The organism is Streptomyces sp. NPDC006393, from assembly GCF_040628575.1.
GTDB lineage: Bacteria > Actinomycetota > Actinomycetes > Streptomycetales > Streptomycetaceae > Streptomyces.
In genome coordinates this window covers 56092-101428 of sequence record NZ_JBEXZD010000015.1, presented here as the reverse complement: position 1 = coordinate 101428, position 45337 = coordinate 56092, and the positions used below count along the sequence as shown (strand labels likewise).

The 45337-nt window shown below is 73.4% G+C and carries 35 protein-coding genes and 1 pseudogene (1 of these 36 cut by a window edge); 18 read left to right on the top strand and 18 right to left on the bottom strand.

From position 1 onward, the window contains the following. Positions 1-155, bottom strand: a pseudogene (locus ABZ484_RS10155) (hydrogenase expression protein HypE); the annotation flags it as partial. Between the two features lie 216 nt (positions 156-371). Beyond that, positions 372-1433, bottom strand: a complete 1062-nt coding sequence (locus tag ABZ484_RS10150; protein WP_358865422.1) for a helix-turn-helix domain-containing protein — start codon at positions 1431-1433, stop codon at positions 372-374. A 207-nt stretch (positions 1434-1640) separates the two neighbouring features. Here ABZ484_RS10150 and ABZ484_RS10145 point away from each other — a divergent pair, with 207 nt between their 5' ends. Further along, positions 1641-3095, top strand: coding sequence for a glyceraldehyde-3-phosphate dehydrogenase (locus ABZ484_RS10145; RefSeq protein WP_358865421.1), 1455 nt, complete (start codon positions 1641-1643; stop codon positions 3093-3095). Positions 3096-3173: 78 nt separating this feature from the next. On the opposite strand, the gene ABZ484_RS10140 is transcribed toward ABZ484_RS10145, so the two are convergent. After that, positions 3174-3629, bottom strand: coding sequence for a hypothetical protein (locus tag ABZ484_RS10140; RefSeq protein ID WP_358865420.1), 456 nt, complete (start codon positions 3627-3629; stop codon positions 3174-3176). Positions 3630-3847: 218 nt separating this feature from the next. Between ABZ484_RS10140 and ABZ484_RS10135 the strand changes: the two genes are divergently transcribed. The 4 genes from ABZ484_RS10135 (at position 3848) to ABZ484_RS10120 (ending at position 11349) form a co-directional block, all read left to right on the top strand. Next, positions 3848-4324: a GNAT family N-acetyltransferase gene (locus ABZ484_RS10135; RefSeq protein WP_358865419.1), complete on the top strand. Its 477-nt coding sequence runs from the start codon at positions 3848-3850 to the stop codon at positions 4322-4324. A gap of 108 nt (positions 4325-4432) precedes the next feature. Then, positions 4433-6949, top strand: coding sequence for a SpoIIE family protein phosphatase (locus ABZ484_RS10130; RefSeq protein ID WP_358865418.1), 2517 nt, complete (start codon positions 4433-4435; stop codon positions 6947-6949). A gap of 9 nt (positions 6950-6958) precedes the next feature. Then, the gene (locus ABZ484_RS10125) at positions 6959-9739 is read left to right on the top strand and encodes a SpoIIE family protein phosphatase (RefSeq protein WP_358865417.1); all 2781 of its coding nucleotides are present in this window, start codon (positions 6959-6961) and stop codon (positions 9737-9739) included. Between the two features lie 275 nt (positions 9740-10014). Then, positions 10015-11349, top strand: coding sequence for an alpha/beta fold hydrolase (locus ABZ484_RS10120; protein WP_358865416.1), 1335 nt, complete (start codon positions 10015-10017; stop codon positions 11347-11349). 68 nt (positions 11350-11417) lie between these two features. On the opposite strand, the gene ABZ484_RS10115 is transcribed toward ABZ484_RS10120, so the two are convergent. The 3 genes from ABZ484_RS10115 to ABZ484_RS10105 form a co-directional block, all read right to left on the bottom strand. Further along, entirely contained in the window at positions 11418-13262 is a 1845-nt protein-coding gene (locus ABZ484_RS10115) for an alkaline phosphatase family protein (protein WP_358865415.1), read from the bottom strand. Positions 13263-13474: 212 nt separating this feature from the next. After that, the gene (efeB, locus tag ABZ484_RS10110; protein ID WP_358865431.1) at positions 13475-14758 is read right to left on the bottom strand and encodes an iron uptake transporter deferrochelatase/peroxidase subunit; all 1284 of its coding nucleotides are present in this window, start codon (positions 14756-14758) and stop codon (positions 13475-13477) included. A 65-nt stretch (positions 14759-14823) separates the two neighbouring features. Beyond that, positions 14824-16026 (bottom strand): EfeM/EfeO family lipoprotein, encoded by a 1203-nt coding sequence (locus tag ABZ484_RS10105; RefSeq protein WP_358865414.1) that lies wholly within the window; start codon positions 16024-16026, stop codon positions 14824-14826. A 296-nt stretch (positions 16027-16322) separates the two neighbouring features. Here ABZ484_RS10105 and mgrA point away from each other — a divergent pair, with 296 nt between their 5' ends. Further along, positions 16323-17366 carry an L-glyceraldehyde 3-phosphate reductase gene (mgrA, locus tag ABZ484_RS10100; protein WP_358865413.1) on the top strand — a complete coding sequence of 348 codons (1044 nt, stop codon included), beginning with the start codon at positions 16323-16325 and terminating at the stop codon, positions 17364-17366. 275 nt (positions 17367-17641) lie between these two features. Here the strand turns inward: mgrA and ABZ484_RS10095 are convergent, their stop codons facing one another. Together ABZ484_RS10095 and ABZ484_RS10090 are read right to left on the bottom strand one after the other, a co-directional pair. Next, positions 17642-17980 (bottom strand): hypothetical protein, encoded by a 339-nt coding sequence (locus tag ABZ484_RS10095; RefSeq protein WP_358865412.1) that lies wholly within the window; start codon positions 17978-17980, stop codon positions 17642-17644. Between the two features lie 176 nt (positions 17981-18156). Beyond that, on the bottom strand, positions 18157-19467 hold the full coding sequence (locus ABZ484_RS10090; protein WP_358865411.1) for a PHB depolymerase family esterase: 1311 nt from the start codon (positions 19465-19467) through the stop codon (positions 18157-18159). 251 nt (positions 19468-19718) lie between these two features. Between ABZ484_RS10090 and ABZ484_RS10085 the strand changes: the two genes are divergently transcribed. The 4 genes from ABZ484_RS10085 to ABZ484_RS10070 all read left to right on the top strand — a co-directional run bounded on the left by ABZ484_RS10085 (position 19719) and on the right by ABZ484_RS10070 (position 25640). Next, positions 19719-21110 carry an endo-1,4-beta-xylanase gene (locus tag ABZ484_RS10085; protein WP_358865410.1) on the top strand — a complete coding sequence of 464 codons (1392 nt, stop codon included), beginning with the start codon at positions 19719-19721 and terminating at the stop codon, positions 21108-21110. A gap of 149 nt (positions 21111-21259) precedes the next feature. Further along, complete coding sequence (locus tag ABZ484_RS10080) at positions 21260-23095, top strand: FUSC family protein (protein WP_358865409.1); 1836 nt, start codon at positions 21260-21262, stop codon at positions 23093-23095. Positions 23096-23100: 5 nt separating this feature from the next. Continuing rightward, positions 23101-24006 (top strand): LysR family transcriptional regulator, encoded by a 906-nt coding sequence (locus ABZ484_RS10075; RefSeq protein ID WP_358865408.1) that lies wholly within the window; start codon positions 23101-23103, stop codon positions 24004-24006. Between the two features lie 464 nt (positions 24007-24470). Then, positions 24471-25640: a PP2C family protein-serine/threonine phosphatase gene (locus ABZ484_RS10070; protein ID WP_358865407.1), complete on the top strand. Its 1170-nt coding sequence runs from the start codon at positions 24471-24473 to the stop codon at positions 25638-25640. Between the two features lie 83 nt (positions 25641-25723). Here ABZ484_RS10070 and ABZ484_RS10065 read toward each other — a convergent pair whose 3' ends face one another. Next, complete coding sequence (locus ABZ484_RS10065; RefSeq protein ID WP_358865430.1) at positions 25724-26797, bottom strand: NAD(+)/NADH kinase; 1074 nt, start codon at positions 26795-26797, stop codon at positions 25724-25726. Positions 26798-27074: 277 nt separating this feature from the next. On the opposite strand from ABZ484_RS10065, the gene ABZ484_RS10060 reads away from it, so the two are divergent. Both ABZ484_RS10060 and ABZ484_RS10055 read left to right on the top strand, forming a co-directional pair. Next, positions 27075-28301: a chitinase gene (locus tag ABZ484_RS10060; RefSeq protein ID WP_358865406.1), complete on the top strand. Its 1227-nt coding sequence runs from the start codon at positions 27075-27077 to the stop codon at positions 28299-28301. A gap of 209 nt (positions 28302-28510) precedes the next feature. After that, the gene (locus ABZ484_RS10055) at positions 28511-29848 is read left to right on the top strand and encodes a GAF domain-containing SpoIIE family protein phosphatase (protein ID WP_358865405.1); all 1338 of its coding nucleotides are present in this window, start codon (positions 28511-28513) and stop codon (positions 29846-29848) included. A 144-nt stretch (positions 29849-29992) separates the two neighbouring features. Here the strand turns inward: ABZ484_RS10055 and ABZ484_RS10050 are convergent, their stop codons facing one another. Beyond that, positions 29993-31030, bottom strand: coding sequence for a YihY/virulence factor BrkB family protein (locus ABZ484_RS10050; protein WP_358865404.1), 1038 nt, complete (start codon positions 31028-31030; stop codon positions 29993-29995). Between the two features lie 264 nt (positions 31031-31294). Between ABZ484_RS10050 and ABZ484_RS10045 the strand changes: the two genes are divergently transcribed. Genes ABZ484_RS10045 through hypA form a run of 5 tightly spaced genes read left to right on the top strand, consistent with a single transcriptional unit; the run spans position 31295 to position 36193 of the window. Next, positions 31295-32842 (top strand): hypothetical protein, encoded by a 1548-nt coding sequence (locus ABZ484_RS10045; RefSeq protein WP_358865403.1) that lies wholly within the window; start codon positions 31295-31297, stop codon positions 32840-32842. Next, positions 32839-34632: a nickel-dependent hydrogenase large subunit gene (locus tag ABZ484_RS10040; RefSeq protein ID WP_358865402.1), complete on the top strand. Its 1794-nt coding sequence runs from the start codon at positions 32839-32841 to the stop codon at positions 34630-34632. Before ABZ484_RS10045 ends, ABZ484_RS10040 begins: the two co-directional genes overlap by 4 nt. Beyond that, on the top strand, positions 34625-35236 hold the full coding sequence (locus tag ABZ484_RS10035; RefSeq protein ID WP_358865401.1) for a NifU family protein: 612 nt from the start codon (positions 34625-34627) through the stop codon (positions 35234-35236). Before ABZ484_RS10040 ends, ABZ484_RS10035 begins: the two co-directional genes overlap by 8 nt. Then, a complete protein-coding gene (locus tag ABZ484_RS10030) occupies positions 35233-35823 on the top strand; it encodes a DUF5947 family protein (RefSeq protein ID WP_358865400.1) in 591 nt (196 codons plus the stop codon). The genes ABZ484_RS10035 and ABZ484_RS10030 overlap by 4 nt, the downstream gene beginning before the upstream one ends. A 16-nt stretch (positions 35824-35839) precedes the next feature. Next, the gene (gene hypA, locus ABZ484_RS10025; RefSeq protein WP_358865399.1) at positions 35840-36193 is read left to right on the top strand and encodes a hydrogenase maturation nickel metallochaperone HypA; all 354 of its coding nucleotides are present in this window, start codon (positions 35840-35842) and stop codon (positions 36191-36193) included. Positions 36194-36311: 118 nt separating this feature from the next. Here the strand turns inward: hypA and hypE are convergent, their stop codons facing one another. From hypE to ABZ484_RS09985, 8 genes are all read right to left on the bottom strand, one after another. After that, positions 36312-37301 carry a hydrogenase expression/formation protein HypE gene (hypE, locus tag ABZ484_RS10020; RefSeq protein WP_358865429.1) on the bottom strand — a complete coding sequence of 330 codons (990 nt, stop codon included), beginning with the start codon at positions 37299-37301 and terminating at the stop codon, positions 36312-36314. A gap of 94 nt (positions 37302-37395) precedes the next feature. Beyond that, positions 37396-38538, bottom strand: coding sequence for a hydrogenase formation protein HypD (gene hypD / locus ABZ484_RS10015; RefSeq protein WP_358865398.1), 1143 nt, complete (start codon positions 38536-38538; stop codon positions 37396-37398). Continuing rightward, positions 38535-38876 (bottom strand): HypC/HybG/HupF family hydrogenase formation chaperone, encoded by a 342-nt coding sequence (locus ABZ484_RS10010; RefSeq protein WP_358865397.1) that lies wholly within the window; start codon positions 38874-38876, stop codon positions 38535-38537. Before ABZ484_RS10010 ends, hypD begins: the two co-directional genes overlap by 4 nt. Before the next feature lie 3 nt (positions 38877-38879). Continuing rightward, entirely contained in the window at positions 38880-41270 is a 2391-nt protein-coding gene (gene hypF / locus ABZ484_RS10005) for a carbamoyltransferase HypF (protein WP_358865396.1), read from the bottom strand. Further along, positions 41267-42094: a hydrogenase nickel incorporation protein HypB gene (gene hypB, locus ABZ484_RS10000; protein ID WP_358865395.1), complete on the bottom strand. Its 828-nt coding sequence runs from the start codon at positions 42092-42094 to the stop codon at positions 41267-41269. The genes hypF and hypB overlap by 4 nt, the downstream gene beginning before the upstream one ends. Positions 42095-42194: 100 nt before the next feature. Continuing rightward, positions 42195-42797 carry a hydrogenase maturation protease gene (locus tag ABZ484_RS09995; RefSeq protein WP_358865394.1) on the bottom strand — a complete coding sequence of 201 codons (603 nt, stop codon included), beginning with the start codon at positions 42795-42797 and terminating at the stop codon, positions 42195-42197. Continuing rightward, entirely contained in the window at positions 42794-44506 is a 1713-nt protein-coding gene (locus ABZ484_RS09990; protein WP_358865393.1) for an enoyl-CoA hydratase-related protein, read from the bottom strand. The genes ABZ484_RS09995 and ABZ484_RS09990 overlap by 4 nt, the downstream gene beginning before the upstream one ends. A 65-nt stretch (positions 44507-44571) precedes the next feature. Beyond that, the gene (locus ABZ484_RS09985) at positions 44572-44940 is read right to left on the bottom strand and encodes a low affinity iron permease family protein (protein WP_358865392.1); all 369 of its coding nucleotides are present in this window, start codon (positions 44938-44940) and stop codon (positions 44572-44574) included. Between the two features lie 123 nt (positions 44941-45063). On the opposite strand from ABZ484_RS09985, the gene ABZ484_RS09980 reads away from it, so the two are divergent. Further along, a protein-coding gene (locus tag ABZ484_RS09980) for a transglycosylase family protein (RefSeq protein WP_358865391.1) crosses the window boundary here: on the top strand, positions 45064-45337 show its 5' portion. The gene runs 113 nt beyond the window's last position; the window shows 274 of its 387 coding nt (coding positions 1-274); the start codon lies at positions 45064-45066; the stop codon falls past the right edge of the window.

Sequence of the window (45337 nt, the reverse complement as noted above, 5' to 3'; positions counted from 1 at the left end):
GCGGGCTGGCCCGACGCGGTGATGGACACGGTGTCGCCGTCGCAGCTCATGCCCTCCGAGATCCAGAGGATGTGGATCTCGTCGAAACCTGCCCGCTCCCCGGCGCCCTGGGGCTCCTGGCCGACGGGGGCGGTGCCGCTGGTGTCGACGCTCATGTGCTCGGCCTCTCCTGGAGACGGTCCGGCTCCTGACGGGAGACGTGCGCGCGGCCGGGGCATGCGTTCGCCCTGCTCCGGGGCGTCCGTCCCCGCCCCAGGCTCACACGTCGCACCCGAGGCCGCCTCTTGTACGGGGGCGGTGGGGTGAACGGTGCCGGTGCGACAGCGACTGCGGCTGCGGGTGCGGGTGGCGGTGACGCCGGGGCCGGCGGGTCACACGTCGACGTCGGGCCAGCCGAGGAGCCGGGCGCCGATCACCGCCGTCTGCAGCGTGTACCGGTGCACCGGGTCCGCCGGATCGGCGCCGGTCAGCTTGTGGATGCGTTCCAGACGGTAGGTGAAGGCGCGGATGCTCAGACCGAGACGGCGCGCCGCCTCGGCGGCCGTGCAGCCGGCGTCGAAGTACGCGGTGAGGGTGTCCAGCAGCGGCCGGGCGCCGCCCCGCGCGCCGCGCAGCGGCCCCAGGGTGTCGCGGACGAGGTCGGCCATCGCCTGACGGTCACGGGTCAGGACCGGGTAGACGAGGAGGTCAGCGGCGCGCAGCACCGGCTCCTGGAGGTCGAGGCGGTCGGCGAGTTCGAGGGCGTTGAGGGCCTCCTCGTAGGAGTGGACCACTCCCCCGGCGCCCGAGTGGGGGCGCCCGATGGCGACCCGGCCGCCGTCGGTCGCCGCGTAGGCGTGCTTGGCGAAGAAGGCGAGGACGTCGCCCTGGTCGCCCGGGGCGACGCAGACCAGCCGCCCGTCCTTGGTGGTGAGCAGGATGCGGCGCTCCCCGAAGCGGCCGAGCAGGGCGGTCTCGACGCGCCGGGTGGCCGGGTGGGTGTCGTCGACGGGCTGCCGGCCCTCGGCGACGGCCACCGCGTGGGCGCGGGAGAAGAGCAGTCCGTAACGTTCGGCGCGTTCGGCCAGCCGTCCCAGGTCGCTGCGGCCGTACAGGAGATCGTCGATGAACTCCCGGCGGTCGGCCTCCTCCTGGCGCATGGCCAGCCGCTGCGCCCGCTCGTGGCCCTCGGCGAAGGCGTCGATGGCCTGTTCGACGGCGGCGAGGACGCGGTCGAGCCCGACGGCGGCCAGTTCGGGCGAGAACGCCCGGGTCTCGGCGAGGTGGCCGCGGACCAGGGTCCGCAGTTCGTGTCCGGCCTCCGCCGCCCGTCTCCCCTGGGCCCGCAGGGACTCCAGTTCGTCCCGGGTCAGCCGGCGGCCGGTGACGCAGACATCGGCGAGGATCCGGGTGTAGCCCTCCAGAAACTCCCCAGGCACCTCTGGCCGTGTCACGGACCCCTCCCCCACCTCTTGATCGGTCGTTGGCGTCTTCTTAACGCACGGTGGACGAGGGTGACAAACCTTTGACGTCGATGACCGTTCCGGCCCGTTTTGCACCCGCGACATAGCACCCGAAGGGGACTTCGACGACCGCCGCTTGGGTGATCAACACGCCATGTGGTTAGCATATGAGCGCCTCCTAGCTCGAAAGATAGATCTGTGACTGTCAACGACGACTCGTTCACCAACTGGAAGAACCGCGAGGAGATCGCGGAGTCGATGATCCCGATGATCGGGAAGCTCCACCGGGAGCGGGACGTCACCGTCCTGCTGCACAGCCGCTCCCTGGTGAACAAGTCGGTGGTGAGCATCCTCAAGACCCACCGGTTCGCCCGCCAGATCGCCGGCGAGGAGCTCTCGGTCACCGAGACGCTCCCCTTCCTCCGGGCCCTCACCACGCTGGACCTCGGGCCGTCGCAGATCGACATCGGCATGCTGGCCGCGACGTACAAGAGCGACGACCGCGGGCTGTCGGTGGAGCGGTTCACCGCCGAGGCCGTCGCCGGCGCCACCGGCGAGGGCAAGATCGAGCGCGGTGAGGGACGCGACGTCGTCCTCTACGGCTTCGGCCGCATCGGCCGCCTCGTCGCCCGCCTGCTCATCGAGAAGGCCGGCTCGGGCAACGGCCTGCGGCTGCGCGCGATCGTGGTGCGCGGGGGCGGTCAGCGGGCCGCCGACGACATCGTCAAGCGCGCCTCGCTGCTGCGGCGCGACTCCATCCACGGCCAGTTCCAGGGCACGATCACCGTCGACGAGGCCGCCGGCACGATCGTCGCCAACGGCAACGCGATCAAGGTCATCTACGCCGACGACCCGACGCAGGTGGACTACACGGCGTACGGCATCAAGGACGCCATCCTCATCGACAACACCGGCAAGTGGCGTGACCGCGAGGGCCTGTCCAAGCACCTGCGCCCCGGCATCGACAAGGTCGTCCTGACCGCGCCCGGCAAGGGCGACGTCCCGAACATCGTGCACGGCGTCAACCACGACACCGTCAAGCCGGACGAGCGGATCCTGTCCTGCGCCTCCTGCACCACCAACGCGATCGTCCCGCCGCTGAAGGCGATGGACGACGAGTACGGAGTGCTGCGCGGCCACGTGGAGACCGTCCACTCGTTCACCAACGACCAGAACCTGCTGGACAACTACCACAAGTCCGAGCGCCGCGGCCGGTCCGCGCCGCTCAACATGGTCATCACCGAGACCGGCGCGGCCTCCGCCGTCGCCAAGGCCCTGCCCGACCTCAAGGCGAGGATCACCGGCAGTTCGATCCGGGTCCCGGTGCCGGACGTCTCGATCGCGATCCTCAATCTGCAACTGGCCCGCGAGACCACCCGCGAAGAGGTCCTCGACCACCTCCGCGACGTCTCGCTGACCTCGCCGCTCAGGCGCCAGATCGACTTCATCACGGCGCCCGACGCGGTCTCCAGCGACTTCATCGGCTCGCGCCACGCCTCGATCGTCGACGCCGGGGCCACCAAGGTCGAGGGCGACAACGCCATCCTCTATCTGTGGTACGACAACGAGTTCGGCTACTCGTGCCAGGTCATCCGCGTCGTCCAGTACGTCTCCGGGGTGGAGTACCCGACCTATCCGGCGCCGGCGGTCTGACACCCGACGGCGTTCCCGCGGTCCCCGCCGGCGGGGCGACGGTTCGAAGCCGCCGCCCCGCCGTCCCGCGTCCCGGGTTCAGCCGGCGTGGATCCTGCCCTGCTCGACCACGAAGTGCTGCGGCTGGGAGCAGCCGATGGACGGCGTGACCAGCAGGCTCACATCGACCGGTGCGGGCTCGGCGGCGGAGGTCGAGAACCGGCAGACGGCGCCCTTTCCGGTGAGCGGGTACCAGAACCAGCCGCCCACGGCGCCCACTGTCGCACGGTCCGACTCCTTCCAGGCGCCGGCATCGGTGCGCGTGTAGACCTGGAGGCGCACGGAGGCGGCGTACCGGTCCTCTGCGGAACGCACCGCGGTCAGGGTGAACCTGTAGTCGCCGCCGAGGACCGAGGAGGCGATCTGCCGTGTCTGCGGCGCGGCGGACGGGGCCGCGCTCGAGGAGCCGGCGGCACCGGCCCCGAGGACGGCCGCCGTCACGAGTGCGAGCGCCGCGGCCGGGCCGCGGCGGGTGAGAGTGCGCGTCACGCTCATCTTCTTCCCCCTGGAAGTACGGTCGGATTGCCGGAGAACGTCCGGTTCCGCCCCTTCGGTGGAGAAGACACCCGGATCGGCCCGGGGGTTGTACGACCGCGCTCACGCCCACCCGGACGGACGACACCCCGCACACCGGCCAGAGGGCCTCACTCCCGCCGGACGGCGGCCGGGGACCCGGCCGGTGCGCTCCGATCGCGGTGTGTGAGACTGCGCCCATGATCCGCGCCGCGACCCCCGCAGACGTCCCCGTCATCCACACCCTGATCCGGGAACTCGCCGAGTACGAGAAGGCGCTCGACGAGGCGCGGGCGACGCCGGAGCAGCTCGCGGAGGCGCTGTTCGGACCGCACCCGGCGGCCTACGCGCATGTCGCGGAGGGCCCGGACGGAGAGGTCGTGGGCTTCGCCCTGTGGTTCCTCAACTTCTCCACCTGGCGGGGTGTGCACGGCATCTACCTGGAGGACCTGTACGTCCGTCCCGAGGCCCGCGGCGGCGGCCACGGCCGGGCCCTGCTGACGGAGCTGGCCCGCGTCTGCGTGGCGCGCGGCTACGAGCGCCTGGAGTGGTCGGTCCTGAACTGGAACCGCCCGGCGATCGACTTCTACGAGGCGATGGGCGCCCGTCCGCAGGACGAGTGGACGGTCTACCGGCTCACGGACGAGGCGCTGACCGCGCTGGGACGGCAGGCGTAGCGGGCCCGTTCCGGCCGCACGTCCTTCCCGGGCCGTTCCGGGCGCGGGACCCGGTCCCCGATGGGAAAATGTCCCGTGGGGGTCCTGCCCGTGGATGGGGATGAAGGCATGGGCGTCAGCGGCGTGAGCAGTGCGGGTCCGGGCGATCCGTTCGACATCGCCTCCACGGCCGTGGCGGTGATCGACGCCGAGGGACTGATCGTCCAGTGGAGCCGGGGAGCCGAGGAGCTCGTCGGCCACCCTGCCCGCGATGTACTGCGCCGTCCCGTGGGGTCCCTGCTGGTGCACGGCGACCCGGCCGCCGTACCGGAGTTCCTGCGCGGCATCGACCGCGTCTGGGCCGGAGTGATCACCGTCCGGCACCGCTCGGGCGCGGCCGTGCGGCTGGCCGTGCGGGTGTGCCGGCTCAGCGGTGCGAGCGGCGGCGGCGACTGGCTCGTCCTCGGATGCGACGCGATACGGCGGCGCCGGCGCGAGATGTACGAGGCGGTGGCGCGCGCCCTGCTGGAGCAGTCGCCGCTCGGGGTCGCGGTGCTGGACACTCAGCTGCGCTACCGGTGGGTGAACCGCGCGCTGGCCGGCATGGACGACACCGTCGCCGAGGCCGCCGGGGTCCCGTACACCGGCGAAGGCGCCGGATCCGCCGGCCCCGCGGTGGCCGAGGGCGGTGCCCGCGACGAGAGCACCCTGCGGGCCCTGGTCGCCACGGCGCGGGAGTCCGCCGTGGTGACCCGGCAGGCCCGACAGGTGCTGCTCTCCGGGAAGTGCCAGGTGACCCTCGAACACGCCCCGGCCCGCCACGCGGCGCCGGACGCGGGGGGGCAGGGGCGTTCCAGGCTGCGTTCCTTCTTTCCGCTGCGCGACGGCGCGGGCCGCACGCTGGGCATCTGCTACGCCGCTCTCGACCTGACCGGACAGGACCCGGCACGCGAACGGCTGGCGCTGCTGAACGCCGCCACCGATCACATCGGGACCACCCTGGATCTGGACCGTACGGTGCAGGAGCTGGCAGAGGCGCTCGTCCCGCAGGTCGCCGACTTCGTGGCCATCGACCTCCTGGACGCCGTGCGGGCGACGAAGGTCCCGGCCGCCGAGGGGCCGTACGACGCGGAGACGCTGCGGCGCGCGGTCCACCGGTCGATCAAGGAGGACCAGCCGGAGGTGATCGTCCGGGTCGGGGAGCCCACCCGGTACCCGGACCTGTCTCCCCAGAGGCGGTGCCTGGCGACCGGGAAGCCCCTGCGGGAGATCGTCGGGACCTGGACGCCCTGGCTCGCCCACGACGCCCAGCGCTGGGAGAAGATGTTCCGGCTCGGTGTGCACACGCATCTGGTCGTCCCGCTGCGGGCCCGCGGCACCACGATGGGCGTGGTCACGCTGCTGCGCTGGAAGAACCCAGATCCGTTCGACGAGGACGACCTGCTCCTGGTCGAGGACCTGGTCGGGCGGGCCGCCATGTGCGTGGACAACGCCCGGCGCTTCGCCCGCGAGCACCAGGCGGCGCTCACCCTCCAGACGAGCCTGCTGCCGCTCGCCCTGCCCGAGCACAGCGCCGTCGAGGTGGCCTACCGCTATCTGCCGGCCGACGCCGAGTCGGGGGTGGGCGGGGACTGGTTCGACGTCATCCCGCTCTCCGGTGCCAGGGTCGCGCTGGTGGTGGGCGACGTGGTCGGCCACGGGCTCCACGCGGCGGCCAGCATGGGCCGGCTGCGGGCCGCCGTGCAGACCCTGGCCGACCTGGATCTGCCCCCGGACGAGCTGCTGGCGCGCGTCGACGATCTCGTCGTACGCCTGTCCGACGAGGCGGAGGCGGCCGCCAAGGAGCCCACGGTGATCGGGGCGACCTGCGTGTACGCGGTGTACGACCCGATCGCCCGCAAGATCGTCGTGGCCCGTGCCGGGCACCCGAGCCCCGCGATCGCCCATCTCACCGAACCCGTGGAGTTCCCCGACATCCCCGCGGGCCCGCCGCTCGGACTGGGCGGCCTGCCGTTCGAGTCGGCCGAGGTGGCCGTGGAGGAGGGCAGCGTCATCGCCCTCTACACGGACGGGCTGATCGAGGCGTCGGACCGGGACGTGGACGTCGGGATGGAGCGCCTGTGCTTCACCCTCGCCCACCCGGACCGCCCCCTGGAGGAGATCTGCGACATCATGGTGCGCACGCTGCTGCCGGACCGGCCGCGGGACGACGTGGCCTTCCTCATCGCCCGCACCCATGTCCTCAGCTCCGACCGCGTGGCCACCTGGGAGGTGCCCACCGACCCCTCGGCCGTGCGCGTGGCGCGGGAGAACGTCACCGAGCAGCTGTCCCGGTGGGGGCTGGACGAGATGGTCTTCACCACGGAGCTGATCGTCAGCGAGCTGCTCACCAACGCCATCCGGCACGCGTGCGGCCCGATCGGGTTGCGTCTCATCCATGAGCGCGCCCTGATCTGCGAGGTCTCCGACGCGAGCAACACCTCCCCGCACATGAGGCGGGCGCTCGGCACGGACGAGGGCGGACGGGGCCTGTTCCTGGTCGCCCAGGTCGCCCAGCGCTGGGGCACCCGGTACACCAGCTCGGGGAAGACGATCTGGGCGGAGCAGCAGCCTCCCGGGTCGCCCCCGCGTCAAGCGCGGTGTTAGAACGGGAACATGATCGGACGCACCCGCCGGTCCCGGTCGAGAGCGGCACCGCCGCCGGGTGGTCGGCGGTCCGCTGATCCGTCCCGTCGCCCATGGCGGTTCCCCGGACGCCGCCTGTCGCCGTCCTGGAGCCTGCGCACGCTCGCGGCGCAGGTGTTCCTGCTCCAGGTCATCGTGGTCCTGGTGCTCATCGCGGCGGCCGCGACCGCGCTGGTGCTGCAAGGGCGCTACGACGGCGAGAACAGTGCCAGGGAGCGGTCACTGGCCGTCGCGGAGGCGTTCGCGCACGCGCCCGGCACGGCGACGGCGCTCCAGTCGCCCGATCCGACGCGGGTGCTCCAGCCCTCGGTCATGCAGGCGCAGGCCGGATCCGGCGTCGACTTCATCTCCGTGCTGGACCCGCGGGGCGTGCGGCTCGCCGACACGCAGCCGCAGCTCATCGGCACCACGGCGCAGGACGTCGGCCGGGCCGCCATGGGCGAGACGTTCACCGACACTTTCCGCGGCAAGCCGTCCGACGCCGTGCGGGCGGTGGTGCCGGTGATGGACCCGAGCCGGCGCGTGGTCGGCGTGGTGACGGCCGGGATCGAGATCGAGAACGTGGGGCATCTGCTGGACCAGCAGGTGCCGATGGTGTTGGGCGCGGCGGCCCTCGCCCTGGCGCTGGCCACCGGGGGCACCGCCCTTGTCAGCCGGCGGCTGCGCCGCCAGACCCACGGGCTGGGCCCGGCCGAGATGACCCGGATGTACGAGCACCACGACGCCGTGCTGCACGCGGTGCGCGAGGGTGTGCTGATCGTCGGCGCCGACGGCAGGCTGCTGCTCGCCAACGACGAGGCGCACCGGCTGCTGGGCCTGCCGCCGGACGCCGGCCGACGGCATGTCACGGAGCTGGGGCTGGGCGAGGAGATGACACGGCTGCTGGTGTCGGGCGAGGCCGCCTCCGACGTGGTGTGTCCGGCCGGCGACCGGCTGCTGGCGGTCAACACTCGGCGCACCGCGCCGTACGGCGGCGCACAGGGCCTGGTGGCCAGCTTCCGGGACACCACGGAGTTGCAGGCCCTGTCCGGCCGGGCCGAGATGGCGCGGGGGCGCCTGACGCTGCTGTACGAGGCCGGCGTGCGGATCGGCAGGACGCTGGACGTGCGGCGCACCGCGCAGGAGCTCGCCGAGGTGGCGGTCCCTCGGATGGCGGACGTCGTCACGGTGGAGCTCCTGGACGCCGTGCTGCACGGCGAGGAGCCCACGGGTGCCGTGAACCGGATGCGCCGCACCGCGTCGCACGGGTCGCTTCCGGACGATCCGTTGCAGCCGGTCGGGGACTCGATCCAGTTCGTGGTGGCGGACACGCCGATGGTGGCGGCGCTGCGGCGCGGCAAGGCCGTGCTGGTGCCGGACCTCGAGACCGCCCGGGACTGGCGGGCGCAGGATCCGGAGGGCGCGCGCCGGGTGCTGGCCTCCGGCATCCATTCGCTGATCACGGTGCCGCTGCGGGCGCGGGGTGTGGTGCTCGGCATGGTCAACTTCTGGCGGGGGGCCGGGGCGGCGCGGTTCGACGACGAGGACGTCGCGGTGGCCGAGGAGCTGGTGGCCCGCGCGGCCGTCGCGATCGACAACGCGCGCCGCTACTCCCGTGAGCACGAGATGGCCGTGACCCTGCAGCGCAGTCTGCTGCCCCGGGACCTTCCGGAGCAGGACGTGCTGGAGGTGGCGTGGCGCTATCTGCCGGCGCAGTCGGGTGTGGGCGGCGACTGGTTCGACGTGATCCCGCTGCCGGGGTTCCGGGTGGCGCTCGTGGTCGGGGACGTGGTGGGTCACGGGCTGCACGCGGCGGTCACGATGGGCCGGCTGCGGACGGCCGTGCTGAACTTCTCCTCGCTGGACCTGCCCGCGGAGGAGCTGCTGGGCCATCTCGACGAGATGGTGGCACGGCTGGACACCCAGGCGGATGCGGCGGACGGCGAGGGGTCGCGGGTCACCGGGGCGACCTGCCTGTACGCCATCTACGACCCGGTGGGCGGGCACTGCACCCTCGCCCGGGCCGGGCATGTCGCCCCGGCCGTGGTGGATCCCGCGGGCGGGGTGACCTTCCCGGACCTGCCGCTGTCGCCGCCGCTGGGGGTGGGCGGGCATCCGTTCGAGGCGGGCGAGCTGGACCTGCCGGAGGGCAGCCGACTGGTGCTGTTCACGGACGGTCTGGTCGAGGACCGCAGACGGGACATCGACGAGGGGCTGCGGATCCTCGGGGAGGCCGTCGCCCATCCGGACCTCTCGCCGGAGGAGACGTGCCGGGCCGTGATGGAGACGATGCTGCCGCAGCACCCCAGCGACGACGTCGCCCTGCTCGTCGCCCGGACCCGGCTGATGGACCCGTCACAGGTGGCGGTCTGGGACGTGCCGTTCGAGGCCGGCGCGGTCTCCCGGGTGCGGACGGAGGTGAGCCGCCGGCTGGTGGACTGGGGGCTGGAGGAGGTGTCGTTCGCCACGGAGCTGATCCTCAGCGAGCTCCTCACCAACGCGATCCGCTACGGCGCGCCGCCGGTGCGGGTCAGGATCCTGCTGGGCCGCACCCTGGTCTGCGAGGTGTCGGACGGCAGCAACACCTCTCCCCGGCTGCGGCGCGCGGCCACCACCGACGAGGGTGGCCGCGGGCTGTTCCTGGTCTCCCAGTTCGCGGACCGGTGGGGCACCCGCTATGTGGCGCACGGCAAGGTGATCTGGGCGGAGCAGACCCTGGACCGGGCCGCGGAACCGGACATGAGCCTGCTGATCGACGAAATGGCCTGGTGAGCGGGGAGCGTTCGGGCGCTGCTCCGACAGTCCGTCACGGAAACCGCCCCCTTATTAGACACTGAGTCAAATTACTGAACCGTAACCTACCGGCCGGTACCCGCGGTAACAGCCGGTGGGTACGGTCTCGTCAGCTCACTCCCCATCCGCGTGAGGAAGCCGGCGGACGACCGTGCCGCCTCACGCCGTCCTGCCCTCGTGCCCGGACCGGGCGTGGCCCGTCGTCCCCGCACGAGGCGCTCTCTCCTGCTCGGCCGCATCCCAGGAGGTTCCCCATGCCCGCGCGCAGACATCTGCTCGCCGCAGCGGTCACCGCTGCCTCGTGCCTCGGCGCCCAGGCCCTCGCCGCCACCCCGGCCACCGCGGCCACGGCCTCCGCACCCGTGGTGTCCCGAGGCGTCACCATCCCGGCGTTCTACACCCCGCCCACCGGACTCCCGGACGCCGACGGCACCCTGATCCGCAGCGAGCCGCTCCCGCTCGCCCTCGGCCTGCCCGGCCTGAACGGCCCGCTGCCGGGCCGGGCCACCCGGGTGATGTACAAGTCGACCGACTCCGGCGGCCGGCCGGTCGCCGTCACCGGCGCCTACATCGAGCCGGCGGCGCACTGGCCGGGCTCCGGTGCGCGCCCGCTGGTCGTCGTCGCTCCCGGCACCATGGGCCAGGGCGACCAGTGCGCGGCCTCCATGGCCCTGGAGCACCCGGTGTCCTTCAACGGCCGCACGATCTCGGTCGGTTACGAGGACCTGTCGGTCTACCGGCTGCTCGCCCACGGCGTCGCCGTCGTGGTCACCGACTACGTCGGCCTGGGCGCCACGGACCGGCTGCACACCTACGTCGACCGTGTCGACGAGGCCCACGCCGTCCTCGACGCGGCCCGCGCCGCCCGCGCCGTGCGGGGCGCGTCGGTCACCGCGGCCTCGCCCGTCGGGCTCTTCGGCTACAGCCAGGGCGGCGGCGCCACCGCGGCCGCCGCCGAACTCCAGCCCTCCTACGCCCCCGACGTGGCCCTCGCGGGCACCTACGCCGGTGCGCCGCCCGCCGACCTGACCGAGGTCACCAAGGCGATCGACGGCAGTGAGCTGGCCGGCGCCCTCGGCTGGTCCCTCAACGGCTTCCTCCAGACCGACCCCGAGCTCAGGCCGATCGCGGACGCGCACCTCAACGCCGCCGGCAAGGCCGCGCTCAAGGACCTGTCGACCATGTGCGTGGGCGACGCGATCCTCCACTACGGCTACGCCAGGAGCACCCGGTGGACGACCGACGGGCGGTCCGTCAGCGACATCATCCGCTCCACGCCCGCCCTCCGGGACTTCCTCGACACCCAGCGCATCGGCAGGCTGAAGCCGACCGGTCCGGTGCGGCTGGCCACCGGCACCAGCGACAACCTCGTCCCGCACGCCCAGGCCCGGCAGCTCGCCGTCGACTGGTGCCGCAAAGGCGCCGACGTCACCTACCGGCCGGTCGTCCTGCCGAACGTCATCAGCCCCCTGCTCAACCACTTCGGGCCGCTGCTCGCCGACCAGGGCGCGGCGGTCTCCTGGCTGACCGACCGCCTCGCCGGCAAGACGGCCCCGGCCAACTGCGCCACCCTGCCGTTCCGGCCCTGACGCAGGGCCCCGCACGCGGCAGGGGCCGCCCCGTCACCGACGGCGCGGCCCCTGCCGGACCGGCGGTCTCAGACCACGCCCCGGTTCCTGCGGCGCCAGGAGAGGTACGTCCCCGTGGCGCCGGCGGCCAGCAGGGCGCCCGCGGCGACGGCGACCGGCACGGCCGGGAACGAGGAGGCATCGGTCGTCGCGGCCGTGTTCTGCAGGGCCGGGCCGGGGGTGATGGAGGTGGCGACCGGCGCCACGTCACGGATCGGGCCCACCGACCGCACCGAGCCGTCGGCGTTCAGCAGCAGCCGCTTGCCGTTGGGGTGGCGGAAGTCGAACATCCCCGTGATCGGGCCCGCGGTGGCGTCGAAGGAGTGGTCACCGATGCGCCCGGTGTGCCAGTTGTCCTCGATGAAGCGGAGGATCGAGGCCTGGTCGGTCTGCGTGTGGTCGACCTTGTCGACCTTGCTGTACGGCGAGATCACCAGCAGCGGCTGCCGGGTGCCGGGCCCGCAGCGGTCCTGGTAGCCGCCGGACGCAGGGGGGCCGGCCTGGCAGGCGGGGCTGTCGGTGGCCTTGCCGTTGGAGCCGAGCGAGGTGTCGGTGGAGCCGTTGCGCACCTTCGCGAAGGCGTGGTCGTACCAGCCGTCGGAGTCGTCGTAGGCGATGACGACAGCGGTGGACCTCCACTGCGGCGAACTCTGGATGGCGTTGATCTGCTCGACGAGGAAGTGCTGCTCGTCGATCGGGTCGGAGTATCCGGCGTGGCCGTCCTGGTAGGAGGGCGCCTTGACGAAGCTGACGGACGGCAGCCTGCCCGCCTTGAGCGCGGCGGAGAAGTCCGTCAGGTCGTAGTTGTGGTTGGCCTGGCCGCCGTGGCCGATCTCGGCGACGTCCTCGGGGGGCAGGTGGTGCGGGTTGGCCGTCGACTTGTAGTAGGCGAACGGGTTGTGGTGCGGGCTGTAGTCGACGACCTGGGCGCCGCCGACGTTGGCGTGCGCGGTGTCGCACCGGGCGTACTCGCCCTGCTTGCCGCTCCACGCGGTGGAGGGGCGGAAGCCGCCCTGGAACCAACCCCAGCTGACGTGCTGCTCGTTGAGCAGGTCGCCGATGTTGCGGCCCGTCATCACGCCCAGCGCGTTGCCGCTGGTGTGGTTCTTGCCGGCGCAGTCGTCGAAGGCCGGGTCCGGGTCGTTGACCATCGTGCCCACGCCGTTCGCGTCGGGCGACTTGACGGTGTACGGGTCGGGCGTGGAGGTCTGCCGGGGGTTCTCGGTGCCGGAGGCCGGGTCGACCGAGATGATCCCGTGCGTCTGGCCGGACACCAGGTTGATGGCGCCGGGCGTGGACGGGCCGTAGTTCGAGCTGAAGGAACGGTCGCTCAGGGCGTAGTGCTGGGCGTAGTTCCACATCGCGGTGACGGTGTTGCCGTCGAAGTAGTCCATGACCAGGCCGGGCTCGCCGAACAGGCCGCCGCTGCACTTGTCGACCTCGGTGTTCTGCACGAACTGGTCGGCTCTGCCGCCGTTGTACGCGTACTGCTCGGGCCCGTAGGAGTGGTTCTGGTCGCAGGTCACGGCCTGCGCCGGGCCGAGCCGCCGGGGCGCGTACTGGTTGGGGTTCTTCTCCAGCAGCCCGGCGTGGGCGAGGGTGTCGATGTCCCTGGGGGTCCTCTTCGACGCCGTGAACCGCGTGCCGTCGGTGTTGGCGGCCCTCGGGTACGTGGCGAAGTAGTGGTCGAAGGAGATGTTCTCGTCGAACAGGACGACCACGTGCTGGATGGGCGTGGCCGTCGATCCGTGGCCGTGGTGGCCGGCGGGAGCGGCGGCCCAGCCGGGGGCGGCCGGGCCCAGGACGGTGAGCGCCGCGGCGCCGGCCAGCGCCCCGAGGCTTCGTATCGTTGCTCGTCTTCCCCTGCTGGCCATGCGGCTTCACCTTCCGGGCAGGATCGTCTTGGCGTCGTACGGCCTGGGATGCTCCGCCGGACGGGCGGCGCGGTGGCGGAGCCATGATGGCGCGGGAGTGAACGCCCGGTCAGGGAAGCCGGGCCAACTTTTGACCGTGTATTGACCAATCGGCCGAACGAACTCCTCGCAAAGGACGCAAAGGAGTGAAAAGACCGAGGGCGCCCGGGAGTTCAGCCGAACAGGGCGCGGCCGTACCAGTCCGTCGCGTCCTGTACGCCGGGCAGGGCGAAGAAGTAGCCGCCGCCGAACGGCTTGATGTAGTCGGTGAGCGGCTCGCCCGCCAGGCGCTTCTGCACAGTCTCGAACTGGCGGGCGAGGTCCTGCTGGTAGCAGCAGAACAGCAGGCCCATGTCGAGGTTGCCGTTGGTGTCCATGCCCCGGTCGTAGTTGTAGGCGCGACGCAGGAGGCGCTGGCCGGCGGTGGCGGTGGTGCGGGGGTTGGCGCGGCGGATGTGCGCGTCCAGCGGGATGACGTCGCCCTTGGGGTCGTCGGCGAAGTTCGGGGTGTCGTCCTCGGTGTCGCCGTCCAGCGGAGCCCCGGACTCCCGGGCCCTGCCGAACATGCGCTCCTGCTCGCCGAGGGAGACCCGGTCCCAGAACTCCACCAGCATCCGGATCAGCCGGACCACCTGGTAGCTGCCGCCGACCGCCCAGTCCGGCTCGCCGCCGCCCGGGCCCACCCACACCAGCCGGTCCATCTCCCGTGGGTCGGTGGGGTCGGGGTTGGCGGTGCCGTCCTTGAAGCCCATCAGATTGCGCGGGGTGCCCGACGGGCGGGGCGGGCTGGTGAAGCCGTCCAGGCGCCAGCGGACCTGCATCCCGCCGCGCGTGTGCCGGGCGATGTCGCGCAGCGCGTGCAGGACCGTGTCGGGGTCGTCGGCGTGCAACTGGACACTCAGGTCGCCGTGGCACCAGTCCGGCCGCAGATCGTCGTCCGGGAAGGACGGCATGGCCGTCAGGCGCCGCGGGCGACGGGCGCCGAGCCCGAAGCGGTCGTCGAAGAGCGCGGCGCCGACGCCGACGGTCACGGCCAGCGCGCCGGAGGGCAGACGGCCGCCCAGCAGACCGGAGTCGGCGGGCGGGCCGGTGATGCCGACCGGCTCGGGTATGCCGCCCGAGGTGAGGAACCGGGCGCGGTCGGTGAGCGTGCGCAGCAGTTCGGTCAGCTCCGCGCGGTCGTCGGCGGTGACGTCGAAGGCGACGAACGCGGTCGACCGGCGTGGGGCCGCGAGCACCGACGGCTGGCGCGGCCCGTGGAACGCGGCGACGGCCGGGGCCGCCGGAACCGGGCCCGGCCCGAGCCCGCCGGCCGCGGGGGCGGGCAGGGCGACGGAGCCGGTCGCGGACGCCGCCCCGCCGCCCGTGGCCAGCCCGGCCCCGGCCAGGGCCGCACCGCGCAGGAAGCGGCGCCGCCCCACGCCACCGGTGTCCGTGTTCCGCTCGCCGGTGGCCACCGTCCGTCCCGCGTGTCCTGCCGCCGGTTCGTGCGGCTCGCCGGGCCCCGTCCGCTCGCCGGTGCTCACGCCGTCCTCCGCGGATCGCACAGGGTGGCCACGGAGGCCAGCCGCTCCACCAGGTCGCCGAGCACCGCGTCCGTCTTCTCCCGCCGGGTACGGCCCAGTCGGGCCGGCGGAGTCCACCGGTCCCCGTGGCGGAAGCCGTCCAGGACGCTCTGGGCACGGTCCATCGCCCGGTCCAGGTCCCGCAGGCCGGGGTAGCGGGTGGCGAGCAGCGGACGCAGCCGGGACAACACGGCACGGGTGCCGTCGAGGTTGGCGCGGGCGGTGGCGAGGTTGCTTCCGCTGCCGTAGTCGGTGCGGCCGGTCAGCTCGAACTGCACGGTGTTCTCCAGGATCTCGTGGGCCCGCAGACCGAGTTGGGCCGGGTCCATCCGGGCCTGCGCCCAGTCGTCGCGCAGCGCGGTGAGGGCCTTGACCAGGGCGGCGGCCGGGGCGCGCAGCGCATGGGCCGACTCGCCGTGCCACAGCCCGTACTCGATCCGGTGGAAGCCGGTGAACGAGGAGTCGTGGACGCCGCCGGGCAGGCCGGCGTCGGTGCCGTTGATCCGTGCGTCCGCGTCGCCGAAGGCGTCGTAGGCCGCGCCGAGGCGCTCGTAGCGCAGGTGCGCGGGCAGCCAGGCTCCGCGGGCCGCGCCCAGGTCGCCGCCGTCGATCGCGTCGCGCAGCCGCCCGGTCAGCCGGACCGTGTCCGCCAGTCCCCCGGCGACCCACTTCTGGTAGTCGATCGCCGGCGGGATCAGGTCGTGCTCGGTGACGGGTGCCGCGGCCGGGCCGCCGCGGCCCCGGCCGACGCGGACGGTGGGCCCCGTGACCGCGTCGGCGTCCTCGGGCACGCACCGGAAGGCGTACGCGCCCCGGCCGAGGCGGACCGTCAGCGACCGGGTGGTGCCCGGTCCGATGCCCTCGACCTCCCCGTACACGGCATGGCTCCCGGTCGCCTCCAGATAGACCTCGGCGGCCCGGTCGGAGGTGTTGTGCAGCTCGAAGACCTGCACGCCCGGTTCCGGCGCGTCCCAGCCGCGGCCGCAGTGGCTCTGCGAGACCTCCACGGTGGTGTGCGGCGGTCCCTGCGCCACCGCGCCCGCCCGGTGCGGGGTGCGGGCGAGGGCCACCACGCCGGCCGTCAGGACCAGCAGGGCCATCAGCCCGGCCGCGGTCCACCGCCGCCGCGACCCCGCCCGAGGGCGGCCGGCCACCTGCATGCACGCCCTCCCCGTCTCGACACCCCGCGTGATCACCTCATGCTAGGCAACGAGCCCGGCCCGGACAGGCGCCCGGGAAAACCGGTACCCAAGAGTTCCCGCGGAGTTCCCGGCGGATTCAGAGGCCCCGCGGAGCTCCCGGCGGCTTCGGGGGTCCCGGCGGCCCCCGCCCGGTCTCCTGACGTCCTGTGCGAGGCGCCCCGTTCGCACCGCCGGTCCGGCCGGACTCGTAGGGTGGGGGTCGTCCCGCCGTCTCCGGCAGGACGACCCTGACAGCACCACCCGGAGAACACTCGATGACCTACGTCGCGGACCCCACGCGCTACGACGGCACCATGCGCTACCGGCGCACGGGCCGCTCGGGACTCGACCTGCCCGTCCTGTCCCTGGGCTACTGGCACAACTTCGGCGACGACCGGCCGTTCGAGACCCAGCGCGAGATCGCGTTGCGCGCCTTCGACCTCGGCATCACCCACCACGACCTGGCGAACAACTACGGGCCGCCCTACGGCTCCGCGGAGATCAACTTCGGTCGCCTGATGAGGCAGGACCTCGCGCCGTACCGGGACGAGCTGGTCATCTCCACCAAGGCGGGCTGGGACATGTGGCCCGGCCCGTACGGGCAGGGCGGCGGCTCCCGCAAGTACCTGCTGGCCTCGCTCGACCAGTCGCTGAGCCGGATGGGCCTCGACTACGTCGACATCTTCTACTCCCACCGGCTGGACGCGAGCACGCCGCTCGAGGAGACGATGGGCGCCCTGGACACCGCCGTCCGCCAGGGCAAGGCGCTGTACGTCGGCATCTCCTCCTACGACGCCGAGCGGACCCGGCAGGCCGCCGCCATCCTCCGCGACCTGGGCACCCCGCTGCTGATCCACCAGCCCTCGTACAGCATGGTCAACCGCTGGATCGAGACCGAGGGCCTGCTGGACGCGGCGCAGGAGGAGGGATGTGGCGTCATCGGCTTCACGGCCCTGGCCCAGGGCCTGCTGACCGGGCGCTACCTGGACGGCGTCCCGCAGGACTCGCGGGCGGCGCGGGTCACCTCGTTCGACACCGCGTGGCTGTCGGAGGACATGCTGCACCGGCTGCGCGCACTGAACGACATCGCGGCCCGGCGCGGCCAGACCCTCGCCCAGATGGCGCTCGCCTGGGCGCTGCGCGACGAGCGCGTCACCTCGCTCGTCATCGGCGCCTCGCGGGTGGAGCAGCTGGAGCAGAACGTGGCCGCGCTGGAGCGGCTCGACTTCAGCGACGAGGAGCTGGCCGAGATCGACAAGTACGCCACCGACGGCGGCGTGGACCTGTGGCGGGCGGCCCGGACCGGGAACCTCGGCTGACCGCGGCGGCCGCCTGAGACGTGCGGCGTCCCCCATCCGGCGACGGGTGGGGGACGCGGCGTCAGGAGCGTTGGGCAGGCCTTGCACCTGCATCTCCCCGCGGGAAGCGGGGTGTCTTTCCTTGGACCACCAACGCACGGGCGGATGCCGGGAGTTCCGGCTGCCTGCGTGACCATCACACTAGCCCGCCCGTGCCGCCGGCGCCTCACGAGACGCGCGCACCGTCACCCGAACGCCTCATCACCGCTGTTCAGGGGCGGCCGCCACCGGACCGCTCAACCGTGCCCCTTGCCCTTGCCATGGCCCTTCCCTTGGCCTTTGCCGTGGCCCTTGCCGCCTTGCTCCCCTTTGCCGTGCCCCTTGCCCTTCCCGTGCCCCTCGCCCGCCTGCCCCTTGCCCTTGCCGCCGTGGTCCCCGTCGTCGGGCTTCAGGACCGGTGACACGAGGTCGTGGGCCGCTTCCAGGGCCGTCGGCACGGGGCCGGTGTCGCCCGGGGACATGGCGTTGTCCTCGGCAGCCTGGGCCGAGAGCACCGGACCGAGCAGGAGACCGCCCCCCAGCGCCAGCACCGCCACCACCTGCCGCCCGCCGATGCGTCCGATGTGACCGGTCAAACGTCCACCTCCCTGTGCCGGCCGGGCCGTCGTGCCCGGCACAGGGAGGCTGGCAGATCCGGTGATCTACGCGTCGGCGAGTCCCGGACGGCTCCCACGGAAGGAGGAGGCCGGGACGCCGGAGGTGACGAACACGCGTGCTGCGGCCGTCGCCGCCGGCGTGCGCCGACGGCCGCTCAGCCGGCCTGGCAGACGCTGCCGTTGAGGCTGAAGGAGGCGGGTGCGCCGGTGTCACCGGTGTGGGTGGCCTGGAAGCCGACGATGGTGGAGGCTCCGGGCGCCAGGACGGCGTTGTAGGCCACGTTGCGCGCGGTGACGGTGCCGCCGGACGGCGAGAAGGTGGCGTTCCAGCCGGAGGTGATGGTCTGCCCGGACGGCAGGGTGAACGTCAGCGCCCAGCCGTCGACCTGCGTGGTGCCGGTGTTGGTGACGGTGATCTGCGCGGTCAGACCGGTGCTCCAAGTGCTGGTCGTGTACGCCACCCGGCAGGTGCCCGCCGGTGTGGTGGGCGGGTCGGTCGGAGGGTCGGTGGGCGGCTCGGTGGCCGTGGAGTCCAGCCCGAAGAAGGAGATGGCACGGGCGGCCATGCCGGCGGCCGGCAGGGTGTGGCCGGCGCCCTGGACGCTGATCGCCTCGACGGGGGCCTGGGTGCCGGTGCCGCCGTAGCGGGTGCGGGTCCAGGTGGACTGCGGATGGTCGGTGAGGGCCGGTGTCTGGCTCACGCCCAGCACATTGGTCCACTGCTTGATCTCTTCACCGAAGTTGGGGTACCGCAGGGTGGTGTCCTCGGTGCCGTGCCACAGCTGCATCCGGGGGCGGGGGCCGGTGTAGCCGGGGTAGGCGGCACGCGCCAGGTCGCCCCACTGCTGGGGCGTCCTGGTCACCGTGCCGTTGGCGCAGGCGCTGTTCCAGCTGGAGCCGTCGGTGGTGGCGAAGCAGCCGAAGGGCACCCCCATGAAGGCGGCGCCCGCCTTGAAGACGTCCGGGTAGTCGCCGAGCAGGACATTGGTCATCATGGCCCCGGACGAGGCCCCGGTGACGAAGACGCGGTTCGGGTCGGCGCCGTAGTGCTGTTCCGCGTAGGTGACCATCGACATGATGCCCACCGGGTCGCTGCCGCCGCCGCGCTTGAGCGCCTGGGGCGAGGACACGTCGAAGCAGCCGCCGCTGCGCGTGACCGAGGGGTAGACGACGAGGAAGCCGTAGCGGTCGGCCAGGGACGCGAACTCGGTGCCCGAGTAGAAGGCGGGCCCCGAGCCGGTGCAGTAGTGCACGGCCACGAGGACGGCGGGGCGGGCCGGCGCGCTGTCCGGGCGGTAGACGTACATGCGCAGGTTGCTCGGGTTGGCGCCGAATCCGGTCACCTCCGTCAGGGAGGCCGCGTGCGCGGCGGGCGCGGCCGTCAGCGTCAGTGCCGCGAGCAGCGGCACGATGACCGCGAGCAGGGCTGTGAGGAGCGACCGGAGTCCCGGCCTTCTTCGCGGCATGTCACCATCCTCCGAGGTCGAAACTTTCGGAACTGTTTCGGGAACGCGCCGCGTCACGTTAAGGGTGCCGCGCGACGACGTCAACCACCTCGGCTTCCCTACAACTGACGGGAAGATCAAGGGACGTAGCTCTTCGGCCATCGCTCGAAGACAGCGTCCGAACCGTTGACCGCCCTCGGTTCGGTTCGTAATCTGCGCGTAAACATTCGCTCAGTCCTGGCGAAACTTTCGACGAAGGAGATGGCATGTACATGCCTAGAGCACGGGTCGGATCCCGGCCCCGGGCACTCCCGAGACGAGCGGCGCGGGCGTTCACGTCCGCGCTGCTCGCCGCCGCCACGGTCACGGCCCTGGCACACAGCGCCGCGGCCGCCGACACCCTGGCCTCGGCCGCGGCCGGCAAGGGCCGTTACTTCGGCACCGCGGTCGCGGCGAGCCACCTCGGCGAGTCCGCCTACGCCGCCACGCTCGACCGGGAGTTCAGCGCGGTGACCCCGGAGAACGAGATGAAGTGGGACGCCACCGAGCCCACCCGCAACACCTTCAGCTTCGGCGCCGCCGACCAGATCGTGAGCCACGCGCAGAGCAAGGGCATGAAGATCCGCGGCCACACGCTGGTGTGGCACTCCCAGCTGCCCTCCTGGGTCTCCGGCCTGAGCGCCACCGACCTGCGCACGGCGATGAACAACCACATCACCCAGGTCATGCAGCACTACAAGGGCAAGATCTACGCCTGGGACGTGGTCAACGAGGCGTTCCAGGACGGCTCCAGCGGCGCCCGGCGCAGCTCGCCGTTCCAGGACAAGCTCGGCAACGGCTTCATCGAGGAGGCCTTCCGCACCGCCCGCGCCGCCGACCCGGACGCCAAGCTCTGCTACAACGACTACAACACCGACGGCGTCAACGCGAAGAGCAATGCCGTCTACAACATGGTCAAGGACTTCAAGTCCCGTGGCGTGCCGATCGACTGCGTGGGCTTCCAGTCGCACTTCAACAGCGCCTCCCCGGTGCCCTCCGACTACCAGGCCAACCTGCAGCGCTTCGCCGACCTCGGTGTCGACGTGCAGATCACGGAGCTGGACATCGAGGGCTCCGGCACCGCCCAGGCCACCAGCTACTCCAACGTCGTCAAGGCCTGTCTGGCGGTGACCCGGTGCACGGGCATCACCGTCTGGGGCATCACCGACAAGTACTCCTGGCGCAGCAGCGGCACTCCGCTGCTGTTCGACTCGAACTACGCCCCGAAGCCCGCGTACGACGCCGTGCTGGCCGCTCTCGGCGGCTCGAGCAGCGGCGGGGGCGACGGAGGCGGCGGTGACAACGGCGGCGGCACCGGTGCCACGTGCACCGTCAGCTTCACCAAGACCGCCGACTGGAACGACGGCTACAACGGCCAGGTCACCGTGAAGGCGGGTTCCGCCCCGATCACCGGCTGGACCACGGCGGTCACCTTCCCGGCCGGGCAGAAGGTGTCGACGCTGTGGAACGGCAGCGCGAGCTGGGACAGCAGCGGCACCGTGATGACGGTCCGCCCCACCTACAACGGCAACCTCGCGGCGGGCGCCTCGACCAGTTTCGGCTTCACCGTCCAGAAGAACGGCAACTCCGCCGTCCCGACGGTCGGGACCTGCACCGCGTCCTGATGTCCGGCCGTTCCGTGCGCCGGGCGCCCCATTCCATGCGCGCGACGCATGGTTCGGCCGCGGCTCAGGCATTGGACGCATGCGTCCTCTTGATCGACCCTTGAGGGAGACCTGTCCGTCCCCCGGTCCGTCCTGGAGTCGATCAGCCCATGAAGGCATCGCGTGGCGCCCCGCTCACCCCCGTGCCGCTCGCGGCGGCGGCGCGGGGCGCCGTCGCGCTCGCCGTGCCGCTCCTCGTGGGCGTGTGGACCGGGGCGGTGATCCCCGCCGTGATCGCCGGGATCGGCGCCCTGTGGGGGGTGGGCCAGGACGGCTCCGACCCCTACCGGCTGCGGGTCCGGCGGCTGGGCGGCATGGGCGGCTCGGCCGCCCTCGGCCTGCTCGCCGGGGAACTCGCGCTGCGCAGCGGACATCCGGCGGCCGTCACCGTCTGCCTCGGTGCCACCGCGCTGCTCGCGGGCGCGGTCAGCCTGCGCGGCCGCCTCGCCTCCGTGTCCGGCATGCATCTGCTGCTCGGCGCCACGGTCGGCAGCGGTGTTCCGGTACCGGGGCCGTGGTGGCAGCCACCTCTCGCGCTGCTCGCCGGGGTGGCCCTTGTCGTCGTCCTGTCCGCGACGCCCTGGCTGTGGCGCCGGCACGCCATCGAGCGGGCCGCCGTGCTCGCGGTGTACCGGGCCGCTTCCGGGGCGCTGTCGGCGGCCGGTTCGCCCGAGGCGGAGGCCGCGCGCCGACGGCTGACCGCGGCACTCGACGACGCCCACCAGGTGATGGGCCGCCATCTGACGGGCCGCGACCGGCCCCGGACGGAGCTGGGCGCGGTGCGCGACGCCTTCGACACGGCGGTGCGGCTGGGTGAGGTGACGTCCGCGCTGGTGTGGGAGGGACGTCCGCTGCCCCGGCACGTGACGGACGTACCGCTGCTGATGGCGGCGCGCCTGCTGCCGGACGGAGGCGCGGCGTCCGTCTCCCCCGCCGCGGACCCTTCGGGACCCGCGCCCGACCGCGGTGCCGACCCGTGCGACGCCGTCTCTCCGGGCGTGCGCGCGCTCCGCGGGCTGTACGCGGAGTCGGTGCTGCACACGGAGTCGGTGCCTCACGCGGAGTCCGTCGGGGCACGTGCGTCCGGCGTGGCGGTGCGTCTGCCGGCCTACCCGTGGCACGGGCGGGCTGCCCAGGCGCGGTACGCCGTGCTGCTGACGCTGTGTGTGCTCGTCGCCCAGCTCTGCGCCGAGCTGCTGCACGGGCCGCGCGGATACTGGCTCCCCATGACGGTGGCGTTCGTCTACAAGCCCGATTTCGGGCCGGTCCCGCGCCGCGCCCTGCACCGCTGCGCCGGAACGGTCGTGGGGGTGGCCGCCATTGGCACGGTGACCCTGCTGACGACGGACACGCTCGTCCTCATCGGCGCCGTGGCGGCCTTCGGCGCGCTGATGGCCGTCGGTGTACGCCACCACTACGCGCTCGCCACGACGGGTCTGACGGCGATCGTCTTCGTCCTCGTCGACATGCTCGGCGACCATCGCGCGCTGTACGCGGCGCGCATCCTGGACACGGCGCTGGCCGCCGCGATCGTCCTCGTCGCGCACTTCGCCCTGTGGCCGGACTCGGCGGCCGGCCGGGCCGCCGCGCAGACCGAGGCCGCCCTCGCCGCGGCACACCGGTACCGGGACCTGGCCGCCGATGCCACGCCGGCACAGCGGCACGCGCTGCGCCGGACCGCCTACCACCGGCTCGCCGAGGCACGCAGGGCCGTGGCCCACGCCCACGGCGAGCCGGGCCGCCCCGGACGTAGGGGCGGCAGGGGCGGCAGGGACGGCAGGGACGGCAGGGACGGCAGGGACAGGATGCTGCCGGACCGGGAGCACGTCATCGCCTCGGCGGAGCGGCTCTGCGACGCCGTCAGCGCACGGAACGTGGGCGCGCGACGGCCGGCCTCCGCGCTCCCGGTCCGCGCCTGCGCCGGGGCCCGCGCGATGGGAGGATGAGCGCGATGGATCTCCAGGTGCTGCGCTCCTTCCAGGCGGTGGCCGAGGGCCTGACGGTGACGGAGGCCGCCGCCGAGGCCCGCCTCACCCAGCCCGCCCTGTCGCGCGCGCTGCACCGACTGGAGGAGGAGGTGGGCGCGGAGCTCCTCCACCGCGTCGGCCGGGTGCTGCGCCCGACACCGGCCGGACGGGTGTTCAAGGAGTACGTCGACGCCGCTCTGGACAGCTACGACCGGGGGCGGCGGGCCGTGGCCGAGGTCGTCGACCCGGCCGCGGGCGTGGTGCCGCTGGCCTTCCTGCACACCCTGGGCACCTGGCTGGTGCCCAGGCTCGTCACCGGGTTCCGGGAGGCCTTCCCGCAGGCCCGCTTCGAGCTGCACCAGCACGGGGAGAACGGCCTGGTCCAGCATCTCCTCGACGCCACCGCCGACATGGCGATCACCAGCGGGGACCCGGGTCATCCGCTGATCACCTGGCGACGGCTCCTGGTCGAACCACTGTGGCTCGCCGTGCCCACCGGGCACCGTCTGGCCGGGCGCCCCCGGGTCCGGCTGGCCGAGGTCGCCGAGGAACCCTTCATCCTCCTCAAGCCCGGCTACGGACTGCGCAGCGTCACCGAGTCGCTGTGCCGTCAGGCCGGCTTCGCCCCGGTCGTCGGCTTCGAGGGCGAGGAGGTGCACACCCTGCGCGGCCTGGTGGCGGCCGGTCTCGGCGTCTCCCTGATCCCGTCCTCGCCGGACGCGGCGGCGACCGGTGACGTCCCGATCCGCTACCTGGAGATCACCGACGTGCGCGGCGCCCGGGACATCGGCATCGCCTGGCTCTCCGGACGCACCCTGCCCCCGGCCTCCCGGCGCTTCATCGAACACGCACTCCGGGTGACCGCCGCGGCGCCGGACGGCCGGTGGTGACCACCGACGAGGAGCCGGGCGCGGACCCGGGGCCGGAGACGCGGCGCAGAGACGAGGACCGGGCCTGGCCCGTGACCTCCGACGGCGACCGCGGACGAGGGCCCGGAACCGCACCCGGCGCCCGAACGGCGACCGCGGACAGGAAACCGAGACCTGACCGACGCCGCCGACGCCGCCGACGGCGACCGGCGCCGAGACGCCGAGGCGCCGGCGGCGGACCCGAGCCGTCGCCGGGCCGTACCCACCCGGTGCGCTGACATGCCCTTGCCTGGAGCAATGGAGCCCTCGGAACGGAGTTCCGCAGCAGGCTGGTGGCCTTGATCAAGCCCGCCGGGAGCTCCTGTGAACAGGCCGCCTGAGTGTTACCGCGCAGAACGTCGCCCGGTGCCGGGCCGCACGCTCGTGCGCCCGTGGTGTCCTGACGGGTCCGCCGTGCCACCGCCCGGTCCGCGCCGGGGCGCGCGGTGAGGCCGCCCGGCCGGCCCGGGGCCGCCCAGGCCCGTGCGGCGCGGGTGAAGGCCGCCCAGCCCCGGGTGCCCGCCCCTCCGCTGTGGCTGCGCCTGTTGCCGCTCGCCTATGTCGCGGGCGTCCTGGCCATCGAACCGCTCACTCCGGTGGACTGGCCCGTCAGCTTCCTGCTCACCGGCCTGCCGCTGGTCGCGGCCTTCGCCTACGGGCCCGCGGGGGTCGCCGTGATCACGGTGTTCGCCGTCGTGTTCGAGGGCGTGCTGGCGGGCACGCCGTGCTGCGCCGGGCGCATGGTCGTCGGCTATCTGTGGGACCGCCACTACGTGGCCAACTACGTCTGCACCGGCCTGGTGGGGATTCTCGGCGCGATCCTGGCGGTGCACCGGATGCGGCGGGAGCGGACGCTGGCCACGGTGCGTTCGGTGGCCGAGACCGCGCAGCGGGTGCTGCTGCGGCCGGTGCCCCGTCGCCTCGGCCAGGTCTTCGTCGAGACGCTCTACCTGTCCGCCGCCGCGGAGGCGCGCATCGGGGGCGATCTGTACGAGGCGGTACCGACGGCGTACGGGGTGCGGCTGCTCATCGGGGACGTGCGCGGAAAGGGCCTGCTCGCCGTGGAGACGGCCGCGACGATACTGGGCGCGTTCCGGGAGGCCGCGCACGACGAGCCCGACCTGGCCGGTGTGGCCTGCCGCGTGGAGCGGAGCATGAGCCGTCACGCCGCGCAGCTGCCCGGCAGCGAGCTGGCGGAACGCTTCGTCACCGCGGTGTTCGCCGAGATCCCCGAAGAGCCGGTCGTCCGCATCGTCAACTGCGGTCACCCGCCGCCCCTGCTCGTCCACGAGGGCCGCGTCACCGAGTTGCACGCGACCGACCCGTCACCGCCCATCAACCTCGGCGTGCTGATCGGCAACGGCTACCACGTGGACGTCGAACCGTTCCGTCCCGGGGACCAACTGCTGCTCTACACCGACGGCGTCACCGAGACCCGCGACGCCGAGGGGGCCTTCTATCCGCTCGCCGAGCGTGTCGCGCCATGGGCCGGGCTGCCTCCCCGCGCTCTGCTGGACCGCCTGCACGAGGACCTGCTCGTCCACAGCGGCGGCCACCTCGACGACGACATCGCCGCCCTCGCCGCGTACCGCCTGCCCAGTGAGCCCGCGGCGTGAGCGCACGCGGTCCGGATCCTTCCGGCCACCGCCACCACCGCCACGAGCGCCACGACCGCGCGTGCGCCGCGTGCGCCGCGGGTTCACTGGGCCCGTGGAGGAGCGTCGGGTGCGGGCGGCAGTGCCAGGTGCGCGAGGTCTCCGGGCCGCGGGGAGGTCACCGGCCACAGCGGTGGCGGGGTACCGTCGGCGACCGCGGCGGGGGCGTCGGAGAGCTTCATGCGCTCGCGCAGGCGGCCGTAGAAGTCCATCGGGCCCAGCCGCACGGCCCGCAGCCGGCGCGTGGAGGCGTAGACGCCGATCCAGTCCCCCGGGTCCAGCACTCCGCGCAGCTGGCCGTCGATGCTCACGACGGCCTGGCCGGAGTGGTCCAGCATGCGCAGGGCGATCGGCTCGTCCGGCGCGGCCACGACCGAGCGGTCGAACACCATGTGCGGGGCGACGGCCGTGAAGACGAGGGCGTCCGCGCGCGGGGAGACGACCGGGCCGCCCGCGGCGAAACTGTAGGCCGTCGAGCCGGTCGGGGTGGCGACCAGCAGCGCGTCGGCGGAGTACGACGCGAGCAGCCGTCCGGCGATGTAGACGCCGGCCGACACCTGGCGGTCGCGCGCCAGCTTCTCCACGACGATGTCGTTCAGCGCGGTGACGTTCAGGGCGATGCCCCAGTCGCCGCCGGACTCGCAGTCGGTGCGCACCCGTGGCGGGGGCAGCATCGGGCGGCGGCCGTAGCGCATGAGTTCCTCGATGCCGGCGGGCACCTCCAGGCGGCGCGAGGCGCGCATCGTGAGCAGTATGCGGCTCTCGACGTTGAGCCGCTGGGTGAGGACCGCGTCGAGCGCGGAGTGGACGAAGGCGACGGGCACCTCGGTGAGGAAGCCGACCCGGCCGAGGTCGACGCCCAGGACGAGGGCGTCGTGCACGGCGGCCAGCCGGGCGCCGCGCAGGAACGTGCCGTCGCCGCCCAGGGTCACGATGAGGTCCGGGTCGCCGGCGGCGTCGACCTCCTCCCAGGCGCTGTGCCGCCCGCCGTCGTGCCACACGTCGATGTCCGCGCACTGCACGGCATGGTCCGCGCACCATGCGCGCACGGCCCGCCCCGCGGCCATGGCCTCCGGGCGCCCCCCGTGCACGACCAGGCCGATCCGACGTACCGTCACATCCGTCTCCGAGTCGATGCGCGTCTCCACGCGGCGGGCGATGCCGGAAGCCATCCTGACCGCGCGGGCCGCCTCCTCCCACGACGCCACGCCGCCGGACGCCCCTGTCCGCGTCGCACGGCACTTCCCGCGGCAGCCCGGCGCGACTCCTCCCGCGAGTAAAGAAAGCTTATGGTCTAGTCCAAAGACTCGTCTGGTCCAGACCAATCTATTGACGTGCTCGCAACACCGTCAGGAAGCTGGGGCCCACTTCCCCACACCCCCCTGGAGGCAGGTAGTGAGACGTCTTCACGCATGTCTGGGCGCAGCCACCGCCGTCGGGCTCGCCGCCGTCGGCACCACCGCGCTGGTCGCGGGCAGCGCCTCGGGTGCGACCACCCAGCTGAGCAACCGCTGGTACGCCGCGGCCCCGTATCTGATGCCACTGGACAACGACCCGCCGGACGCGGCCGCCATCATGGACGCCACCGGGCTGAAGGCGTTCCAGCTCGCGTTCATCCTCGCCCCCAACGGCGGCGGCTGCTCGCCCACCTGGGACGGCACCGCCTCGGTCTCCTCGGACACCGCCGTGAAGTCGGTGATCGACACCATCCGCGCCAAGGGCGGCGACGTCTCCGTCTCCATCGGCGGCTACGGCGGCACCAAGCTCGGCCAGGCGTGCTCGGACCCGGCCGCCACGGCCGCCGCCTACCAGCAGGTCATCACCAAGTACGGGCTGCACGCCATCGACTTCGACCTGGAGGAGCCGGAGTACGAGAACACCGCGGCCATCCACAACGAGATCGGTGCCGCGAAGATCCTCCAGCAGAACAACCCCGGCCTCTACGTCTCGGTCACCACCGCCGGAACGGCGGACGGCACCGGATGGTTCGGCAAGCAGATGCTGCTGGAGGCGAAGTCGCAGGGGTTCACCCCCAACAACTTCTCCATCATGCCCTTCGACGGCGGCTTCAACGGCGCGGCCTCCCAGACCAGCGCGCTGACCAAGTTCAACCAGGTCCTTCAGTCCACGTTCGGCTGGGACGAGGCGACCGCCTACGCCCACGAGGGCTTCTCGGGGATGAACGGCCGCAGCGACACCGGCGAGATGTTCTACCAGAGCGACTTCCAGACCGTGCTGGACTTCGCCACCACCCACAACATGGACCGCTTCACGTTCTGGTCCCTCAACCGCGACCGCCAGTGCTCCCCGCCCGACAACGGCGGCCGCACCTCCGGCACCTGCTCCAGCGTTCCGCAGAACGCGTGGGACTTCGCCAAGTTCTCGGTGAAGTTCGCCGGCGCCACCCCGCCCACCACCCCGCCGACCACGACGCCGCCCACCTCCTCCTCGCCGACCCCGCCGAGCACCGAGTGCAAGCCGGCCTGGAACGCGAGCACGGCGTACACCGGGGGCAGTGAGGTCTCCTACAACAAGCACAACTGGAAGGCCAAGTGGTGGACCCAGAACGAGGTCCCCGGCGCCTCCCAGTGGGGCCCGTGGCAGGACGAGGGCGCCTGCTGACGGCCACCGCGGTCGCCCGCCGGTCCGGCCGCAGCGGGCCGGCGGCCCGCTCCGGCCGGACCGGCGCCCCCACCCCGCTCCTGTGCGTCGCGACCAGCCGAACGGGTGACGTCGCGACGGGCCGCCGTCCCGCCGTCGGCGTAGGGTGACCATGCCGGGGCAGTGCCCGGCGGGCGGGCGACGGCCGGCCCCGGCGGGAGGTGCCTGGCATGTCGGACGATCCGCGGGAGCCGCGACCACTGCCGGGCCGCGGGACCGTGGAGGATCTCAGCGCCCAGGTGCGGCAGTTGGCGCTGGAGCAGCGGCGGCTGCGGCGGCTGCTGGACGCGGTGGTGGCGATCAGCGCCGACATGGACACGCGGACGGTGCTCCAGCACATCGTGAACACCGGTGTCGACCTCGTCGCCGCCCGGTACGGCGCCCTCGGTGTGCTCGGGGACGACGGGGAGTTCGCGGACCTGATCACCTCCGGTGTGGACCGGACGCGGCTGCTGGCCGAGTCCGGACTGCCGCAGGGCCACGGGCTGCTGGGCGCCCTGATCGCGGACCTCGCGCCGCTGCGCGTCGACGACATCGCCGCCGACCCCCGCTCGGTCGGGTTCCCGGCCGGCCACCCGGTGATGACCACCCTTCTCGGGGTCCCGTTGCGGGTGCGCGGGACCGTGTACGGCACCCTCTACCTCGCCGACAAGCTCGACGGGACGCCGTTCGGTGACGACGACGAGGCCCTGCTGACCGCGCTGGCCAGCGCGGCCGGCGTCAGCATCGAGAACGCCCGGCTGTACGAACACCTCAAGCGGGCCGCCGAGCAGTTCCAGCGCCGGCTGCTGCCCGTGCTGCCCGATCTGGCGCCCCTGGAGGTGGAGGTCCGCTACCAGCCGGCGTCCGAGCTGCCCAGGCTCGGCGGGGACTGGTACGACGCCGTGCTCCTGCCGGACGGGGCGGTCCTCGTCGTGGTGGGGGACGTCACCGGCCACGACGTGGAGGCGGCGCCGATGATGGGGCAGATCCGCAGCATGCTGCGGGCGCTGGCGTTCGACCGGTGCGGGCCGCCCAGCCTGGTCGTGGACCGGCTCGACCACGCGCTGACGATGTACACCGACCCCACGGCGGCCACGCTGGTGATGGCCCGCATCGAGCACGAGCCGGGCGCCGGATACACCATGTGCTGGACCAACGCCGGCCATCCGCCGCCCCTGCTGATCACGGCCGACGGCTCCGCGCGATGGCTGGCGCCCGAACCGCACGGCATCCCCGTCGGCGTCGATCCGAGGCTGTACCGCCCCGACCACACCCACGCGCTGCCTCCGGCGAGCACGCTCCTGCTGTTCACCGACGGCCTGGTCGAACGTCGCGGGCAGGACATCGGAACCGGGCTGCGACAACTGGCCGACCGCGCCGCCGCCCTGGCCACGGCCCCGCCGGCCGTCATCTGCGACCGCCTGATCTCCCGCGAGGACACCTACGACGACGACGTGGCCCTGCTGGCCCTGCGGGTGCCGGACACGACGCCCGGGACACCGCCCGGGGCGGACACGCCCGCGTAAGGGCGGCGCGGCGGCGCGGCGCATCTCGGACGGCGAGGCGGTCCAGCGCGGCAAGGCGGTCGTGGGGGGCGAGGCGGTCGTGGGGGGCGAGGCGGTCGTCGGCGGCGAGGTCGCGCGGCCACTCGTCCGGGCGGGCGTCCTCCGTCACGTACGGCCGTCCGGGCCGTGGTCCTCGGGGGCCCGTTCCTCTCCCGTCCCCGCGTGCGGCGGCGGGTCGAAGTGGACGGTGATCCGCTCGAAGCCCTTGAAGGACTCCGTCGTCGCGTAGGACCGGTAGGCCCGCTGGTCGCCCGCGCTGAGGTGGACGCGGTCGGTGAAGGGGCTGAGCAGGCTCCTGGGCCACAGCCGCATGCACCGCACCGCGCTGATCTCCGCCGTGACCAGGTACACCAGCGCCCCGAGGTAGATCCAGGCCAGCAGGCCGAGCACGATGCCGAACAGTCCGTACGTCGCCGTGGTGCCCCGGAGCACATGGCCGACGTAGTAGGTGCCGCCCCACAGCAGCCCCTGCCAGGCGCACGCCGCGCCCAGCGCCGGGCCCCACATCACGCGCAGCGGCAGCGGGCGCCGGGTGAGCAGCCGGTAGCTGCCGATCAGGAGGGCGGCGTTCAGCAGGACGGCGAGGATCCCGGCGGCCACCTGCACGCCGACCGCCAGCCGCGCGCCGAAGATGCCCGCCGCCCACTCGGCGGCCGTGGACACACCCGTGATGACGCACAGACCGAGCGCCAGCAGCGACAGGAACTTCAGCCCCTTCAGACGCGAACGCAGCGGGTCCGGCCGGGCGTGCCGGGGCACGGCGAAGATCTTGTTCAGCGCGTGCTGGGCGGCCTGGGCGACGTTCAGCGCGCCGTAGAGGCTGCCGATCACACCGACCGCCACGGCGATGGTGCTGCCGTGGAAGGAGTGGATGTTGTGGGCGATCTGGTCCCCGATGACCGGGAACTCGCTGAGCGCGGAGTTCAGCAACTGGTGCTGGAGGTGGGGGCTGCCGCTGAGGACCGAGCTGAGCACCGCGACGAGGAAGAGCATCAGCGGGAACAGCGACAGGAAGCCGTAGTAGGTCAGCAGCGCGGCCAGATAGGCGGCCTGGTCGTCGTAGAACTTGTAGATCACGGCCAGCGGCAGGCCCGCCCAGCGATGCCGTCGCTGGTAGGCATCCAGTCGGGCCAGCACGTCCATGCGCTCTTCCACACCGTCGGCCGTGGCTCCGCTGACACCGGACGCCACTCGTTCCAAGTGCCCTGGTCAGGCCGTTTCATGCGGAACGGCGGAGCCCGGCGGCGCGGCGGACGGGCGTACGGCGGCGCGCGGCCCCACGTACGGCGGCGCGGGGCCGCCGTTGCGCCGGTCGGGCCAACACACCGGGCCCAGGCGGGCGGGGCCGCGTGAGCGGTGCGCCGGTGGTGGAAGGCATGGCGCACACGCGAATGCGAGGGAGGCCGGATGCCCGATGCCGTGACCCAGGACGCCGTGCCGTGCGCTGCCGCCGTCGACGACGGTGCCCAGCCCGCCGACCGGGGCGGGCCGGGCTTCGAGCAGTTGAGCACGGTGGCCGACGCGGTCCTCTACGAGGGCTACCTGCTCTACCCGTACCGCCGTTCGTCGCCCAAGAACCGGGTCCGGTGGCAGTTCGGCGTGCTGCTGCCCCGGAACTGGGTGGAGCGGGACGGCCCGGTCGCGGCCGGTGTGTCCGGCTCCGCCGACTCCTGGTACCAGCGGACCGAGTGCCTGCTGCGGGTGCGGCGGCCGGAGGCCGCCCTGCGGGTGCGGGTGCGGTACCTCCAGATGCGGCACAAGCAGGTGGAGGCCGCGGACGCGGACGGCGGGCACCGCCCGGTCGGGTCGCTGCGGACCGACGACGGCACGGCCCATCTGACCTTCGACGAGGCGGTGCCGTGCGAGAGCGACCTCGCCGTCGCCCTGGACGACCTGCTCCGGCGTGACCTCACCGTCCCGGTGGGCGCGGCGGCCGGCACCGAGACCCGGCCGCTGCCCTCGGGCACCGGACGGGTGGTGCGGCGGCGCGAGGAGGTCCGGGCGAGCACCGCGCTCACGGCCGAACGGCTCGCGCCCGGCCTGGTCCGCCTGCGGGTGCGCACCGAGAACACGGGGCGGGCCCCGGACCCGGCCGCGGGGCGCGCCGAGGCGCTGCGCCACGCGCTCATCGCGACGCACTGCCTGATCGGCGGCGTGGGCGTGGAGTTCGTGTCGCTGATCGATCCGCCCCCGGATCTGGCGGAGCACGTGGCCGCGTGCCGCAACGAGTTCACGTTCCCCGTCCTCGGCGGACCGGCGCCCGCCGACGGCGACGGTTCCGGGAGCACCGGGCCGGTCCTGCTCTCCTCGCCGATCATCCTTCCCGACCGTCCGCGGGTGGCGCCGGAGAGTCCCGGCGATCTCCACGACGCCGCGGAGATCGACGAGATCCTGACGCTGCGCACGATGCTGCTGACCGACGAGGAGAAGGCCGAGGCCCGGGCGACCGATCCGCGGGCCGCCGAGATCCTCGACCGGGTGGACACCATGCCCCCGGAGGTGTTCGCCCGGCTGCACGGCGCCATCCGCTCGCTCGCCCCGGCACGGCGGGAGCCGTCCGGCCCGCCGCGTCCCGCCTGGTGGCAGGAGGGCGGCGACGACGGCCTGTCCCCCGCCACGGACACGGTGCTGGTCGGCGGCGTGCGCGTGGGCGGCGGCAGCAGGGTCCGGCTCCGGCCGCACGGCCGGGGTGCCGACGCCCAGGACATGTTCCTGGCCGGGCGCACGGCGCGGGTCGCCGCCGTACGCCACGACGTGGACGGCGGTGTGCACCTCGCCGTCACCGTGGACGACGACCCCGCGGCCGAGCTGCACACGTGGTACGGCCGCTTCCACTACTTCCGTCCCGACGAGCTGGAGCCGCTGCCCGACCAGCGGACCCCCACATCCCGAGCGGACCACACGCTCACACCAACCCCATCGGACACGGACAGCGAGGGACAGCAACCGAGATGACCACCACCGAGGCCCGCTCCACGGCACGCAAACCCGCGCAGATCGTGGACATGTCCTGGGACCCGATCACCCGGATCATCGGCAACCTGGGCATCTACACGAAGATCGACTTCGCGAACCAGGAAGTCGTGGAGTGCCGCTCCACGTCCTCCCTGTTCCGCGGCTACTCCGTCTTCATGAGGGGCAAGGACCCCCGCGACGCCGGGTTCATCACCTCCCGCATCTGCGGGATCTGCGGCGACAACCACACCACCTGCTCCAACTACGCCCAGCAGATGGCCTACGGCGTCAAACCCCCGCCGCTGGCCGAGCACATCACCAACCTCGGCGAAGCCGCCGAATACATGTTCGACCACACGATCTTCCAGGACAACCTGGTCTTCGTCGACTTCTGCGAAGCCATGGTGAAGGCCACCAACCCGTCCGTCCTGGCGCGAGCGGAGCGCACCGAGGCCCCACGCGGCGGCGTCCACGGCTACCGGACGATCGCCGACATCATGCGCGCCTTCAACCCCTTCGAGGGGGAGGTGTACAAGCAGGCGCTGAAGGTCTCCCGGGTGACGCGGGAGATGTTCTGCCTCATGGAGGGCCGCCATGTGCACCCGTCCACGCTGTATCCGGGCGGGGTGGGCACCATGCCCCAGCCCACCCTCTTCACCGACTACCTCTCCCGCCTGCTGAGAGTGCTGGACTTCGTCAAGCAGGCGGTGGCGATGAACGACGACGTCTTCGACTTCTTCTACGAGGCCCTGCCCGGCTACGAGGAGGTCGGCCGGCGCCGGATCCTGCTGGGCTGCTGGGGCGCCTTCCAGAACCCCGACTCCTGCGACTACCGCTACGAGCGCATGAACGACTGGGGCCGGGACATGTTCGTCACCCCCGGCATCGTCGTGGACGGCGAACTGGTCACCAACGACCTGGTCGACATCAACCTCGGTCTGCGGATCCTGCTGGGCTCGTCGTACTACGAGGACTGGGTGAACGAGGATCCGTTCGTCACCCACGACCCGCTCGGCAACCCGGTCGACATCCGCCACCCCTGGAACCAGACCACCCTGCCCGCACCGCAGAAGCGCGACTTCGACGGCAACTACAGCTGGGTGATGAGCCCCCGCTGGTACGACCGGCGCACCGGCGACCACCTGGCCCTGGACACCGGCGGCGGACCGCTGGCCCGTCTGTGGACCACCGCGCTCAGCGGCCTCGTCGACACCCCCTACGTGAAGGCCACCGGGCACAGCGTCCGCATCACCCTGCCCAAGAGCGAGAAGCTCCCCGAGACCACCCTGGAGTGGCACATCCCCAAGTGGTCCAACACCATCGAACGGGACCGGGCGCGGCCCTACTTCGTCGCCTACGCCGCCGCCATGGCCGTCCAGTTCCTCGAACGCGCCATGGAGCTCGTCCGCGGCGGCGACACCAAGGTGTTCGAGAACTTCGAGGTCCCCGACGAGGCCATCGGCTGCGGCTTCCACGAGGCCGTCCGCGGTGTGCTCTCCCACCACCTCGTCATCCGGGACAAGAAGATCGCGAACTACCATCCGTACCCGCCCACCCCGTGGAACGCCAGCCCCCGCGACAACTACGGCACCCCCGGCCCGTACGAGGACGCCGTCCAGGGGCAGCCGGTCTTCGAGGAGAACGGCCCGGACGACTTCAAGGGCGTCGACATCATGCGCACCGTCCGCAGTTTCGACCCGTGCCTGCCCTGCGGCGTCCACATGTACATCGGCAACGGCAGGACCCTCACCACCAGCCACACGCCCACCTACGGAGCCGGCCATGGCTGACGCCGGGCACGCCTTCCCCGCGGGCCGCCTCAAAGACCCGGACGTGGAGGTCCGGCTCGCCCGGATCGACGAGCTGCTCGCCGGGTTCGACTGCGCGCCCGGTCCGACGGTGCGCCTGGCGGTGGAGGCGGTACGGCTGCTGACGGAGGTCTACGGCGAGGCACTGGCCCGGGTGCTGGAGCGCGCGGACGACGCACTGGCGCGGCAGCTGGCCGAGGACGAGCTGCTGGGGCATCTGCTGGTGCTGCACGGGATCCATCCGGAGCCCGTCGAGCGCCGTGCCGCGCGCGCGGTCGAGCGGCTGCGGCCCGTGGTGCGCGAACGCGGCGGCGACGTCGAGTGGGCCGGTGTCGACGGATCGGTGGCCCGGGTCCGTCTGAGCACCGGCGGAGGCTGCGGTTCCGGGTGCGGCGGCGGGTCGGGCGACATCGGCGGGGCGATGCGTGAGGCGGTGCGCGAGGCGGTGCTCGCCGCCGCTCCGGAGCTGACCGCGGTGGAGTCCGTCGCGGACGCCGCCGACCGGCGGGCGGCACCGGCGTTCGTGCCGCTCGACGCCCTGGTACGACGGCCCACGGGCGCGGCCCCGGCAGGGGAGGCGCGGTGAGCTCGGACGGGGCGCTGGCCCGCCTGATCCGCTCCTCGGCCTCGGCCCCGGCCGGGACCGAGGCGTGCGAGCTGTGCGCCGCGCCGGTGCCCGAGGAGCACCCCCACCTTTACGACACCGCGCAGGCGGAGCTCTGCTGCGCCTGCGGACCCTGTTCCGTGCTGTTCGCCGGGGACGGCGCGGGCGGCGGGCGCTTCCGGCCCGTGCCACGGCGCCGGATCCGGCTGCGCGGGATCGACACCCAGACGCTCGGGGTGCCGGTCGGTCTGGTGTTCTTCGTGCCGCACGCCGACGGCACGGTCACCGCCCAGGGGCCGAGCCCGGCCGGGGCGATGCGGTGGGAGGTGGACGCGGCGGCCTGGCGTCGGGCCGCCGAGCGGTGTCCCGAACTGGCCGCCATGGAACCGGAGGTGGAGGCGCTGCTGGTGAACACCGTCCGCGGCCTCGACCACCACTGGATCGTGCCCGTCGACGACTGTTTCCGGATGGTCGCCGTCGTGCGCCGGGAGTGGCGGGGGCTGTCGGGCGGCGGCCGGGTGTGGCCGGCCGTGGCGGAGTTCTTCGCCGGGCTCACCGAACGGTGCTGAGCAACGGGGAGTGACCGTGCACGAGTTGTCGATCGCGACCGCGATCGTGGAGCGGGCCGAGGAGTGGGCGCGGGCCGACGGGACGGGCGCCGTCGCGTCGGTGACCGTGCGGGTCGGTGAGCTGTCCGGCGTGGTGCCGGACGCGCTGGACTTCGCCTTCGAGGTGGCCCGGGAGGGCACCGCCCTGGCCGGGGCCCGGCTGGTCGTCGAGCAGGTGACGGCACGGGCGTACTGCGACCCGTGCGCCGCGGAGTTCGCGGTGGGCATGCCGCCGTTCTTCTGGTGTCCGCGCTGCGACCACCCGTCGCGGGACCTGCGCGGCGGACGGGAGCTGGAGATCACCGCCGTCGAGCCGGCGCCCGCACACTGACCGCCCCTCCGCACTCCGGCGGTCCCGGGAGGACGCGATCCCGCCAGTGCCCGACACACCGGCGGGGTCGCCTCCCCCGGGACCGCGGCTGCCCCGGGCCGGCGGCGGCTGCCCCGGGTCAGCAGATGCGCGGCAGTTGCTCCCCGAGCGGCAGGTCGACGACCCGGGTGCCGCCCAGGCCGGTGGAGACGACGACCATGCCGGGGTGTTCGGCGACGCACTCGCCGATGAGCGCGGCTCCGCCGCCCTGCGGGTGGGCGCGCATCGCCTCCAGCACCGCCTCGGCCTCCGTCGGCGGCACGAAGGCCACCAGCCGTCCCTCGTTGGCGACGTACAGCGGGTCGAGGCCGAGGAATCCGCAGGCGTTCGCGACGGCCTCCGGTACGGGGATCGCGCGCTCCTGGAGCCGGACGCCGGTGCCGGAGGCGCGGGCGATCTCGTTGAGGGAGGCGGCGAGCCCGCCCCGGGTGGGGTCGCGCAGTACATGGACGTCCGGGGTGACGGCCAGCATGGCCGCCACCAGGTCGGCCAGGGGCGCCGTGTCACTGGCGATCTCGACGCCGAACTCCAAGCCCTCCCGCACGCTCATGACGGCCACGCCGTGCAGCCCGATCGGGCCGCTCACGATCACGGCGTCCCCCGGGCGGGCCCGCTGGGGGCGGATGTCCACCCCCTCGGGGACGAGCCCGACCCCCGCGGTGGTGACGTACACACCGTCGCCATGGCCTGCCTCCACCACCTTGGTGTCGCCGGTGGCCACCGTGACGCCCGCCGCCTCGGCCGCCGCGCCCATGGCGCGCGCGACCCGGTCGACGACGGCCAGCTCCACGCCCTCTTCCAGGACGAAGGCCGCCGAGAGGTAGGCGGGGCGTGCACCACTCATGGCGAGGTCGTTGACGGTGCCGTTGACCGCCAGGTCGCCGAGGCTGCCGCCGGGGAAGAACAGCGGCCGCACGACGTAGGAGTCGGTGGAGAACGCCAGCCGGGCGCCGCCGAGATGGAGGACGGCCGAGTCGCCCATGCCGGCCAGGACGGGGTTGCCGTAGGCCGGGGCGAACACGTCGTGGATCAGTTCGGCGGACAGGGCGCCGCCTCCGCCGTGGCCCATGACCACGACCGGCTGGTCGCGCAGGGGGGCGGGGCAGGTCCAGTTCGCGGGGTCGACGGGGGCGTCAGGAGCCTCGGGTGCCTCGGGAGCCAGTTCAGCCAACGGGATTCATCTCCTCCTGCGGGATACGGGAGCCCGGTGCCGGAGTGCCGTTCATCCGGCGGTACAGGTAGTAGGCCGCGCAGGCGCCCTCGCTGGAGACCATGGTGGCGCCGAGCGGGGTGCGCGGGGTGCAGGCGGCGCCGAACGCGGCGCACTCGGTGGGCTTGATCAGCCCCTGGAGGACCTCGCCGGCCCGGCACACGGCGGGTTCCTCCGTGCGGATGCCGGTGACGTCGAAGCGGTGTTCGGCGTCGTAGGCGCGGTAGGCGTCCGACAGCCGCCAGCCGCTGGCGGGGATGCGTCCGATGCCGCGCCAGTTGCGGTCGGCGACCTCGAAGACCTCCTGGAGCATGCGCAGCGCGGCCGGGTTGCCGTCCTCGCGCACCGCGCGCGGGTAGGCGTTCTCCACCCGGTGCTCGCCGCGCTCCAGCTGGTGGACGGCGCGACGGACGCCTTCGAGGATGTCCAGCGGTTCGAAGCCGGTGACCACGATCGGGACGCGGTGCCGCTCGGCCAGCTCCGGGTACTCGGCGGTGCCCATGACGCTGCACACGTGCCCGGCGGCCAGGAAGCCCTGCACCCGGCAGGCGGGCGCGGTCATGATGGCCTCGACGGCCGGCGGGACCCGGACGTGCGAGACCAGCAGGCTGAAGTTGTCCAGGCCGAGGCGGCGGGCCTGGTGCACGGCCATGGCGTTGGCGGGCGCCGTCGTCTCGAAGCCGATGGCGAAGAACACCACCTGCTTGTCGGGGTGCTCCCGGGCGAGCCGGAGCGCGTCGAGCGGCGAGTACACCACCCGTACGTCACCGCCCTCGCCCTTGACGCGGAACAGGTCGCGGTCGGTGCCCGGCACCCGCAGCATGTCGCCGAACGAGCAGAAGACGACGTCCGGGCGTGCGGCGATCTCCAGGGCCTTGTCGATGACCTCCAGCGGGGTGACGCACACCGGGCACCCCGGGCCGTGGATCAACTCCAGCTTTTCCGGCAGCAGTTGGTCGATGCCGTGCCGGATGATGGAGTGGGTCTGGCCCCCGCAGACCTCCATCAGCGCCCACGGCCGGGTGACCGTCGCGTGGATCTCGTCCAGCAGCCGCCGGGCCAGCTGGGGGTCGTTGAACTCGTCGATGTACTTCATCGGGCCTCACTCCCGTCGTGTTCGCGCCCGACGGCCGCGGGGACCTGCGGGGCCTCGCACCGGCTCCCGGCCTGCTCGGCCGCCTGCCGCCAGGCGTCGCCGAACTCCTCCTCCAGCAGCCCCAGTTGCTGGAACAGCTCCAGGGACGCCCGGGCCGACGCCTCGTCCAGCCGTTGCAGGGCGAACCCGACATGGACGATCACGTACTCCCCCACCCGCAGGTCGGGCAGGTACTCCAGACACGCCTGTTTGCGGACCCCGCCGAAGTCGACGACGCCGGTGAGCGGGTCGGCGCGGTGGTCGATGGACACGACCTTGCCGGGCACTGCCAAACACATGGGTCACTCCGTCTCGTGGTTGTCCGGGGTCTCGTCGCCGTCCGGGGTCCGTCGCCGCCCGTGCGCCGCGACCACGAGCTGCCCGAGGGCCAGTCCGCCGTCGTTGGGCGGGACCTCGCCGTGGCGCAGTACGGCGAAGCCGTCCGCGGCCAGCAGCGCGGCGCACTCCTCCTCCAGCAGGCCGTTGGCGAAGACGCCGCCGCTGAGGACCACGGTGGTCAGGCCCGTGGCCCCGCGGGCGCGGCAGCAGATCTCCGCGACGGCACGTGCCACGCCCCGGTGGAAACGTGCCGCGAGGACGGGTGCGGGGGTGCCGCGCCGCCGGTCGGCGAGGAGCGCCCGCAGCATGGGCGCGGGGTCGCAGCGCACCGGGCCGGCTCCGGTGGTCAGGTCGAAGGGGTACGCCGCCCGGTCCGCGCCGTGGGCCTCGGTGGCCGCCGCCTCCAGTTCGAGCGCGGCCTGTGCCTCGTAGTGCGCGCGGTGGCAGATGCCGGCCAGGGACGACACGGCGTCGAAGAGCCGGCCCATGCTGGAGGTCGGCACGCAGGCCAGGCCCCGCTCCAACTGCCGTCGCAGCACGGTCCGTTCCTCGGGTGCGCAGGCGGTGACGCTGGGCAGGCCGGGGTCCCACGGCAGGCCCGCCGCCCACAGCCGGGCCAGTGCCAGGCGGCACGGGTTGGCCACCCCGGCGTCGCCGCCGGGCAGCGGGGCGGGGGCCAGGTGGGCGAAGCGGCGGTGGCCCGCGTAGTCGGCGAGGAGGAACTCGCCGCCCCAGACGGTGCCGTCGTCGCCGTACCCGGTGCCGTCGAAGGCGACGCCGATGACCGGTGTGGTGCCGTCGAGGCCGTGCTCGGCCATCGCCGAGGCGATGTGCGCGTGGTGGTGCTGGACGAACACCGGCTCCGGGCGGGCCAGTCCGGCGGCCCGCCGACGTGCCCGGCGGGCGGAGTGGTAGCCGGGGTGCCGGTCGGCGGCGACCAGTTCGGGGCTCACCCCGGTGAGGGCCAGCACATGCCGTTCGGCCCGCCGGGCGGCCTCCAGGCCGGCCAGGTCGCCCATGTCGCCGATGTGCGGGCCGAACCAGGCCTGGTCGCCCTCGCCGACGCAGAGCGCGTTCTTCAGGTCGCCGCCCACCGCGAGCGCGGGACGCACCGGGAACGGCAGGCGCAGCGGGCGGGGCACATAGCCGCGGGAGCGGCGCAGCACCTGCTCGGTGCCGTCGGGGCGTACCCGGACCAGCGAGTCGTCGCACGGACAGGCGATGGGCCGGTCGTGGGTGAGCCAGGCGTCGGCCAGCCCGGCCAGCCGGGTCAGCGCCTCGTCGTCGTCGGTGACGATGGGTTCCCCTGAGCGGTTGCCGCTGGTCATCACCAGCAGTCGGGGACCGGGCGGGTCGCCGGGCAGCCCGAACAGCAGGGTGTGCAGGGGGGTGTAGGGCAGCATCACGCCGATGTGCGGGCTGCCGGGACACACCTCGTCGGCGGGCCGGGGGCCCGCGCCCGGGGTGCGGCGGCGCAGCAGGACGATGGGCCGCCGGGGGCCGGTGAGCACGGCCCGTTCGCGCTCGCCCAGGACGGCGAAGCGCTCCGCCGTGGCCAGGTCCGCGCACATCACCGCGAAGGCCTTGCCGCCCCTGTCCTTGCGGGCGCGCAGACTGGCGACGGCGCGGGAGTCGGTGGCGTCGCAGGCCAGGTGGTAGCCGCCGACGCCCTTCACGGCGACGATGCGGCCGGCGGCGAGCAGCGACCGGGCGCCCGCGAGGGCTTCGGCGTCCCGGGCCGGGCGCGGGCCGCCGCCGTCGACGGGCACCAGACGCAGCCGGGGTCCGCAGTCGGGGCAGGCCACGGGCTGGGCGTGGAAGCGCCGGTCGGCGGGGTCCGCGTACTCGCGCGCGCAGTGGGGGCACATCGGGAAGGCGCCCATGGTGGTGGCCGCGCGGTCGTAGGGCATCGCGGTGGCGATGGTGAACCGGGGGCCGCAGTGGGTGCAGGTGATGAACGGGTGCCGGTGGCGGCGGTCGGCGGGATCGGCCAGTTCCCGCAGGCAGTCGGCACAGGTGGCGGTGTCGGGCGGGAGCTGGGTGCGGCCGGCGGACCGCTCGGTGGGGCGGATGGCGAAGGGGCCGGTGGCGCCCGTGACGGGCAGCTCTTCGAGTCCGATGCCGCTCACGACGGCGAGGGGCGGTGGCTGTTCGGCGAGCCGGTCGCAGAACCGGGCCACGCCGTCCGGGGGACCCTCGACCTCGATCAGCACCCCACCCGCGGTGTTGCTCACGAAACCGGCCAGCGCCAGGTCGGCGGCGAGCCGGTGCACATACGGCCGGAAGCCCACGCCCTGCACCGTGCCGCGCACGGTGAGCCGGCGGCGTACCGGGGCGATGGCCGGGGCGGTCATGAGGCGGGAGTGGTGGCCGGGCGGGGCTGGGCTCGGGTGTCGTCGGCGTACTCGTCGACGGCTGCGTGGACGGGGCCTGGGCGGTGGCGGTGGCTGTGGTCGTGGCTGTGCTGAGTGCTGTGAGGGCGCGGGGCGAGGGGCGGATGGTGCGGCGGGGTGCCGTCGAGGGCGGCGAGCGCCCGGTCCAGCACGGTGTCGACGCCGTCGCCGGTGCGGGCGCAGGACCGCAGGATCTCCACCCCGGGGTTGACCCGGTGGACGTTGGCCCGGAAGGCGTCCTCGTCGAAGCCGGCCGGCTCGGCCAGGTCCGTCTTGGTGACCACGACCAGGTGGGCGGAGCCGAACGCGGTGGGGTACTTCAGCGGCTTGTCCTCGCCCTCGGTCACGGCCATCAGCACGATGCGCAGGCTCTCGCCGAGGTCGTACGAGGCCGGGCAGACGAGGTTGCCGACGTTCTCCACGAACAGCACCCGGGTGGCCGCGGGCAGCCGGCCCGCCAGCCGGGCGCGCACCTGGCGGGCCTCGAGATGACACAGCCCGTCGGTGAGCACCTGCTGCACCGGCGCGCCCGAGCGGGCCAGCCGGCGCGCGTCGTTCTCGGTGGCCAGGTCCGCGGTGAGCGCGGCCACCGGGACGCCTCGCTCGACCGCCCGGGCCAGCACCCGGCCGAGGAGTTCGGTCTTGCCGCTGCCGGGGCTGGACAGCAGATTCACGAGGGCGGTCCCCTGCCGGGCCAGGTCGGCTCTCAGTGCCTCGGCCAGGTCGTCGTTCTTGGCGAGGACAGCCTGCTTGACGTCCTGTGTGACGTCGGCGGACCGGCACATGTCGCTTCTCCTCGCGTCGGTTGGGGTCCTCGCGGTCGGTTCGGGTCCTCGCGGTCGGTTCGGGGAGGGACCGCCGGCGACGGTCGGGGCCGTCCGTCCCTCACCGATCTTGTGCGGTGCCGGCGGCCGGAAGCGGCAGCGCAGCCGTGTGCGGCGGCGCGGATTCGTCCGGGCGGCCCAAGGACGGGGTGGCCGCGGGGTCGGCGAGCAGGACCGGGACGATGGTGTGCAGCGCCCGGACGGCCCGGTCGACGGCGGCGCCGACCGGCCCGCTGAGCCCCGGCATGATGTCCTCGTCGCCACGCGGGAGGACGTCGGGCTCGCAGGCGAGGACGAGGACCCGCGGCAGCGGTCCGTCGCCGAGGCGGGCGGCCAGCGCCAGCACCTTCGCGGGGTCCATGCCGTGGGCCTCGGGTGCGGCCGCGGTGGAGGCGTCGGGCGGGTCCGGCTCGATCAGGGACAGGGTGCCGGGCCGGTGCCCCCGCGGGGCCGCGTCGACCAGGACGGCGGTGTCGTATCCGTCGAGCAGTTCGTAGGCGAGGTCCAGGCCGCGGATGCCGAAGTCACGCACCCGCACGGCGGCCGGCAGCGGCCGGGACGCGAGCGCCCGCACGACGTGGGGGCCGAAGGCGTCGTCGGCGAGGAAGATGTTGCCGACGCCCGCGACGAGCATCCGGGGGCGGGAGGCGGGAGGGGGCGTCATCGCGCGTGCCCGCCGGCCGGGCGGAGCACGGGCGGGGCCAGAGGGTCGGCGGGGCCGCTCGGCGTCTTGCGGACGAACGCCGAACGCAGTGCGTGGTAGGGCGCTGTGGGGTCGAAGAAGATGTCGTACATGCGGGCGAGTTCGGCGCGCCGGTGGTCCGCGAGGGGCCGTACGGCCTCGTCGCGTGCGCGGGCCGCCGCCTTGGCCTCGATGCGCCGGGCGAGGTCGGGAGCGGCGGCGAGCTCGGCCGCCCTGCGGGCGGTCTCGGCGGGGAACTCCCCCGGCAGGACGGGCAGCAGACGGTCCACCAGGCCGAGGCCGTGCGCGGTGGCGGCGCTCACGGGCAGCGCCTCGGTGGTGAGCCGTTCGGCGGTCCGCGCGCCGACGCGGCGCGGCAGGCTGTAGGTCCAGTACTCGGAGCCGTACAGGCCCATGCGGCGGTAGTGGGGGTTGAGCACGGCGCCGCCGCGGCACCACACCTCGTCGGCGGCGAGCGCGAGCATGACGCCGCCGGCGGCCGCGTTGCCGCCGAGCGCGGCCACCACCAGCCGGTCGGTGGTGCGCAGGACCGCCTCGACGAGGTCGTTCATGGCATGAAGGTTGGCCCAGGACTCGGCGGCCGGGTCGGGGGCCGCCTCGATGACGTTCAGATGGATGCCGTTGGAGAAGAAGTCGCGGGTGCCGCCGAGGACGAGCACGGACGTGGGGCGGCCGAGCGCGTGCCGGTAGGCGGCGAGCAGCCTGCGGCACTGGTCGGTGCTCATGGCTCCGCCGGGGAAGGAGAAGGTGAGGAAGCCGACGTCGCCGTCGCGGCGGTAGCGGATGTCGGTCCAGGTGCGCCGCTCGGGGGGCAGTTCGAGCGGGACGGTGGCCTCCGGGAGCGAGCAGGGGCCGAGGACGGAGGTGGCCGGGCGCTTGAAGGGCGCGGGGTCGCCGGAGTTCTTGCGCGGCCTGAGTTCGGGGATCCACACGGCCCCGTCCCGGGTGGCCCGGCACACCGCTCCGGCGCGGGTGGCGAGCGCCTCGCCGGGGCGTCCGCGCAGCCGGTCCTCGGGGTGGCCGCCGTGCAGGAACACCTCCCGGCCGTGCAGTTCGTCGAGCACGCCGGGCCGTGAGTCGGCCGCGCGCAGCCTGCGCAGCACGGTGGCGGTGCTGTCGTTGTCCCAGTCGATACGGCGTTGCGACTGGCGCATGACGTCGCGCCACATCACACGGAGCGAGGGGTCGTTCTGCGACAGCGGTTTGAACGAGCCCTCCTCGTAGCGTCGTACGGCCAGCAGTACGGCGGCCGCCGCCGCGTCGGCGGCCTCGTTGCGGTACAGGTCGCTCTTGCCCACGTCGGACGTGTCGAACGGCATCGACGCCCAGATGTCACCGGCGTCCATGGCCGCCTCGGCCTGGAGGACGGTCACGCCCCAGCGCGCCGCCTGGTCGGTGATCGCCCAGTCCAGGGAGGACGGTCCGCGGTCTCCGGGGGGTCCCGGGTGCACGACGAGGCAGGTGTGCCGCTGCCACACGTCCTCGGGCAGCGCCGTGCGCAGCATCGGGGCGATGATCAGCTCCGGGTGCGTCCGCGCGATCGCGGTGCGGACGGCGTCGGCGCCGTGCGAGGCGAGGACCGCGTCCACCCGGTGCCCGCGGTCCGACAGTTCGGCGTACACACGCTGGGCCAGGCTGTTGAACGCGCTCACGACCAGCAGAATGTCCATGACGCGGCATGGTGTCCGTTGCGTCGGGCACCGGGAAGGACCGCTGCGGCGTTTCGCCCGCCCGGTCAGGTCTCTTCCTCCATCCGGATCGAATTCCTCAGGTCCTCGAAGGCCGGGCTGTGGTCGTCCTTGTTCATCTCCAGCAGGGCGCGGGCGAGTGCGTCGAGTTTGCGCTGGATGGCGTGCTCGGCGCGCATCTCGGCGTTCTTCAGCAGGGCGAGCAGCAGCAGCGTCACGGCGGTCATGGACTCGCCCGCCAGCAGCAGCAACTCCAGGTCCAGATGGGCCGCGTGGGCGGAGACGAAGAAGCCGACGAGGAGCAGGCAGACCAGGAAGAAGACCGGTGAGCTGGTGAAGTTGGAGGCGTACTCGGCGAACTGGTCGAACGGACCGCGCCGGGGGCCGCCGCGGTGGACGGGACTCTTGAAGGTCATGAACGGGAGCCTTTCCCCATGCGGCGTGACATGAGCGGGCCTTGCGCACATGCCGCCGTCCGGCCGTCCTCAACCGGCGCGTCGTCTCGCTACTTTCGGTTGATATGATGTAACAGTCTGCACATGAACTGGCAGCAGAACATCGACAGGGCCTCCGTCCGTCATGACGGGGCATCAGGTCAGCACCCTCGTCGCCGTGGACTGTGCGGGGCGCTGCTGGTCGCGGCGACCACCGCGGCGCTGGCGGGCGCACCCACGGCGACCGCGCTCCCGTCCCGGGGTGCCGGCCCGGACTGGGACGCCATCGCCGCCTGCGAGTCCAGCGGCAACTGGAGGGCGAACACCGGTAACGGGTACTACGGCGGACTTCAGTTCGCCCAGTCCAGCTGGATCGCGG

Bases quoted from the DNA above. Each gene is read 5' to 3' on its own strand.
- ABZ484_RS10105 (WP_358865414.1), bottom strand. From the start codon at position 16,026: ATGCAGGTGGCCGGCCGCCCTCGGGCGGGGTCGCGGCGGCGGTGGACC.
- mgrA (WP_358865413.1), top strand. From the start codon at position 16,323: ATGACCTACGTCGCGGACCCCACGCGCTACGACGGCACCATGCGCTAC.
- ABZ484_RS10010 (WP_358865397.1), bottom strand. From the start codon at position 38,876: ATGTGTTTGGCAGTGCCCGGCAAGGTCGTGTCCATCGACCACCGCGCC.
- ABZ484_RS10075 (WP_358865408.1), top strand. From the start codon at position 23,101: ATGGATCTCCAGGTGCTGCGCTCCTTCCAGGCGGTGGCCGAGGGCCTG.
- ABZ484_RS10090 (WP_358865411.1), bottom strand. From the start codon at position 19,467: ATGCCGCGAAGAAGGCCGGGACTCCGGTCGCTCCTCACAGCCCTGCTC.
- hypD (WP_358865398.1), bottom strand. From the start codon at position 38,538: ATGAAGTACATCGACGAGTTCAACGACCCCCAGCTGGCCCGGCGGCTG.
- ABZ484_RS10040 (WP_358865402.1), top strand. From the start codon at position 32,839: ATGACCACCACCGAGGCCCGCTCCACGGCACGCAAACCCGCGCAGATC.
- ABZ484_RS10115 (WP_358865415.1), bottom strand. From the start codon at position 13,262: ATGGCCAGCAGGGGAAGACGAGCAACGATACGAAGCCTCGGGGCGCTG.
- hypF (WP_358865396.1), bottom strand. From the start codon at position 41,270: ATGACCGCCCCGGCCATCGCCCCGGTACGCCGCCGGCTCACCGTGCGC.
- hypB (WP_358865395.1), bottom strand. From the start codon at position 42,094: ATGTGCCGGTCCGCCGACGTCACACAGGACGTCAAGCAGGCTGTCCTC.
- ABZ484_RS09995 (WP_358865394.1), bottom strand. From the start codon at position 42,797: ATGACGCCCCCTCCCGCCTCCCGCCCCCGGATGCTCGTCGCGGGCGTC.
- ABZ484_RS09985 (WP_358865392.1), bottom strand. From the start codon at position 44,940: ATGACCTTCAAGAGTCCCGTCCACCGCGGCGGCCCCCGGCGCGGTCCG.
- ABZ484_RS10135 (WP_358865419.1), top strand. From the start codon at position 3,848: ATGATCCGCGCCGCGACCCCCGCAGACGTCCCCGTCATCCACACCCTG.
- ABZ484_RS10125 (WP_358865417.1), top strand. From the start codon at position 6,959: ATGATCGGACGCACCCGCCGGTCCCGGTCGAGAGCGGCACCGCCGCCG.
- ABZ484_RS09990 (WP_358865393.1), bottom strand. From the start codon at position 44,506: ATGGACATTCTGCTGGTCGTGAGCGCGTTCAACAGCCTGGCCCAGCGT.
- ABZ484_RS10050 (WP_358865404.1), bottom strand. From the start codon at position 31,030: ATGGACGTGCTGGCCCGACTGGATGCCTACCAGCGACGGCATCGCTGG.
- ABZ484_RS10045 (WP_358865403.1), top strand. From the start codon at position 31,295: ATGCCCGATGCCGTGACCCAGGACGCCGTGCCGTGCGCTGCCGCCGTC.
- ABZ484_RS10055 (WP_358865405.1), top strand. From the start codon at position 28,511: ATGTCGGACGATCCGCGGGAGCCGCGACCACTGCCGGGCCGCGGGACC.
- ABZ484_RS10080 (WP_358865409.1), top strand. From the start codon at position 21,260: ATGAAGGCATCGCGTGGCGCCCCGCTCACCCCCGTGCCGCTCGCGGCG.
- ABZ484_RS10035 (WP_358865401.1), top strand. From the start codon at position 34,625: ATGGCTGACGCCGGGCACGCCTTCCCCGCGGGCCGCCTCAAAGACCCG.
- ABZ484_RS10130 (WP_358865418.1), top strand. From the start codon at position 4,433: ATGGGCGTCAGCGGCGTGAGCAGTGCGGGTCCGGGCGATCCGTTCGAC.
- hypE (WP_358865429.1), bottom strand. From the start codon at position 37,301: ATGGGCCACGGCGGAGGCGGCGCCCTGTCCGCCGAACTGATCCACGAC.
- ABZ484_RS10085 (WP_358865410.1), top strand. From the start codon at position 19,719: ATGCCTAGAGCACGGGTCGGATCCCGGCCCCGGGCACTCCCGAGACGA.
- ABZ484_RS10120 (WP_358865416.1), top strand. From the start codon at position 10,015: ATGCCCGCGCGCAGACATCTGCTCGCCGCAGCGGTCACCGCTGCCTCG.
- ABZ484_RS10140 (WP_358865420.1), bottom strand. From the start codon at position 3,629: ATGAGCGTGACGCGCACTCTCACCCGCCGCGGCCCGGCCGCGGCGCTC.